This is a genomic window from Pseudomonas sp. GW821-FHT12A04, from assembly GCF_058807755.1.
In genome coordinates this window covers 1-53,123 of sequence record NZ_JBXAQZ010000019.1, presented here as the reverse complement: position 1 = coordinate 53,123, position 53,123 = coordinate 1, and the positions used below count along the sequence as shown (strand labels likewise).

The 53,123-nt window shown below is 60.7% G+C and carries 62 protein-coding genes (1 of these 62 running past the window's edge); 40 read left to right on the top strand and 22 right to left on the bottom strand.

Annotated elements, in window-relative coordinates; all coding sequences use genetic code 11:
• The 10 genes from AC1RS8_RS25885 to AC1RS8_RS25840 all read left to right on the top strand — a co-directional run.
• Positions 1-1,034 carry the 3' portion of a GspE/PulE family protein gene (locus AC1RS8_RS25885; RefSeq protein WP_150814697.1) on the top strand. Its footprint begins 673 nt before the window's first position, so 1,034 of the gene's 1,707 nt are visible here — the last part of the coding sequence; its start codon lies beyond the left edge, outside the window; it ends in the stop codon at positions 1,032-1,034.
• Complete coding sequence (locus AC1RS8_RS25880; RefSeq protein ID WP_057715493.1) at positions 1,015-1,818, top strand: hypothetical protein; 804 nt, start codon at positions 1,015-1,017, stop codon at positions 1,816-1,818. The genes AC1RS8_RS25885 and AC1RS8_RS25880 overlap by 20 nt, the downstream gene beginning before the upstream one ends.
• Before the next feature lies 1 nt (position 1,819).
• On the top strand, positions 1,820-2,365 hold the full coding sequence (locus tag AC1RS8_RS25875) for a PilN domain-containing protein (RefSeq protein WP_057715492.1): 546 nt from the start codon (positions 1,820-1,822) through the stop codon (positions 2,363-2,365).
• Positions 2,352-2,900 (top strand): GspMb/PilO family protein, encoded by a 549-nt coding sequence (locus AC1RS8_RS25870; RefSeq protein ID WP_489340341.1) that lies wholly within the window; start codon positions 2,352-2,354, stop codon positions 2,898-2,900. Before AC1RS8_RS25875 ends, AC1RS8_RS25870 begins: the two co-directional genes overlap by 14 nt.
• Positions 2,900-3,418, top strand: a complete 519-nt coding sequence (locus AC1RS8_RS25865) for a hypothetical protein (RefSeq protein ID WP_489340342.1) — start codon at positions 2,900-2,902, stop codon at positions 3,416-3,418. The genes AC1RS8_RS25870 and AC1RS8_RS25865 overlap by 1 nt, the downstream gene beginning before the upstream one ends.
• Positions 3,415-5,241: a secretin GspD/PilQ domain-containing protein gene (locus tag AC1RS8_RS25860; RefSeq protein WP_407516118.1), complete on the top strand. Its 1,827-nt coding sequence runs from the start codon at positions 3,415-3,417 to the stop codon at positions 5,239-5,241. The genes AC1RS8_RS25865 and AC1RS8_RS25860 overlap by 4 nt, the downstream gene beginning before the upstream one ends.
• Before the next feature lie 2 nt (positions 5,242-5,243).
• On the top strand, positions 5,244-5,717 hold the full coding sequence (locus AC1RS8_RS25855) for a type II secretion system protein (RefSeq protein WP_489340343.1): 474 nt from the start codon (positions 5,244-5,246) through the stop codon (positions 5,715-5,717).
• 4 nt (positions 5,718-5,721) lie between these two features.
• Positions 5,722-6,096 carry a type II secretion system protein gene (locus tag AC1RS8_RS25850; RefSeq protein ID WP_057715487.1) on the top strand — a complete coding sequence of 125 codons (375 nt, stop codon included), beginning with the start codon at positions 5,722-5,724 and terminating at the stop codon, positions 6,094-6,096.
• The gene (locus AC1RS8_RS25845; RefSeq protein WP_090454717.1) at positions 6,071-6,610 is read left to right on the top strand and encodes a type II secretory pathway, pseudopilin PulG; all 540 of its coding nucleotides are present in this window, start codon (positions 6,071-6,073) and stop codon (positions 6,608-6,610) included. Before AC1RS8_RS25850 ends, AC1RS8_RS25845 begins: the two co-directional genes overlap by 26 nt.
• A gap of 864 nt (positions 6,611-7,474) precedes the next feature.
• Entirely contained in the window at positions 7,475-7,798 is a 324-nt protein-coding gene (locus AC1RS8_RS25840) for a DUF6124 family protein (RefSeq protein WP_057715485.1), read from the top strand.
• A 168-nt stretch (positions 7,799-7,966) separates the two neighbouring features.
• Here AC1RS8_RS25840 and AC1RS8_RS25835 read toward each other — a convergent pair whose 3' ends face one another.
• Together AC1RS8_RS25835 and ppnN are read right to left on the bottom strand one after the other, a co-directional pair.
• Entirely contained in the window at positions 7,967-8,407 is a 441-nt protein-coding gene (locus AC1RS8_RS25835) for an NUDIX hydrolase (protein WP_489340344.1), read from the bottom strand.
• Between the two features lie 89 nt (positions 8,408-8,496).
• A complete protein-coding gene (gene ppnN, locus AC1RS8_RS25830; RefSeq protein WP_057715483.1) occupies positions 8,497-9,870 on the bottom strand; it encodes a nucleotide 5'-monophosphate nucleosidase PpnN in 1,374 nt (457 codons plus the stop codon).
• A gap of 233 nt (positions 9,871-10,103) precedes the next feature.
• Between ppnN and AC1RS8_RS25825 the strand changes: the two genes are divergently transcribed.
• Together AC1RS8_RS25825 and AC1RS8_RS25820 are read left to right on the top strand one after the other, a co-directional pair.
• Complete coding sequence (locus AC1RS8_RS25825; RefSeq protein ID WP_407516113.1) at positions 10,104-10,631, top strand: DUF3087 family protein; 528 nt, start codon at positions 10,104-10,106, stop codon at positions 10,629-10,631.
• Positions 10,632-10,715: 84 nt separating this feature from the next.
• Entirely contained in the window at positions 10,716-12,260 is a 1,545-nt protein-coding gene (locus tag AC1RS8_RS25820) for a sensor domain-containing diguanylate cyclase (protein WP_489340345.1), read from the top strand.
• Positions 12,261-12,279: 19 nt separating this feature from the next.
• On the opposite strand, the gene AC1RS8_RS25815 is transcribed toward AC1RS8_RS25820, so the two are convergent.
• The 3 genes from AC1RS8_RS25815 to AC1RS8_RS25805 all read right to left on the bottom strand — a co-directional run bounded on the left by AC1RS8_RS25815 (position 12,280) and on the right by AC1RS8_RS25805 (position 14,799).
• Positions 12,280-12,642: a DUF2784 domain-containing protein gene (locus AC1RS8_RS25815; protein WP_090454727.1), complete on the bottom strand. Its 363-nt coding sequence runs from the start codon at positions 12,640-12,642 to the stop codon at positions 12,280-12,282.
• Positions 12,643-12,702: 60 nt separating this feature from the next.
• The gene (dapA, locus tag AC1RS8_RS25810; protein WP_489340346.1) at positions 12,703-13,578 is read right to left on the bottom strand and encodes a 4-hydroxy-tetrahydrodipicolinate synthase; all 876 of its coding nucleotides are present in this window, start codon (positions 13,576-13,578) and stop codon (positions 12,703-12,705) included.
• 285 nt (positions 13,579-13,863) lie between these two features.
• Entirely contained in the window at positions 13,864-14,799 is a 936-nt protein-coding gene (locus tag AC1RS8_RS25805) for a sensor domain-containing diguanylate cyclase (protein ID WP_057715478.1), read from the bottom strand.
• A 167-nt stretch (positions 14,800-14,966) separates the two neighbouring features.
• On the opposite strand from AC1RS8_RS25805, the gene AC1RS8_RS25800 reads away from it, so the two are divergent.
• The 3 genes from AC1RS8_RS25800 (at position 14,967) to AC1RS8_RS25790 (ending at position 16,187) form a co-directional block, all read left to right on the top strand.
• A complete protein-coding gene (locus AC1RS8_RS25800; protein WP_489340347.1) occupies positions 14,967-15,665 on the top strand; it encodes an AzlC family ABC transporter permease in 699 nt (232 codons plus the stop codon).
• The gene (locus AC1RS8_RS25795) at positions 15,665-15,976 is read left to right on the top strand and encodes an AzlD domain-containing protein (protein ID WP_167362889.1); all 312 of its coding nucleotides are present in this window, start codon (positions 15,665-15,667) and stop codon (positions 15,974-15,976) included. The genes AC1RS8_RS25800 and AC1RS8_RS25795 overlap by 1 nt, the downstream gene beginning before the upstream one ends.
• Positions 15,977-16,040: 64 nt before the next feature.
• Positions 16,041-16,187, top strand: a complete 147-nt coding sequence (locus tag AC1RS8_RS25790; RefSeq protein WP_167362858.1) for a hypothetical protein — start codon at positions 16,041-16,043, stop codon at positions 16,185-16,187.
• A 159-nt stretch (positions 16,188-16,346) separates the two neighbouring features.
• On the opposite strand, the gene AC1RS8_RS25785 is transcribed toward AC1RS8_RS25790, so the two are convergent.
• A complete protein-coding gene (locus AC1RS8_RS25785) occupies positions 16,347-17,027 on the bottom strand; it encodes an SOS response-associated peptidase family protein (RefSeq protein ID WP_090454732.1) in 681 nt (226 codons plus the stop codon).
• Positions 17,028-17,234: 207 nt separating this feature from the next.
• Here AC1RS8_RS25785 and AC1RS8_RS25780 point away from each other — a divergent pair, with 207 nt between their 5' ends.
• Positions 17,235-18,134: a polysaccharide deacetylase family protein gene (locus AC1RS8_RS25780; RefSeq protein WP_057715475.1), complete on the top strand. Its 900-nt coding sequence runs from the start codon at positions 17,235-17,237 to the stop codon at positions 18,132-18,134.
• Between the two features lie 217 nt (positions 18,135-18,351).
• Here AC1RS8_RS25780 and AC1RS8_RS25775 read toward each other — a convergent pair whose 3' ends face one another.
• Positions 18,352-19,239, bottom strand: coding sequence for a LysR family transcriptional regulator (locus AC1RS8_RS25775; RefSeq protein WP_057715474.1), 888 nt, complete (start codon positions 19,237-19,239; stop codon positions 18,352-18,354).
• 124 nt (positions 19,240-19,363) lie between these two features.
• Between AC1RS8_RS25775 and AC1RS8_RS25770 the strand changes: the two genes are divergently transcribed.
• The 9 genes from AC1RS8_RS25770 (at position 19,364) to AC1RS8_RS25730 (ending at position 27,776) form a co-directional block, all read left to right on the top strand.
• Positions 19,364-20,512, top strand: a complete 1,149-nt coding sequence (locus AC1RS8_RS25770) for a muconate cycloisomerase family protein (protein ID WP_489340348.1) — start codon at positions 19,364-19,366, stop codon at positions 20,510-20,512.
• Between the two features lie 10 nt (positions 20,513-20,522).
• A complete protein-coding gene (catC, locus tag AC1RS8_RS25765) occupies positions 20,523-20,813 on the top strand; it encodes a muconolactone Delta-isomerase (protein ID WP_218432980.1) in 291 nt (96 codons plus the stop codon).
• A gap of 55 nt (positions 20,814-20,868) precedes the next feature.
• Positions 20,869-21,798, top strand: coding sequence for a catechol 1,2-dioxygenase (catA, locus tag AC1RS8_RS25760; protein WP_057715471.1), 930 nt, complete (start codon positions 20,869-20,871; stop codon positions 21,796-21,798).
• Positions 21,799-22,009: 211 nt separating this feature from the next.
• Complete coding sequence (locus AC1RS8_RS25755) at positions 22,010-22,969, top strand: AraC family transcriptional regulator (RefSeq protein WP_493163960.1); 960 nt, start codon at positions 22,010-22,012, stop codon at positions 22,967-22,969.
• 261 nt (positions 22,970-23,230) lie between these two features.
• Positions 23,231-24,595, top strand: coding sequence for a benzoate 1,2-dioxygenase large subunit (gene benA / locus AC1RS8_RS25750; protein WP_057715469.1), 1,365 nt, complete (start codon positions 23,231-23,233; stop codon positions 24,593-24,595).
• Positions 24,592-25,080 carry a benzoate 1,2-dioxygenase small subunit gene (gene benB, locus AC1RS8_RS25745; protein ID WP_102672557.1) on the top strand — a complete coding sequence of 163 codons (489 nt, stop codon included), beginning with the start codon at positions 24,592-24,594 and terminating at the stop codon, positions 25,078-25,080. Before benA ends, benB begins: the two co-directional genes overlap by 4 nt.
• Before the next feature lie 10 nt (positions 25,081-25,090).
• Complete coding sequence (benC, locus tag AC1RS8_RS25740; RefSeq protein WP_489340349.1) at positions 25,091-26,104, top strand: benzoate 1,2-dioxygenase electron transfer component BenC; 1,014 nt, start codon at positions 25,091-25,093, stop codon at positions 26,102-26,104.
• 157 nt (positions 26,105-26,261) lie between these two features.
• Positions 26,262-27,035 carry a 1,6-dihydroxycyclohexa-2,4-diene-1-carboxylate dehydrogenase gene (locus tag AC1RS8_RS25735; protein WP_090454739.1) on the top strand — a complete coding sequence of 258 codons (774 nt, stop codon included), beginning with the start codon at positions 26,262-26,264 and terminating at the stop codon, positions 27,033-27,035.
• 42 nt (positions 27,036-27,077) lie between these two features.
• Complete coding sequence (locus AC1RS8_RS25730) at positions 27,078-27,776, top strand: alpha/beta hydrolase (RefSeq protein WP_057715465.1); 699 nt, start codon at positions 27,078-27,080, stop codon at positions 27,774-27,776.
• A 3-nt stretch (positions 27,777-27,779) separates the two neighbouring features.
• Here AC1RS8_RS25730 and AC1RS8_RS25725 read toward each other — a convergent pair whose 3' ends face one another.
• Positions 27,780-28,142, bottom strand: a complete 363-nt coding sequence (locus tag AC1RS8_RS25725) for an NUDIX hydrolase (RefSeq protein ID WP_057715464.1) — start codon at positions 28,140-28,142, stop codon at positions 27,780-27,782.
• Between the two features lie 217 nt (positions 28,143-28,359).
• On the opposite strand from AC1RS8_RS25725, the gene AC1RS8_RS25720 reads away from it, so the two are divergent.
• Positions 28,360-28,548: an SPOR domain-containing protein gene (locus tag AC1RS8_RS25720; RefSeq protein WP_150814965.1), complete on the top strand. Its 189-nt coding sequence runs from the start codon at positions 28,360-28,362 to the stop codon at positions 28,546-28,548.
• A gap of 130 nt (positions 28,549-28,678) precedes the next feature.
• Here the strand turns inward: AC1RS8_RS25720 and osmE are convergent, their stop codons facing one another.
• Both osmE and AC1RS8_RS25710 read right to left on the bottom strand, forming a co-directional pair.
• Complete coding sequence (gene osmE, locus AC1RS8_RS25715; protein ID WP_057715462.1) at positions 28,679-29,029, bottom strand: osmotically-inducible lipoprotein OsmE; 351 nt, start codon at positions 29,027-29,029, stop codon at positions 28,679-28,681.
• 13 nt (positions 29,030-29,042) lie between these two features.
• Positions 29,043-29,282 (bottom strand): hypothetical protein, encoded by a 240-nt coding sequence (locus tag AC1RS8_RS25710; RefSeq protein ID WP_057715461.1) that lies wholly within the window; start codon positions 29,280-29,282, stop codon positions 29,043-29,045.
• Between the two features lie 165 nt (positions 29,283-29,447).
• Between AC1RS8_RS25710 and AC1RS8_RS25705 the strand changes: the two genes are divergently transcribed.
• Positions 29,448-29,633, top strand: coding sequence for a hypothetical protein (locus tag AC1RS8_RS25705; protein WP_090454743.1), 186 nt, complete (start codon positions 29,448-29,450; stop codon positions 29,631-29,633).
• A gap of 99 nt (positions 29,634-29,732) precedes the next feature.
• Positions 29,733-30,068: a hypothetical protein gene (locus AC1RS8_RS25700; protein ID WP_057715459.1), complete on the top strand. Its 336-nt coding sequence runs from the start codon at positions 29,733-29,735 to the stop codon at positions 30,066-30,068.
• 95 nt (positions 30,069-30,163) lie between these two features.
• On the opposite strand, the gene AC1RS8_RS25695 is transcribed toward AC1RS8_RS25700, so the two are convergent.
• Positions 30,164-30,724 (bottom strand): RrF2 family transcriptional regulator, encoded by a 561-nt coding sequence (locus AC1RS8_RS25695; RefSeq protein ID WP_057715458.1) that lies wholly within the window; start codon positions 30,722-30,724, stop codon positions 30,164-30,166.
• 313 nt (positions 30,725-31,037) lie between these two features.
• Between AC1RS8_RS25695 and AC1RS8_RS25690 the strand changes: the two genes are divergently transcribed.
• The 4 genes from AC1RS8_RS25690 to AC1RS8_RS25675 all read left to right on the top strand — a co-directional run bounded on the left by AC1RS8_RS25690 (position 31,038) and on the right by AC1RS8_RS25675 (position 35,615).
• Entirely contained in the window at positions 31,038-32,240 is a 1,203-nt protein-coding gene (locus AC1RS8_RS25690) for an NAD(P)/FAD-dependent oxidoreductase (protein WP_489340350.1), read from the top strand.
• Between the two features lie 138 nt (positions 32,241-32,378).
• Complete coding sequence (locus AC1RS8_RS25685; protein WP_489340351.1) at positions 32,379-33,668, top strand: NAD(P)/FAD-dependent oxidoreductase; 1,290 nt, start codon at positions 32,379-32,381, stop codon at positions 33,666-33,668.
• A 25-nt stretch (positions 33,669-33,693) separates the two neighbouring features.
• Positions 33,694-34,248, top strand: coding sequence for a helix-turn-helix domain-containing protein (locus AC1RS8_RS25680; protein ID WP_008000492.1), 555 nt, complete (start codon positions 33,694-33,696; stop codon positions 34,246-34,248).
• 20 nt (positions 34,249-34,268) lie between these two features.
• The gene (locus AC1RS8_RS25675; protein WP_489340352.1) at positions 34,269-35,615 is read left to right on the top strand and encodes a glutamine synthetase family protein; all 1,347 of its coding nucleotides are present in this window, start codon (positions 34,269-34,271) and stop codon (positions 35,613-35,615) included.
• Positions 35,616-35,798: 183 nt separating this feature from the next.
• Here AC1RS8_RS25675 and AC1RS8_RS25670 read toward each other — a convergent pair whose 3' ends face one another.
• The 5 genes from AC1RS8_RS25670 to AC1RS8_RS25650 all read right to left on the bottom strand — a co-directional run bounded on the left by AC1RS8_RS25670 (position 35,799) and on the right by AC1RS8_RS25650 (position 39,992).
• Entirely contained in the window at positions 35,799-37,163 is a 1,365-nt protein-coding gene (locus tag AC1RS8_RS25670) for a purine-cytosine permease family protein (RefSeq protein ID WP_057715454.1), read from the bottom strand.
• Between the two features lie 5 nt (positions 37,164-37,168).
• Positions 37,169-37,846: a cysteine hydrolase family protein gene (locus AC1RS8_RS25665; RefSeq protein WP_090454755.1), complete on the bottom strand. Its 678-nt coding sequence runs from the start codon at positions 37,844-37,846 to the stop codon at positions 37,169-37,171.
• Positions 37,847-37,936: 90 nt separating this feature from the next.
• Positions 37,937-38,086, bottom strand: a complete 150-nt coding sequence (locus AC1RS8_RS25660; RefSeq protein ID WP_167362844.1) for a hypothetical protein — start codon at positions 38,084-38,086, stop codon at positions 37,937-37,939.
• A 166-nt stretch (positions 38,087-38,252) separates the two neighbouring features.
• Complete coding sequence (locus tag AC1RS8_RS25655) at positions 38,253-39,296, bottom strand: LLM class flavin-dependent oxidoreductase (protein ID WP_489340353.1); 1,044 nt, start codon at positions 39,294-39,296, stop codon at positions 38,253-38,255.
• Between the two features lie 210 nt (positions 39,297-39,506).
• A complete protein-coding gene (locus tag AC1RS8_RS25650; RefSeq protein ID WP_008000480.1) occupies positions 39,507-39,992 on the bottom strand; it encodes a flavin reductase family protein in 486 nt (161 codons plus the stop codon).
• A 323-nt stretch (positions 39,993-40,315) separates the two neighbouring features.
• Here AC1RS8_RS25650 and AC1RS8_RS25645 point away from each other — a divergent pair, with 323 nt between their 5' ends.
• Complete coding sequence (locus tag AC1RS8_RS25645; RefSeq protein WP_340315567.1) at positions 40,316-41,722, top strand: purine-cytosine permease family protein; 1,407 nt, start codon at positions 40,316-40,318, stop codon at positions 41,720-41,722.
• 69 nt (positions 41,723-41,791) lie between these two features.
• Here AC1RS8_RS25645 and AC1RS8_RS25640 read toward each other — a convergent pair whose 3' ends face one another.
• On the bottom strand, positions 41,792-42,412 hold the full coding sequence (locus tag AC1RS8_RS25640) for a glutathione S-transferase family protein (RefSeq protein ID WP_489340354.1): 621 nt from the start codon (positions 42,410-42,412) through the stop codon (positions 41,792-41,794).
• A 329-nt stretch (positions 42,413-42,741) separates the two neighbouring features.
• On the opposite strand from AC1RS8_RS25640, the gene AC1RS8_RS25635 reads away from it, so the two are divergent.
• Complete coding sequence (locus AC1RS8_RS25635) at positions 42,742-44,067, top strand: OprD family porin (RefSeq protein ID WP_489340355.1); 1,326 nt, start codon at positions 42,742-42,744, stop codon at positions 44,065-44,067.
• Positions 44,068-44,148: 81 nt separating this feature from the next.
• Here the strand turns inward: AC1RS8_RS25635 and AC1RS8_RS25630 are convergent, their stop codons facing one another.
• Positions 44,149-45,480: an ATP-binding protein gene (locus AC1RS8_RS25630; RefSeq protein ID WP_090454763.1), complete on the bottom strand. Its 1,332-nt coding sequence runs from the start codon at positions 45,478-45,480 to the stop codon at positions 44,149-44,151.
• Positions 45,477-46,217, bottom strand: a complete 741-nt coding sequence (locus AC1RS8_RS25625) for a response regulator (RefSeq protein WP_008023822.1) — start codon at positions 46,215-46,217, stop codon at positions 45,477-45,479. The genes AC1RS8_RS25630 and AC1RS8_RS25625 overlap by 4 nt, the downstream gene beginning before the upstream one ends.
• A 306-nt stretch (positions 46,218-46,523) precedes the next feature.
• Between AC1RS8_RS25625 and AC1RS8_RS25620 the strand changes: the two genes are divergently transcribed.
• The 3 genes from AC1RS8_RS25620 to AC1RS8_RS25610 all read left to right on the top strand — a co-directional run bounded on the left by AC1RS8_RS25620 (position 46,524) and on the right by AC1RS8_RS25610 (position 48,453).
• Positions 46,524-46,787: a DUF2790 domain-containing protein gene (locus tag AC1RS8_RS25620; RefSeq protein ID WP_057715446.1), complete on the top strand. Its 264-nt coding sequence runs from the start codon at positions 46,524-46,526 to the stop codon at positions 46,785-46,787.
• Positions 46,788-46,835: 48 nt separating this feature from the next.
• Positions 46,836-47,090, top strand: a complete 255-nt coding sequence (locus tag AC1RS8_RS25615) for a hypothetical protein (protein WP_090454765.1) — start codon at positions 46,836-46,838, stop codon at positions 47,088-47,090.
• 145 nt (positions 47,091-47,235) lie between these two features.
• Entirely contained in the window at positions 47,236-48,453 is a 1,218-nt protein-coding gene (locus AC1RS8_RS25610) for a cytochrome c biogenesis protein DipZ (protein WP_489340356.1), read from the top strand.
• Positions 48,454-48,462: 9 nt separating this feature from the next.
• Here the strand turns inward: AC1RS8_RS25610 and AC1RS8_RS25605 are convergent, their stop codons facing one another.
• Positions 48,463-49,455 (bottom strand): AraC family transcriptional regulator, encoded by a 993-nt coding sequence (locus AC1RS8_RS25605; RefSeq protein WP_429522045.1) that lies wholly within the window; start codon positions 49,453-49,455, stop codon positions 48,463-48,465.
• A 177-nt stretch (positions 49,456-49,632) separates the two neighbouring features.
• On the opposite strand from AC1RS8_RS25605, the gene AC1RS8_RS25600 reads away from it, so the two are divergent.
• Both AC1RS8_RS25600 and AC1RS8_RS25595 read left to right on the top strand, forming a co-directional pair.
• Entirely contained in the window at positions 49,633-49,902 is a 270-nt protein-coding gene (locus tag AC1RS8_RS25600; RefSeq protein ID WP_493163947.1) for a DUF4242 domain-containing protein, read from the top strand.
• A gap of 45 nt (positions 49,903-49,947) precedes the next feature.
• The gene (locus AC1RS8_RS25595) at positions 49,948-50,760 is read left to right on the top strand and encodes a class I SAM-dependent methyltransferase (RefSeq protein WP_090454771.1); all 813 of its coding nucleotides are present in this window, start codon (positions 49,948-49,950) and stop codon (positions 50,758-50,760) included.
• A gap of 133 nt (positions 50,761-50,893) precedes the next feature.
• On the opposite strand, the gene AC1RS8_RS25590 is transcribed toward AC1RS8_RS25595, so the two are convergent.
• Together AC1RS8_RS25590 and pcsA are read right to left on the bottom strand one after the other, a co-directional pair.
• Entirely contained in the window at positions 50,894-51,280 is a 387-nt protein-coding gene (locus AC1RS8_RS25590; RefSeq protein WP_218498316.1) for a DUF488 domain-containing protein, read from the bottom strand.
• Positions 51,281-51,282: 2 nt separating this feature from the next.
• Positions 51,283-52,005 carry a phosphatidylcholine synthase gene (gene pcsA, locus AC1RS8_RS25585; protein WP_090454774.1) on the bottom strand — a complete coding sequence of 241 codons (723 nt, stop codon included), beginning with the start codon at positions 52,003-52,005 and terminating at the stop codon, positions 51,283-51,285.
• Between the two features lie 257 nt (positions 52,006-52,262).
• Between pcsA and AC1RS8_RS25580 the strand changes: the two genes are divergently transcribed.
• The gene (locus tag AC1RS8_RS25580; protein WP_090454776.1) at positions 52,263-52,991 is read left to right on the top strand and encodes a tellurite resistance TerB family protein; all 729 of its coding nucleotides are present in this window, start codon (positions 52,263-52,265) and stop codon (positions 52,989-52,991) included.
• The last annotated feature ends 132 nt before the right edge of the window (positions 52,992-53,123 follow it).

Here is a 53,123-nt window from a genome sequence, read left to right as displayed (position 1 = left end):
GCAGCGAGTTCGCCGAGCAAGTGATTTCCCGGGTCAAGGTCATGGCCGAACTGGACATTGGCGAAAAACGCGTGCCCCAGGATGGTCGCTTCAAGATCGGCATCAGCGGCCGACAGATCGACTTCCGGGTGTCGATCATGCCGAGCATTTTCGGCGAAGACGCGGTGCTGCGGGTACTCGACAAACAGGACCTGGCGGACAAGGTCTGTGGCGTGCAGTTGCAGGCCCTGGGCTTTGAAGAAGAAACCCTGCGCCAGCTGCGCCGGCTGGCCGCCGAACCCTACGGCATGGTGCTGGTGACCGGGCCGACCGGTAGCGGCAAGACCACTACCCTGTACGCGATGATCACCGAGATCAACCACGGCGTGGACAAGATCATCACCATTGAGGACCCGGTGGAATATCAACTGCCGGGCGTGCTGCAGATCCCCGTCAACGAGAAGAAAGGCCTGACCTTCGCCCGGGGCCTGCGCTCGATCCTGCGCCATGACCCGGACAAGATCATGGTCGGTGAAATCCGCGACCCGGACACCGCACAGATCGCCGTGCAATCGGCGCTCACCGGTCACCTTGTGTTCACCACCATTCACGCCAACAACGTGTTCGACGTCATCGGCCGTTTCACCCAGATGGAAATCGATCCCTACAGCCTGGTCTCGGCACTCAATGCCGTACTGGCCCAGCGTTTGATCCGCCTGGTCTGCACCAGTTGCAGCAGCCCCTACAGCCCGACGCAAGAAGAGCTGGAGGTCTCGGGGCTTGATCCGCAAAAGGTCGCTCACTACCGGTTCGTCCATGGCAAGGGCTGCGGGCATTGCCGGGGCACCGGTTATCGCGGGCGTAGCGCAATTGCCGAGTTGCTGCACCTGGACGACGAATTGCGGCAAATGATCGTCGAGCGCCAACCCATTTCGAAAATCAAGGCGCACGCCTGTAAACGTGGCTTGCGCCTGTTGCGCGAGTCGGCGCTGGAGATGGTGGAACAAGGCCGGACGACTCTCGAGGAGATCAATCGTGTCACTTTTATCTCGTGAGCAATTTGTCGCCGTGCTCGGCGCAAGCGGTGTTGGCCTGGGGCAGCGGCAAGGCGCTGCAACCCACTGGCTGGGCAGCGTCGGCTACATTGACGAAGGCTTCCAGGCCTGGACGGTGGCCCTCGATACCCTCGACCGTTTGTTGGCCGAACACACCGTTGCCAGGGCGGAACTGACGGTGGTGATCTCCGGGCACTTCAGTCGCTATTGCCTGGTGCCCTGGAGTGAGCAGATCAGTAGCCCGGCCGAATTGCTCGGCTTCGCCCAACTGTGTTTCGAAGACCTCTACGGTGCCCCGACACAACCCTGGAGCCTGGTGCTGTCGGCCGAACCCGCCGGTTACGACCGCATCGCCACCGCGCTGCCACAGGACTTGCTCGAACGCCTGCGCGCCCTGGTCAGGGCTCGCGGTTTGCGCTTGCGTTCGGTGCAGCCGTACCTGATGACGGCGTTCAACCATTTCGATAAAAGCTTTGAGGCCGGGGATTTCCTGTTCGTGGTCGCCGAACCGGTGCGCAGCGTGTTGCTGCTGGCCAGGGAAGGGCGCTGGACCTCGGTGCGATCGGTGGGCAGCAGCGACAGCGATGCGGCGCTGACCGCGTTGATCGGTCGTGAACACCAGTTGCAGGCTTCCAGCAGCGAACGGCCGTTGAATGTCTACCTGCATGCACCGGCGCGCATCGATTCGCCTCCTGACGTGCCTGGTGTGCATCTGCGCACCCTCGAAGAAGACCGGACAGCCGTACGCGATTGCCTGTACCTCATGTCTCGGGCGGTGGCCTGACATGCGCCCCCTGATGCTCGACTTTCAGCCGCGCCGCCGTGCAGGCCCCTTGGGCTGGAGCCTGCTGGCCGGTGGCGTGGTGCTGACACTGACCTGCCTGCTGGTGCAACAGCACCTGAGCCACGAGGCCGAACAACAGCAAGGTCATCTGCAAATCACACAGCGAGTGCTCACCGGCGATACCGGCAGCAAGCTCAGCCTGACCCCGGCGCAAATTCGCGAACAGGCGCATAACCTGGCGGAAATGCGCAAGGTCTCCCAGCAGTTGCGTCGCCCTTGGGAACGCCTGTTCGCCACCCTCGAAGCCATGCCGCGGGACAACATTGCCCTGCTGACCCTGACCCCGGACGCCCGCAAGGGCCAGGTGCGGATCAGCGCCGAGGCGCTGGACCTGGACGCCATGCTCGATTTCCACCGCCGTCTCGAAGCCAGCGACGAGCTGTCCGACGTATCGCTGCTGAGCCACGAAATTGTCGCCAACGTGCCGGAACACCCGGTGCAGTTCAACCTGTCGGCTACCTGGGAGATCGGCGATGCAAATCCATAAATTGATCGTCCACGAATACCTGCAAGGCCTGGGTGTTCCGGGGCTGGCAGGGATGGCCATGCTGGTGCTGGCGCTGAGCTATGGCCTGGTGGGGTTGCTGCCGGACTGGGAGTCGCTGCAAAGCCTCAACCAGCAGACTCGCGAAGCCACCGAGTACCTGGCCAAGGTCGAAGACGGCAGCGTGGCCGCGCCGGTGGTGCCGCAGCGCCAACTCGACGATTTTCGCAGCAAGTTACCGTCCCAGCCCCAGGCTACCGTGGCCATCGACAAGATCTACGCCCTGGCTGCCCAGGAACGCATCACCTTGTCCCGGGGTGAATACTCACTGGGCGTGGACCCCAAGACCCACCTGGCCCGTTATCAGATTCTGCTGCCGGTACGTGGCAGCTATCCGCAACTGCGGCGTTTCCTGCACGCCTTGCTCGGCCAGTTGCCGGCGGTGGTGCTCGAGGATGTGGAGCTACAGCGCAAGAATATCGCCGATACCGACCTGACCGGGCGGATCCGCATGACCCTTTACCTGTCGAGGTCATGATGAATACCAAACGAGTGTCGGGGTGGGTGGCGTTCTTCGGTGTAGCGGCAGCGCTCGCCTGGCTCCCCGAATACTTCAATCAGGCCGGCGACAGCGACCTTGCGGTGGCCACCGTGGCTATGCCAGCCAAGGGCAAGACCCCTGGCGCATCGACGGCTGCATCGAGCGCCGCTGCGCTGGCGCCGATCAAGGACCTGAGCCCGGCAGGCGACCTGTTCGCCGCCCGTAGCTGGATAGCGGCGCCGGCCCTTGGCACCGTCACTGAACAACCGGTAGTCGTTACTCCTGTGGTGCAAGTCCCCACTGCACCACCGTTGCCCTTCCAGTTTGTCGGCAGGCTGGATGACCGTTCCGATCTGCAGGTGTTTTTGCAGAGCGGCGAAAAAATATACGTCGTGCGCAAAGGGGATGTCATCGACGAAACCTGGCGGATCGAGCGGATTTCCGATAAGGAACTGAGCCTGGTCTACCTGCCTCTGCATTTGGCGCAGACCTTGTCTGTGGGGAGTACGGAATGAACAAATCCCGTTTGCTGATGAGCCTTTGTCTCTGCGCGGGGCTGGCCGCATGCAGTTCGGCGCAGGTTGCCAGGGATGAAGCTTCGGCCCTGATCGAATCGGGCCAATATGAAGCCGGTCTGGCGCGCATCGAAGAGGGATTGCGGGAAAACCCTCGCGATACCGAACTGCACATGGCTCTCAACAGCGGACGGGCCCGCGCCGTGACGGCGCTGCTGACCCAGGCCGACATGGACCGCACCCAGCGTAATTTCGCCGGGGCCCGCATGACTTACAGCCGGGTCTTGAACATCGAACCGAACAACCGTCGTGCCCAGGATTCCCTGCGCCAGCTCGACTACCTGCGCAGCATGGATGAGAAACTCGAACTGGCCCGTGGCGACCTGCGTCGCGGTGACATCTACGGTGCCGACCGCCAGGTCAGACAGATTCTCGAACTGGACCCGAAGAACGAAGGCGCCCTGGAACTGCAAGGCAGCATCCGCCTGGTGCAGAGCCGCAACGTGGTGCAGTACCCACAACTGCGCACGCGCCTTGACCGGCCGGTGACCCTGGAGTTTCGCGATGCCAACCTCAAGACCATTTTCGAAGTGTTGTCCCAGGTCGCCGGCCTGAACTTCATCTTCGACAAGGACCTGCGCCCGGACATGAAAGCCACGATCTTCGTACGTGACGTGCGTATCGAAGACGCCGTGGATCTGCTGCTGCAACAGAACCAGCTGCATCAGAAAGTGGTCAATGAAAACACCGTGCTGATCTACCCGGACTCGCCGCAGAAACTCAAGGATTACCAGGAGCTGGTGATGCGCACCTTCTACCTGACCAGCATCGATGCCAACACGGCGTTGAACATGATCAAGACCATGCTCAAGACCCGCGACGTGTTCGTCGATGAGCGCCTCAACACCCTGACCATGCGCGATACCGGTGACGCTGTGCGCATGGCGGAAAAACTCCTGCAATCGCAGGACCAGTCCAACCCGGAAGTGGTGCTGGAAGTGGAAGTGATGGAAGTCGCCCGCCAGCGCATTCTCGACCTTGGCCTGCAATGGCCAAACACCTTCGGCGTGGTCAACAGCGACGGATCGGCGGTGACCCTTCTCGATCAGCTCAAGGGCATCAACTCCGGCCGCATCACGATCTCGCCATCGCCCCAGGCCAAGATCAATGCCCAGGACAAGGACATCAATACCCTGGCCAGCCCCGTGATTCGGGTCAGCAACCGCGAACAGGCGCGCATCCACATCGGTCAGCGCGTGCCGATCATCAGCGCCACCTCGGTGCCTTCGACCCAGGGCCCGGTGATCACCGAAAGCGTGACCTACCTCGACGTCGGTCTGAAGCTCGAAGTGCAGCCCATCGTGCACCTGAACAACGAAGTGGCGATCAAGATCGCGCTGGAAGTCAGTAACGCCACGCCGCTGACACCGACCGCTCAGGGCACCATTCCGGTCCAGGTCGATACCCGCAACGCCCAGACCACCTTGCGTCTACATGACGGCGAAACCCAGATCCTCGCCGGTCTGGTGCGCGACGACCACGGCGCCACCGGCAACAAGATTCCCGGCCTTGGCGACATTCCCGGCCTGGGTCGCCTGTTCGGCAGCAACAGGGACGACGTCATCAAATCCGAACTGGTGCTGTCGATCACCCCGCGGATCGTGCGCAATCTGCCGTACCAGAGTCCGTCGGACATGGAGTTCCCGACCGGTACCGAAACCAGCATGCACATCCAGGCACCGGACCGTTCGATGAGCACCACGGTTCAGGCCAACCCCATGACCGCCCCGATCGCCACCACCGTTACCGTCGGGAAGCCTTGATCATGAACTCCTCGCAACGCGGTTTTACCCTGGTCGAAGTCGTGGTGACGCTCGCCCTGGTCGGCCTGCTGGCCGGCATGGCCGCACCGCTGACCGAGACCGTGGTGCGTCGGGGCAAAGAGCAGGACCTGCGAACCGCGCTGTACCAGATCCGCGATGCCATCGACGCTTACAAACAAGCCTTCGACGCGGGCTACATCGAGAAGTCGCTCGACAGCAGCGGCTACCCGCCGAACCTGCAAGTACTGGTCGAGGGTGTGCGTGACACGCGCAGCGCAAAGGGCGCCAAGTTCTACTTCCTGCGGCGCATCCCCCGTGACCCGCTGGCAGCCGTCAAGCGTGACGACGAGGGCGGCTGGGGCCTGCGTTCCTATGACAGTTCGGCTGAGAACCCGCGCGAGGGCCAGGACGTCTTTGACGTTTACTCCAAGGCCCGCGGCAAGGGCCTCAATGGCATCGCCTACCGAGAGTGGTGAGCATATGCGTCGGCAAAAGGGCTTTACCCTGATTGAACTGATGGTGGTCATGGCAATCATCGCGACCCTGATGACGATCGCCTTGCCACGCTACTTCAGCAGCCTGGAAGCTTCCAAAGAGACCACCTTGCATCAGAGCCTGTCGTCCATGCGCGAGGCGCTGGATCATTACTATGGAGACACCGGGCGTTATCCCGATTCCATCGAACAGCTGGTCGAACTGCGCTACCTGCGCAACCAGCCTCTGGACCCGATTGCCGAGCGCAAGGACACTTGGGTCATAGTCGCGCCACCGGATGGCGTGGCGGGCGGGGTGGCCGATATCAAGAGTGGGGCCAGCGGGAGGGCGCGTGATGGCAGCCTGTATTCCGAGTGGTAAACCTTCGAACCAGGACGGCTTCACCTACCTGGGCGTGCTGTTTCTGGTCGTCGTGCTGGGCATGGGCCTGGCCAGTGCCGGCGAGTTGTGGGCCACCGCTGCGCGCCGCGATCGCGAAAACCAGTTGCTCTGGGTCGGTACGCAATATGCCCAGGCGCTGCGCAGCTATTACCGCAGTTCGCCCGGTATGGCCCAGTATCCGAAAGAACTCAAGGACCTGTTGCAGGACGAGCGTTTCCCGTCGGCCAGGCATCATCTGCGGCAGTTGTACCCGGAGCCGATGACAGGGGGCGAATGGGAGCTGATGCGTGATTTTGACGGGCGGATCAGCGGTGTGTACTGCCCGTCCGAGCAGAAGCCGCTCAAGCAAGAGAATTTTCCCAGCCAGTGGGCGGACTTCAAAGGCATGGCCAGCTACAAGGATTGGCAGTTCGTGGCCGAGAAAGTCTCCTTCGAAGGTACCGACGGGCCGCCGAAAGAACAGTCCACCGGGCCCCAGGCATTGCAGCCTTGAATCGCAGGAGCGGGATTGCTTGCGAAGGCGGCCTGACAGCCGACCTGTCTTTTTGTTGACCGTGTACATATCCATTGCTGCGGTAACGGCTGCTTATGGTTTCGCCCTTACGGCGAGTCCCTTTTGTCAAACGACACAAAAGGAACCAAAAAGTCTCGCCCCTTACGTACGGCCCCTCGCTGAGGCTCGGCGTTCCTTCGCTGCGGTATTCATCCGGGGGGCATTGCCCTCCGGTCGGCTTCGCTTCGACCTACATGCAATGAGTTCGACTGCGTCGAACGGCGCTGCGCGCCAATCCCCGGATAAACACCTCCGCTCAGCCTGCCGAGGGGGCGGGTGGATCAAGATCAAGAGCTGCAGGCGAGCTAACGCTCGGCCTGATGAGTGGTGAGAAGCGACGCGGTGGTGCGGGATGCTCTGCTTTTTGCTCTTCTGTGGGAGCGAGCTTGCTCGCGATGGCGGTCTTACAACCAACGATAATCCTTTGGCTCACACCACAGGAATTTGTGGATGTCAGAGGCGGCTGTAGGACCAGGAGTGAGGCTACACCGCCTTGCGTCGTTGCCTACAACTACGCCAGAATCCGCCGGCTTGTGGGCCTTGGACCCTGATTCTATCGTTGCCGGGTCGCTGCAAATTCAGCGATCGGGTTTCGCAGCCCAGGTTAATCAAGGCGCTCAGCGCCACCGTTTCCTTGCAGTTGGCGCTTTTGTTCGCCCACTGTTTTGCGTTATGGCGGCTGTGCGCGGGAGACTTTCGGGTCTGCCGGGTTCCTTGATTCCCGGTCTGCGAACCCGCGTATGGCCGCCACCTTCTTCGTTTCGCAGCGAATTGTGGCGGCTCCATCAATCAAGGAGCTTCGTCATCGTCAAACCCACGCCAAATCCCCCCGAATCAAAAGCCGATACCAGTCAGCGTGCATCAACTCTCCACCTGAAACCTGCCATCCTCAAAAGCATCGCCCCCCACAATCCCAGCACGATGTTCGTCATCGCCCCGAACATCGACACCGAAACCCTGTTGGCCCACGCCTGTGAATCGCTGGCTTCAGCAAGCGTGATGGCGACTGATTTCGCCACGTTTCTGGACGGCCCCCAGCGCAGCATGCTGCTGGGTATCCAGCAGGTGATCATGCTGGCGGACCTGGCGGTCAACCGCGCTCTGGATAATGTTGCCCCATTGGACTAAACACAGAACCTTTGTGGCGAGGGGGCTTGCCCCCGTTGGGCTGCGTAGCGGCCCCAAAATCAGGCAATGCGGTTTTTCAGGCTGACCGCGCTGAATGAATTTGCGACTGCTGCGCAGCCGAACGGGGGCAAGCCCCCTCGCCACAGGGGTTGTGTTCGCTTGCACGCTTCAGGCGTTTTCCAGCATCGTGATCAACTGCTCCGGCCACACCGTTTCTCGGGTCTCTTGCAGCTCTGCCACCGACCACCATTTATGGTCAGCCATTACCCGGACTTCGTTAGCCGTCCATCCCTCCCGGGACAGGTGTTCACGGTCGGTATGAACCACGAAATAGCGCTCAACGGACAACACCGTTTCGCCGCTTGGCAGCATCATCGGAAAACTGCGTTCTGCAACGCTCGGCCCCACCGTGTCGATGCGTAAACCCGTCTCTTCAAACAGTTCACGAACCGCCGCAACCTCAAAGGATTCACCCTGCTCAAGCCCCCCACCGGGTGTCGCCCAGTGGCTTTGGCCAGCGAGGGCATCGTTTTTGTGTTGGAAGTGAAACAGCAGAACCTGTTGCGAGGGATTGATCACCAGCAGTCTGGCGGAATTACGTTGGCGCATTTTTTTCTTTCCATAGAGTGCCGCGAACCGCAGCTTTCACTGCGGCTCGCGACGGTAAAGCTCATGTCGGCGTTATTACACCGAAAGGGTTATGCCACCACCCGATAACACGGCACATACGCCGCGCCGCCCGGCAGTTTCATCCGGTGCTGGGCGACGAAGGCTTTGAGCAGCAGGTCCAGCGGTTGCATGATCGCCGCGTCGCCACGGATCTGGTACGGCCCGTGTTCTTCGATCAGGCGGATGCCCTTGTCCTTGACGTTGCCGGCGACGATGCCGGAGAACGCGCGGCGCAGGTTCGCTGCCAGTTCGTGGGACGGCAGGTCGAGGCTCAGTTTCAGGTTGGCCATGTTTTCGTGGGTCGGGTCGAACGGGCGCTGGAAGCCTTCGTCGATTTTCAGCAGCCAGTTGAAGTGGAACGCGTCGTTGCGCTCGCGGCGGAACTGCTTGACCGCCTTGAGACCCTGGGTCATCTGCCGCGCCACTTCGGCCGGGTCATCGATGATGATCTGGTAGTGCTGCTTGGCGGTTTCGCCCAGGGTCGCACCGACGAATGCGTCCAGTTGTTCCAGGTACGGCGCGGCGTGTTTCGGCCCGGTGAGGATGACCGGGAAGGGCAGGCCTTCATTGCCCGGGTGCATCAGGATGCCCAGCAGGTACAGGAACTCTTCGGCCGTACCGGCGCCGCCCGGGAAGATGATGATGCCGTGGCCTACGCGGACGAAGGCTTCCAGGCGTTTTTCGATGTCCGGCAGGATCACCAGTTCGTTGACGATCGGGTTCGGCGCCTCGGCGGCGATGATTCCGGGTTCGGTCAGGCCCAGGTAGCGGCCGCCGTGGATGCGTTGCTTGGCGTGGGCGATGGTGGCGCCTTTCATCGGGCCTTTCATCACGCCGGGGCCGCAACCGGTGCAGATGTCCAGGCTGCGCAGGCCCAGTTCGTGGCCGACTTTCTTGGTGTATTTGTATTCTTCGGTGTTGATCGAGTGCCCGCCCCAACACACCACGATCTTCGGCTCGACGCCAGGGCGCAGGGTGCGGGCGTTGCGCAGCAGGTGGAAGACGTAATCGCTGATGCCCTGGGAGCTGCTCAGGTCGATGCGTTGGCTGTCGAGTTCGTTTTCGGTGTAGACGATGTCACGCAGGGCGCTGAACAGCATTTCCCGGGTGCTGGCGATCATTTCACCGTCGACGAAGGCGTCGGCCGGGGCGTTCAGCAGTTCCAGGCGCACGCCACGGTCCTGCTGGTGAATGCGGATTTCAAAATCCTTGTAGGCTTCAAGGATGGTCTTGGCGTTGTCGACATGGGCGCCGGTGTTGAGGATGGCCAGGGCGCACTGGCGGAAGAGGGTGTAGGTGCTGCCGGAACCGGCTTCGCTCAATTGCTGGACTTCCCGTTGCGAGAGTGTTTCCAGGCTGCCTTTGGGACTGACGGAGGCGTTGATAACTTGGCGTTGGGTCATTCAATGATCCTTAAAACGATGTCATTCACACAACAACAACGAATGGCATCCGAATAATGTGTACTCATGAAAGAAGATGGCACGAACTGCGCAGTCTCGCCATGTCCCCGCTTGACGATGAAAAGATGAAAAGGAGCCCCAGCATAGCTAAATCCCGCGCAGAGGCGATAATGGCCCGCAGTCTTTTTGCCTCAGACCCCTTTTTACCATTGAAGCTCAGGAAACCCGACGCAATGTTCGAAATCCAGCCGATGAACGCCCAGACCTACCGGCAACAGACACGGCGCAGCACGGTCATCATTGCCCTGATCTTTCTGGCGCTGGCGATGGTGCTGTCCACGGCGGCGGTGGCTCTGTTCGGCACGCCGGGAGGCGACAATCTGCGCTTCAATGCCGGTGGCGTGTTCGTTGCGGTGCTGGCGATGGCAGCGTTGATGCGCAAGGTGTTCTGGCGCCAGGAATGGATGGCGCCGGCGGTCTACAGTTGGCAACTCAAGCGCAGCCTGATGAGCGTTACCAATGTCATGCATCATGTAACGACGGCCGTGGAAAAGGGCGATCCGGTTGCGATGAAGCTGTTGCGTTTCTACCATTTGGGGTTGAACCAGATGCATCAACTCGATGGCAACTCCAGCGACCACGGCCAGTTGCTCCGCGAAATGGATCAGCACAAGGAACGAATGCAAGCGCTGGGCATCGACACCGAACAGACGCGGCTGGATCCGACGTGGCTGGAGGCGGTAAAGCAGGCGTCGCGCTAACATCATTGCGAGCCTGTATCAGGCATAGTCAGCAAAAGAGGCGATCAGGAAGAGTCGCCCTGTCACAGACAATCAGGGAGCAGCATGGTACATCCATCGTTCAACGATCATATTGAAATGCTCCGGCCAGCGGTGCCCCGGCTCAAGGTTCGCTCGGCGGTGATCCTGCTGCTCGCAGTGTGCCTGTCGATGGTGGCTATCGTGATCTGGGAAGCCTGGAGCTCGCGCCAGTACTACCTGCATGACAAGGAAGTGACGATGTCCAACCTTGCGCAGACCCTGGCATCGCAAGCGCAGGCAACGATCAAGCAGGCCGACACACTGTTGTTCACCCTGGTCGATCGGCTGGAGCACGAGGGTGTGGATCAATCCCGGCTGCCGGCATTGCTCAATGCCCAGCGCAGTGAGTTGAGTCAGCTCCATGGCGTGTTCGTTTTCGACGAAAAAGGGCAATGGATCGCCAACTCCAACGGCGCCGGCCAAACCGGCGTCAACAATTCCGACCGCGAATACTTCACCTTCCATCGCGATAACCCCAGTCGTGGGCCGCACATCGGGCCGTCGATCAAGAGCCGTTCGAGCGGTGAATGGATCATGACGGTTTCGCGCCGGTTCAATCATCCCGACGGCAGCTTCGCCGGGGTGGCGGTGGCGACGATTTACCTCAGCCATTTCCTGCAGCTCTACGACAGCATCGACATGGGCAGTAACGGCGTGATCAACCTGATCGGCGACAATGCCCGCATTGTCATTCGCAGGCCCTTCAAGGAAGCGGAGATCGGTTCCAGCCTCGCCAAGAGCCCGTTGTTCAACGAGTTGTTGCCCAAGGGCGACGCAGGTACGGCCACGCTCAGGTCGATCGTTGACGGTGTCGAGCGGGTGACGGGCTATCGCCGGGTCGAGGGTTATCCGCTGATCGTTTTTACCGCGGTGAACAAGGATGAAGTGCTCGGCAGCTGGCGCAAGGAGACGCTGCTCAGCGCCGGCATCGTCGCGCTGTTGCTGAGTTTTCTCGGGGTACTGGGGTTTCGGCTTATCAAGCTGATGAGGCAGCAGAACCTGGTGCAGGTCGAGTTGCTGGACACCCAGGACAAGCTCCTGGAGGTCAATCGCAACCTCGAAGGCCTGGCCCTCAAGGACGCGCTGACGGGGCTGGCCAACCGCCGTCAGCTCGACGCTTTCATCGATGCTGAAATGGGCCGTGCCCGACGCAGCCAGTCCGAATTGGCGCTGTTGATGATTGATGTCGACCATTTCAAACCGTTCAACGACTGCTACGGCCACCTGGCCGGTGACGAGTGTTTGCGCAAGGTCAGTGCGATCATCACGAACAGCATCAAGCGTCCCGGTGACCTGGCCGCCCGCTATGGTGGCGAAGAGTTTGCCGTGGTGCTGCCCGGCAGCGACTACGTGGGGGCATTTCTGGTGGCGGAGAAAATCCGCCGTGCGGTACTGCAGGCCGACATTGCCCACAGTGACAGCCCGGAAGGCATCGTGACCGTCAGTGTCGGCGTCTGTGCCAGCAATGCCGCGTCCCAGGTCCGCCCCGAAGACCTGATTGGTGCGGCAGACAAGGCGCTGTACGTGGCCAAGGCCAGTGGGCGGAACATGAGCGTGATTGCCAACTGAACGTCGGGCTGGTTGAAGATCAGGCAGCCCATCGCTTGATCAACCGAAGATAGATCAGCACGTTGATCAGCAACACCACGGCGCCCAATCCCAACTGAATGCCGGGCGTCAGCCCCGCCGGGTAAATCACCGGCCAAATGTAATGCTCGATGAATCCTCCGCCATAGCCGGTTTGCCCGGCTTCATGGCGCATGCGGTTTTCCCAGTCGGTCAGCGGGCAGGGCAGGTGGAAGAACTCCACCGCCATACCCCACAGCGCGGCCGGCGGGTGCCACCAGATCAGGTGGCGCCATTTGAGCACCAGCAACCCGCCGAACAACACAAACACGATGAACAGCAAGTGAAACAGCATCAGCCCGTCGGCGGCGATTCGGTACAGCATGTCGGTGCCCCTGAAGGCTGAACGAATCGCTCCATGTTACTCGGGCCGCAGGCCGGTGCTCTATCGATTGTCGCGGCCCAATGCGCTGAGCACACCCTTCAAACGCTCGGTCATCGGTTCACTGCTGCGTTGCATGGGCGCGCGCAGTTCGTCACCGATCAAGCCTTGCAGGGCCAGCGCGGTTTTCACCGGGGCCGGGTTGGGCTCCAGGAACAGGCTGTTGATCAGTGGCAGCAAACGGAAAAACGTGGCGCGGCCCTCGGCCAATTGGTTGTCGCGGATCTGTCGGTGTAATTGTACGAACAGTTCGGGATGGACATGCGCCGACGCGGCAATCGCACCTTTGGCGCCCAGGCACAGGGCATTGAAGATCTGGTTGTCTTCGCCGCACAGCACGTCGACAAGGCCGCTGTTGAGCAAGGCGAGGGTGTTGGAAAAATTACCGCCGCAATCCTTGATGGCGACGATCCGCTCGTGGGCGACGATGTTGAGCAGGGGCGCCTGTTCGAAGGCCACGCCGGTACGGTATGGGATGTCGTAGAGAATCAGCGGTACGCTGGAGGCATCGGCGACCGTGCGGAAAAACGCTTCGAGGCCGGCCTGGGAGGGGCGGATGTAATACGGTGCCGGCACCAGCAGGCCAGCCACCGGGCGCTTGAGGATCTCGCTCTGGAACTGCAACAACTCGGTCAGGTTGTTACCGGCCAGGCCCATGACCACCTGTTGCGCCGGCACCAGTTCCAGCACCGCATCGAGCACCGCCAGTTGCTCATGCTTGCCCATCGCCGCCGGTTCGCCGGTGGTGCCGCAAACGATGAGTCCGTCGACACCTTTTTCCAGCAGATGGCTGACCAGCCGGCGCAAGCCGACAAAATCGATGGCGCCGTTGTGGAATGGTGTGACCAGTGGAACCCAGATACCTTGAAACGCTGACATGCACTTTCTCCTGATGGTTGACCGATTTCGTCACCGTCAGGGGCATGGAAGGAGAGTAAGCAAGGGGAGGGTGGTCCGTCGCGCTCAATGTCCTGTCAGCTCATCTGACGGGACAGCGCGCCCCGGTCACATGAGCGACTGTTTCTTCGATTTGAGGGCGTGCGCAACGCAACCTTGCGCCTTGGCAATCAAGCCAATGACGGAAGAGTCGAGATTGAAGGTTGCGGACATACTTGCTTACACCCTGAGTGAGGCGCTCAGTTTTAAAAGCCGGCGCGCCGTTTGTCAATCACGAAAATCAGCGTACTCGGCGCGCATTCGGCCATTGTGCTTGGCCTTGTACAGCAGATGATCGACCTGTTCGACGAATTCCAGGGCCGTCGCGTGCATCGACGCCAGGGTGGTGCCGACGCCGAGGCTGATACTCAGCAGCTTCGACACGTTCGAGAATTCATGGGGGATCTGCTGCTGGCGAATCAGGTGCAGGCACTTGTGCGCTACCAGCCGCGCTGACTCGGCATCGGTTTCCGGCAGCAGCCAGACAAACTCTTCACCGCCGATCCGCGCAATGAAATCCCGTGGCCGGTTCGCCGCCAGGGACAAGGTTTGCGCAACGCGGCGCAGGCATTCGTCGCCCTTGATGTGGCCGTAATGGTCGTTGTACTGCTTGAAGTAGTCGATATCCAGCACGATCACCGACAATGGCAAGCCGGTGCGCTGGGCATTGTTCCACTCGCGCTCCAGCACGGTGTCGAACATGCGCCGGTTGGCGATGCCGGTCAGGCCGTCCTGGAAGGAATACTCTTCAAGCTGCTTTTGCAGGCGGACCAGGTGCTCTTCGGTTTTCTTGCGCTCGCTGATATCGAACATGAAACCTACCAGCGCCTCGACTTCGCCGTCCTTGCGCACCACATGCACCACATCGCGGATCCAGACGTACTCGCCGCTTTCGGTGAGTGCGCGATAGTCGGCCTCGTGATCGATACCGGCGCGCGATTGCGAGACGCAGAAGTCCATCACGTAGTCGCGGTCATCCGGATGCATGCGCTCGACCCAGTCATTGACCGACGCCCAGCTGTGCTGTTTCCAGCCCAGCAGTTCTTCGATCTGTGGCCCGATGTAGCTGAACGTCATGGTTTTCCAGTCGATGCGCCAGGGAATCGCCCGGGTCGATTCAAGCAGGGTTTTATAAACGTCGCTGTCGGTTTCCACTGAACTCATGAAGGGCCTGCCTCGATGAAAATGCAGGGCCATCATGTTGCTAGCACTTTGGCGAATCAAGCGGGCAGCCGATGAATGGCACGCCACGTATCAGTGAGCAAGATTGTTCAAGCCTTCGGCCGCGACTGCTGGCACAGTCTGGGGTCTATCCCTGCCTGTAGAACGTTATGTCCAACTCAATCATGCCGCGCAGTGCCTTTTTGCGCGGCGCTGCGGCGATCATGCCGTTGTCCCTGGCCACCGCGCCCTGGGGCTTGCTGGCCGGTTCCATGGCCATCGAAGCCAACCTCACGCCCCTGCAAGGCCAGGGCCTGTCGAGCATTGTGTTTGCCGGTGCCGCGCAACTGGTGGCCATCGGCATGCTCAAGGGCGGTGCCGGGTTTTTTTCGATCTTGCTGACCACACTGCTGCTGACCTCCCAGCATTTGCTCTACGGGATGAGCATGCGCTCGGTGATTTCGCCATTGCCGGGGCGCTGGCGCGCAGGCCTGGGGTTTTTGCTCACCGATGAGTTGTTCGCCCTGACCAGCCAGCACGACAAACAGCAGTTCAACCGCTGGTACGCCCTGGGCGTGGGCCTGACGTTCTACATCGCCTGGAACCTGTTCACCCTGGCGGGCATTGTGCTCGGCAGCAGCATTCCCGGCCTTGAACACCTGGGCCTGGATTTCTCCATCGCGGCGACCTTCATCGCCCTGATCACCCCGGTGGTGCGCAATGTACCGACCGTGGTGTGCGTGGCGGTGTCGCTGTTCTGCTCGGTGCTGTTCAGCTACTGGCAATGGGGCTCGGCGCTGGTGCTGTCGGGGCTGGCGGGCATGACCGCCGGGTTTGTCTGCAATAAATTCTACGGTGGACGCACATGATGGTCTGGGCAGTGATTATCGGAATGGGCGTGTTGGTGTTCCTCAACCGCTATGTTTTTCTGGAACCGCGACTGCCGCTACGCTTGAGCAGCAATGCCCGGCAGTTCCTCGGGTTTGCCGTACCGGGCATGTTGACCGCCATCTGCGGGCCGATTGTGTTCATGCCGGAAAAACAGCTGAATCTGCACTGGGACAATCCCTATCTGATCAGCTCGCTGGTGGCGGTCGGGCTGGTGCTCTACACGCGCAATACGTTGCTCAGCATGCTGTTGAGCATGGGCTTCTTCTTTTTGCTGCGCTGGTGGCTCTGAGCGGGGCAGGGGAACTGATCTAAGCTTAAGTTGATGACCGATCCCTTCAGGAAGAGAGGTGAACATGGCCAATGAACCCAAGCAACCGGACCCGGAAGAAGATGAGGACGAACCCACGGAAGAAGAGATTGAGCAGCAGAAACGTTCGGTACCGGACTGGAAGCATCCTGACGACGGTAAGGAACTGTCAGAGCCTGACCGCAAGTTCTGAGCGGCACGGGAATACAACGAAGCCCCTCCATTGAGCGTAATGCTGCTGTAGGAGCGAGCTTGCTCGCGATGGTCGTCAACGATAACGCGTGTTTACTGGTTAAACGCAGCGCTCTTGGCTCCATCGCGAGCAAGCTCGCTCCTACAGCTGTTGATCAGTTCATGGAACTTCCTTGATCAGCGTGGCGCCCTGGTTCCTGACATTACCAACGGCCCTGTCGACCTTGTACCACTCGAATACATCGCTGGCCTCGCCCTGGGATAACGCCATTTCCTCGGCTCGCTCCTTGGGCGTGGCCGGGTCCAGCCATTCCCGCGCCAGTTCGGGCGAGAACACCACTGGGCGGCGGTCATGCACGTCAAGCATGCCGCCCGCGCTGTCGGCCGTCAGAATGACGAAACCGTCGTGCTCCCTGTGGGGCGCTCCACCGATGGGGTACTGGCCGATGGCCGCGCAGAAAACCGGGGCGCGGTCCCGTCGCCGGATCAGCCACGGTTGTTTGTTGGCCTCGCCGGTGTCGACCCATTCGAACCAGTTATCAATCGGGCAGATCGCGCGATGGGGCCAGATCGCCCGAAAGTACGGGCCGTGGGCGACTTTCTCGACCCGGGCATTGACCGGCTCCACGCGATCCGTCGCCCAGTGCGGTCGCCAACCCCAACGCACGGCGTCGGCGTGCAGCCGCTCGTTCTCCAGGTGCAGCAGGGCGAGTTGCGTGGTGGGGGCGGCGTTATAGTGCCCCAGGGGTTCGTTGCCGACGCGATTGATCAGCGCGTCGGGGATGCTCAGCACCGCTACGAAGTCGTGGATTCCACGGTATTGCGACAGTCGTCCGCACATGGCCTGACACTCCGGTTAAGACGCTCCGACCGAAGCTTTGAGTTTAGTTGCTCGTGGCGAAACGGGCCTGGCAAGCACCGGAACCAAACCCTGTGTACCCTATCCAACCTCGGCCCGTCGTCTCGATGCGGGCCGACGACGGATGAGCGGGCGAAGGATCCTTGCCCATTGAAGTATCGACCGTGATGGTCTGGCCCAAGGCAAAAAATGAAACGATTGTTCAAGTGTTTAACGGTGTGCGCCCTGGCAGTGGGTTTGTTCGGCTGTATCGCCGCACCCATCGAAATGACTCCGCGGACCGAGCAGCGTTTGCAGGCGCAACCCCCCATCCGGTTTCTGCTGACCTTCGATGACGGCCCCAGTGCCTCGAGCTGGTGGAATCCGACCGTCACTGTATTGGAGAGCCTGGCGCAAAACCCGCTGCAATCGGACATCAAGGCCGTGTTCTTCGTGCAAACCCGCGCTCCGCGAGCCGGTGGCAGCGAATTGGGCCGGGACATCATGCGTCGTGAACATGCCGAAGGTCATATCCTGGGCTTCCACACGGCAACACCCCGGCACACCAATCATCGCTCCCTTGACCCACCCGTGTTGGAGCAGGCCCTCACCGATGGCAGCGCCGACATCGCTGCGATTACCGGCGCTGCGCCAACCCTGTTGCGCCCGCCATTCTGGAACTACGACAAACGCACCTTCGCCGCTTATCAGCGGCATGGTCTGCATGTACTGCTCACCGACTTGAGCGCCAATGACGGTAAGATCTGGGGCTTCAACGCCAGCCCCCGGCGCCGGTCGCACATGCTGCGCTCGATGTCCGAAGTTCGCGAGCGCATTGCCCGCGGCGAGTTGCCGGTGGTCGATGGCGTGATTCCGGTGGTGGTGACCTTCCACGACCTCAACCGCTATACCGCCCGGCATACCCGCGAATACCTGCAGATTCTGCTCGACAGCGCCCGGGAGACCGGAGTGAAAACCGCCGACAAGCCGTTTTACGACGATCAGGCTGCGTTACAGCGGGCGGCCATGGCGCGCACCGTGCGCGACGGTTCGCAGCCAGTCGAATTGCCGGGGTTCTGGAACTGGATCTGGGGCGGGAACACCCGTTAGACGCTTGCAGAAATGAGAACTGGATCGCACTCATTGCGAATTTCACCGGGCGGGTTGCGGGCTGACCCAGGTTCCCAGTGAACACTGACCTGTGGCGAGGGGGCTTGCCCCCGTTGGGGCGCGCAGCGGCCCTAAAACCATCTGAGCTTGCGACGGCTGCGCCGCCGAACGGGGGCAAGCCCCCTCGCCACAGGTGATTATCGCCTGTTCTATTGCCTTACGCTGCTGGTGGCAGCAGCTCATCAATCATTCGCAAACAATGGTTCAACCCCGGCGATACATCGCCCACCCGTCGGCTGAGAATGATCGGCGAGGTGGCGTTGTCTTCCAGCAGCGGGGTGAAGCCGATGTCGTCGCGGTGCAGCAACTGCACCGAGGCCGGTACCAGCGTGACGCCGATTCCCGCCCCCACCAACCCGATCGCCGTTTGCAGCTCGTTGGTCCATTGCGCGACGTGGATACTCACGCCGTAGGACTCGAACAGAGCAATCACATGGTCGGCGTAACTCGGCCTTGGATTGCCGGGGTACAGCACAAAGGGTTCCTTGGCCAGTTCCCGCAAACTGATGGGCCCTGCGAGCAACGGATGCCCGGCGGGCAGGGCGGCGACCAGGCGGTCTTCGGTGAGCACGGTCTGGACGATGGCCGGGTCGTCGATACGGATTCGGCCGAAACCGATATCGATGCGCCCGGCCTTCAACGCCTGCACCTGTTGCAGGGTGGTCATTTCAGAAAGCCCCAGCTCCAGCTCCAGCGGCTCGCCACTGCGTAACCGGCGGATCAGTTCCGGCAGCACGCCATACAGTGTCGACGGTGCAAAGCCGATACCCAGCCAGGTTTTCTCACCCAACCCGATGCGCCGGGTGTTGTCGCAGACCTTGTTCAGTTGTTCGAGCAGGGCGGTGGAGTGCTCGTGGAAAAACCGCCCGGCGTCGGTCAACTTCAGCGGTCGGCCGCGCTCGAGCAGCATCACCCCCAGTTCGTCCTCCAGTTGCTGGATTTGCCGACTCAAGGGCGGCTGGGCGATGTGCAGCAACTCGGCCGCGCGGGTGAAGTTGAGGGTTTGAGCCAATACCTGGAAGTAACGCAGGTGCCGCAGTTCCATGGGGCCTCCAGTCAATCAGTTGCATACCTTTAAGGTATCAAGTCAGACCAATTCTATATTGGCTTCAGGAAAAAAGCCGTACGAGAATCGATTCCAGAACTTCAAGAACCTGACGGGTATCGAAATGCTTGCAACAGCCATTGAGTCGATCGAGACGATCATCGTCGATCTGCCGACCATCCGCCCGCACAAGCTGGCGATGCATACCATGCAGAACCAGACCCTGGTGATCATCCGCGTGCGTTGCGCCGACGGCATCGAAGGCATCGGCGAATCCACCACCATCGGTGGTCTGGCTTACGGCAATGAAAGCCCGGACAGCATCAAGACCAACATCGACACGCACTTCGCGCCACTGTTGATCGGCCAGGACAGCAACAACGTCAACGCGGCCATGTTGCGCCTGGAGCGCAGCATTCGCGGCAACACCTTCGCCAAATCCGGTATTGAAACCGCACTGCTCGATGCCTTGGGCAAACGCCTCGGCCTGCCGGTCAGCGAATTGCTTGGCGGTCGTGTTCGCGATGCGCTGCCCGTGGCCTGGACCCTGGCCAGCGGCGACACCGAGAAGGACATTGCCGAAGCGGAAAAAATGTTGGACCTGCGTCGCCACCGCATCTTCAAACTGAAAATCGGCGCCGGGGAGGTCAACCGCGACCTGGCCCACGTCATCGCCATCAAGAAGGCCTTGGGTGACCGCGCCAGCGTGCGGGTCGACGTCAATCAGGCCTGGGACGAAGCGGTGGCGCTGCGGGCCTGCAGGATCCTCGGCACCAATGGCATCGACCTGATCGAACAGCCGATCTCGCGCAACAACCGCGCCGGCATGGCTCGCCTCAACGCGATGAGCCCGGCGCCGATCATGGCCGACGAATCCATCGAATGCGTGGAAGATGCGTTCAACCTGGCCCGCGAAGGCGCAGCTTCGGTGTTCGCCCTGAAGATCGCCAAAAACGGTGGCCCACGTGCCGTATTGCGCACCGCCTCGATCGCTGAAGCGGCCGGTATTGCCCTGTACGGCGGCACCATGCTTGAAGGTGGCCTGGGCACCATGGCCTCGGCCCATGCCTTCGTCACCCTGAACAAGCTGGCGTGGGACACCGAACTGTTCGGCCCGTTGCTGCTGACCGAAGACATTCTCAGCGAACCGCTGGTGTATCGCGATTTTGAACTGCGCGTGCCGAAAACGCCGGGCCTGGGCCTGAGCCTGGATGAAGAGCGCCTGGCGTTCTTCCGCCGCGACAAGACATCCACCGCCATTCATCAAGCCTGAGGAGAGCATTATGCTGTTCCACGTAAAAATGACCGTGAATCTGCCGGTCGACATGAATCCGCAAGCGGCAGCCAAACTCAAGGCTGACGAGAAAGCCCTGGCCCAGCGCCTGCAAGAGCAGGGCAAGTGGCGCCACCTGTGGCGCATCGCCGGGCACTACGCCAACTACAGCGTGTTCGATGTCGACAGCGTTCAGGAACTGCATGACCTGCTGATGCAATTACCGCTGTTCCCGTACATGGCCATCGAAATCGACGCGATGTGCCGGCATCCTTCTTCCATCCGTGACGATGACCGCTGAGCCCAGCCTGTTCAGCGCGCTACGCTAATAATTACAAGATGAGGAACCCTTCAAAATGAACGTCAAGATTTCCCACACTGCCGAAGTCCAGAAATTTCTCGAAGAGGCCAGCGGCCTGCTCAACGACGCCGGCAACCCACGGACCAAGGCATTGGTCTATCGCATCCTGCGTGATTCGGTAAACATCATCGAAGACCTGGCCGTGACCCCGGAAGAGTTCTGGAAAGCCGTCAACTACCTCAACGTGCTGGGCGCTCGCCAGGAAGCCGGGCTGGTGGTGGCCGGTCTCGGTCTGGAGCACTACCTCGACCTGCTGATGGACGCCGAAGACGAGCAGGCCGGCAAGTCCGGTGGCACCCCGCGCACCATCGAAGGCCCGCTGTACGTGGCGGGTGCGCCGCTGTCGCAAGGCGAAGCGCGTCTGGACGACGGCGTCGATCCGGGTGTGACCCTGTTCATGCAAGGCCGCGTGTTCAACACCGCTGGCGAACCCCTGGCCGGTGCCGTGGTAGACGTCTGGCACGCCAATACCGGTGGCACCTACTCGTACTTCGACACCACGCAATCGGAATTCAACCTGCGTCGCCGCATCGTGACCGACGCTGAAGGCCGCTATCGTTTCCGCAGCATCGTGCCGTCGGGCTATGGCTGCCCACCGGACGGTCCGACCCAGCAACTGCTCGATCAACTGGGTCGTCATGGCCAGCGTCCGGCGCACGTGCACTTCTTCATTTCCGCGCCGGATCATCGCCACCTGACCACCCAGATCAACCTCGACGGCGATCAATACCTGCACGACGATTTCGCCTACGCCACCCGTGACGAACTGATCGCCAAAATCACCTTCAGCGACGATCAGCAGCGCGCGGCGGCCCATGGTGTGAGCGGTCGCTTTGCCGAAATCGACTTCGATTTCACCCTGCAGTCGTCGGCCCAGCCTGAAGAACAGCAGCGCCACGAGCGGGTTCGCGCACTGGAAGACTGATAGCACGACCCTGTGGGATCACCACCTTGTGGGAGCGAGCTTGCTCGCGATAGCGGTTTTACATTCAACATCCATGTTGACTGGCACTCCGTCATCGCGAGCAAGCTCGCTCCCACAAGGGTTTCGGCTAACTGTCTGGAAAATCTCAAGGGACTGATGCAGTGTTCTAGAATGCCCCGACGCAACCTATAACAACAATGAGAGTGACCCGATGATGCAAGCTCAACTGTTGAGTCAGCGCAGCAGAGTATTCGACCATGCCGACCCCTATGCGGTGTCGGGCTACGTCAATCAGCACGTCGGTAACCACTGCATTCTCATGTCCCGTGCCGGCAGCCCGCTGGCCAGTCTCGACCATCGCAAGTTCGCCAGCCTCGACCTGTGCCGCATCAGCTACGGTGCCAGTGTGCGGGTGACGTCCGGTGCGCTGGACAGCATCTATCACCTGCAAGTGCTGCTGCGCGGCAATTGCCTGTGGCGTGGCCACGGCCAGGAACATTACTTCGCTCCCGGCGAATTGCTGCTGATCAATCCTGACGATCCGGTGGACCTGACGTACTCCGCCGATTGCGAAAAATTCATCCTAAAAGTCCCGACCCGCTTGTTTGAATCGGTCTGCGATGAGCAGCGCTGGCGCTATCCGGGGCAGGGCGTGCGGTTTCTGGAAAACCGTTATCAGCTCGATGAACTGGAAGGCTTCGTCAACCTGTTGGCGATGATCTGCCAGGAGGCCGAATCCACCGAGCAGATCCCCAGGGTCCAGGAGCATTACACGCAGATCATCGTCAGCAAGATGCTCAGCTTGATGAAGACCAACGTCAGCCGCCTCGAACTGGGCTCGCAGACGGCCACGTTCGAGGCGATTGCCGACTACATCGCCAATAACCTCAAACAGGACATCGACAGCGAAGAGCTGGCGCGCCAGGCCCACATGAGCCTGCGCTCGTTGTACGGATTGTTCGAGCGAAATGCCGGCCTTACGCCGAAAAACTATCTACGCCAGAAACGCCTGGAACGCATCAACGCCTGCCTCAGCGATCCGACCTGCAACGTGCGCAACGTCACCGAAGTGGCAATGGATTACGGCTTCCTGCACCTGGGCCGGTTCTCCGACAGCTATCGCAAGCAGTTCGGTGAATTGCCGTCCGATACCCTCAAGCGTCGGCATTGAACCTTCAAGTTTGATGTTGTCTGGTCTGGCCCCATCGTCGGAACGCCGCCCGGAGCAAGCTCGCTCCCACATTGGATCGCGTTACCCCTGTGGGAGCGAGCTTGCTCGCGATGGGGGCGGTACATCCAGCATTTATGTTGCCTGACACAACGCTGACTCACTGCACAAAACGGATAAAGGTCTGCACTGCGCGGATATTCCAGCCTGACCCCCCGTCCTAGCATGACCCCTGCCTGAACAATAACAATGGAGGCGGCGGCCATGACCCTGCGACCCGAATATTTGCATTCCCTGCTTGAAGACGATCCCGAGCAAGGCCTCTATCGCTGCAAGCGCGAGATGTTCACCGACCCCCGGTTGTTCGATCTGGAGATGGAACACATCTTCGAAGGCAACTGGCTGTATCTGGCCCACGAAAGCCAGATCCCCAACATCAACGATTTCTACACCACCACCATGGGGCGCCAGTCGATCTTCATCGCGCGCAACAAGGACGGTGTGCTCAACGCCTTTATCAACGCCTGCAGCCATCGCGGCGCGACCCTGTGCCGGCACAAGTCCGGCAACAAGAGCTCCTACACCTGCCCGTTCCACGGCTGGACTTTCAACAACTCCGGCAAGCTGCTCAAGGTCAAGGACCCGGCCAACGCCGGATACCCGTCGAGTTTCAACTGCGAAGGCTCCCACGACCTGACCAAGGTTGCGCGGTTCGAGTCCTATCGCGGCTTCCTGTTCGGCAGCCTGAAAGCTGATGTGCTGCCACTGGTCGAACACCTGGGCGAGTCGGCGAAGATCATCGACATGATCGTCGACCAGTCCGCCGATGGCCTGGAAGTGCTGCGTGGCTCCTCCAGCTACATCTACGAAGGCAACTGGAAACTCACCGCCGAGAACGGCGCCGATGGCTACCACGTCAGCTCCGTGCACTGGAACTACGCGGCCACCCAGAACCAGCGCAAGCAGCGCGAAGCCGGCGACACCAACCCGACCATGAGCGCCGGTAGCTGGGCCAAGCAGGGCGGCGGTTTCTATTCCTTCGACAAGGGCCACATGCTGCTCTGGACCCGTTGGGCCAACCCCGAGGACCGTCCACTGTACGAGCGCCGTGATGAGCTGGCGCAAGACTTCGGCAAGGCCCGCGCCGACTGGATGATCGAGAACTCGCGCAACCTGTGCCTGTACCCCAACGTGTACCTGATGGACCAGTTCAGCTCGCAGATCCGCATTGCCCGGCCGATCTCGGTCAACCGCACGGAAATCACCATCTACTGCATCGCCCCCAAAGGCGAGAGCGACCACGCCCGTTCGAGCCGGATTCGCCAGTACGAGGATTTCTTCAACGTCAGCGGCATGGCCACGCCCGACGATCTGGAAGAGTTCCGCTCCTGTCAGACCAGCTACCAGGGCAGCGTCACCACCTGGAACGACATGTCCCGTGGCGCCGAGCACTGGATTGAAGGTGCTGACGAGGCTGCAAAAGAAATCGACCTGCATCCGCTGCTCAGTGGCGTGCGCACCGAGGACGAAGGCCTGTTCGTGCTGCAACACAAGTACTGGCAGCAGACCATGCTCAAGGCATTGGCTGCCGAACAGTCGAAGCTGATCGCCGTGGAGGACGTGCAATGACCATTTCTTACGATGCCGTGCGCGATTTCCTCTACCGCGAGGCGCGCTACCTCGACGACCGCCAGTGGGACGAGTGGCTGGAGCTGTACGCCCCCGACGCGACATTCTGGATGCCGTCCTGGGACGATAACGACGAATTGACCGAAGACCCGCAGCGGGAAATCTCGCTGATCTGGTACGGCAACCGCACGGGCCTTGAAGACCGCGTCTTCCGCATCAAGACCGAGCGCTCCAGCGCCAGCGTGCCGGACACCCGCACCTCCCACAACATCAGCAACATCGAGCTGCTCGAACAGGCCGACGGACTGTGCAAGGTGCGCTTCAACTGGCACACCCTGAGTTTTCGCTACAAGACCGTCGACAGCTATTTCGGCAGCAGTTTCTACACCCTCGACGTGCGCGGTGAAAACCCGCTGATCCTGGCCAAGAAAGTGATTCTGAAGAACGATTACGTTCGCCAGGTCATCGATGTCTACCACTTGTGAGACTGCCGTCATGACCCATTCCATTGCGTTCAATTTTGAAGACGGCGTCACCCGGTTCATCGACGCCAACGTCGGCGAAACCGTGGCCGATGCCGCGTACCGCCAGGGCATCAACATCCCGCTGGACTGCCGCGACGGTGCTTGCGGTACCTGCAAGTGTTTTGCCGAAGCCGGCACCTACGATCTGGGCGAGGAGTACATCGAAGACGCCCTCAGCCCTGAAGAGGCCGCGCAGGGTTTTGTCCTGACCTGCCAGATGCGTGCCCAGAGCGATTGCGTGGTGCGCGTACCGACGTCCTCGCAGGTTTGCCGCACCCGTCAGGCCAGCTACGACGCGACCATCAGTGCCGTGCGCCAACTGTCCGACAGCACTATCGCGCTGTCGATCAAGGGCGAATCCCTGAGCAAACTGGCGTTCCTGCCGGGGCAATACGTGAACCTGGGAATTCCCGGCAGCGAGCAGACCCGTGCCTATTCGTTCAGCTCGTTGCAGCGCGACGGTGAGGTCAGTTTCCTGATCCGCAACGTGCCAGGTGGCCTGATGAGCAGCTTCCTCACCGGCATGGCCAAGGCCGGGGACTGCATGAGCCTGGCCGGTCCTTTGGGCAGCTTCTACCTGCGCGACATCCGTCGGCCGTTGCTGCTGCTGGCCGGTGGCACCGGGCTGGCGCCGTTCACCGCGATGCTGGAGAAGATCGCCGAGCAGGGCAGCGATCACCCGCTGCATCTGATCTACGGCGTGACCCACGATTTCGACCTGGTGGAACTCGACCGCCTTGAAGCCTTTGCCGCGCGCATCCCCAACTTCACCTTCAGCGCCTGCGTCGCCAGCCCCGAGAGCCAACACCCGCTCAAGGGCTATGTGACCCAGCACATCGAGCCCAGGCATTTGAACGATGGCGACGTCGACGTCTACCTGTGCGGCCCGCCGCCGATGGTCGAAGCCGTCAGCCGGTACATTGGCGAGCAAGGCATCAAGCCGGCGAATTTCTACTACGAAAAATTTGCTGCCAGCGCGGCGTGAGTCGCAGGCGATTTCCCTTGCTTGGTAAATACCCCCTGTGGGAGCGGGCTTGCTCGCGATAGCGGTCTGACAGTCACCAGATATGTCGACTGGAAGGACCTCTTCGCGAGCAAGCTCGCTCCCACAGTTGAACGGCAACCTTCTTCATGAGGTACACATGAACAGATTTCACGAAAAAGTCGCCCTGATCACCGGTGCCGCCCAAGGTATCGGGCGGCGGGTGGCCGAGCGTATGGCCGCCGAAGGGGCGAAGCTGATCCTGGTGGATCGCTCCGACCTGGTGTTCGAAGTCCAGCAACAGTTGGCGCCAACCACCCAGGTACTGGCCCTGACCGCCGACCTTGAGCAATACGAGGAATGCAGTCGGGTGATGCAAACCGCCGTCGAGCGCTTCAGTCGCCTCGATGTGCTGGTCAATAACGTCGGCGGGACGATCTGGGCCAAGCCGTTCGAGCACTATGAAGCGTCACAGATCGAGGCCGAGGTTCGCCGTTCGCTGTTCCCGACCTTGTGGTGTTGCCATGCGGCGCTGCCGTTCATGTTGCAGCAGGGCAGCGGTGCGATCGTCAACGTTTCCTCCATCGCCACCCGCAGCCTCAACCGCGTGCCCTACGGTGCGGCAAAGGGTGGGGTCAATGCCTTGACCGCTTGTCTGGCATTCGAAACCGCCGGTCGCGGCGTGCGAGTCAATGCGACGGCGCCTGGTGGCACCGAAGCACCGCCGCGACGCATACCCCGCAATGGTGCCGAGCAGAGTGAGCAGGAAAAACTCTGGTACCAGCAGATTGTCGACCAGACCCTCGACAGCAGTTTGATGAAACGCTACGGCACCCTGGATGAGCAGGCGGGGGCTATTCTGTTTCTGGCCAGCGACGACGCGTCCTATATCACCGGCATGGTCATGCCCGTGGGCGGCGGCGATCAGGGCTGAGGCGAACGACAGACAACCCCATCGGCAAACGGAGTCATGGTGATGAGTGATAAACCCACGATCGTGCTGGTCCATGGTTTTTGGGGCGGCGCTGCCCACTGGAACAAGGTCATCGTTAAATTGGTCAGCCGTGGTGACACGCGCATTCGTGCCGTCGAGTTGCCACTGACTTCGCTGGCCGATGATGCCGAGCGTACGCGCAAGATGGTCGCCCAGGTGCCCGGTCCGGTGCTGCTGGTGGGGCATTCCTATGGCGGCGCGGTGATCACCGAAGCGGGTGATTTGCCGAATGTGGTGGGCCTGGTGTACATCGCCGCGTTCGCACCGGACGCCGGTGAAAGCCCCGGTGGCATCACGCAAAGGCATCTGCCAGCGGCGGCGGCCAACCTGGCTCCCGACAGCGACGGATACCTGTGGGTCAAGCCTGAGCTCTACCACGAAAGCTTCTGTCAGGACCTGCCGGCGACCGAAGGGTTGGTCATGGGTATCACCCAGAAAGCGCCGCTGGCGAGTACCTTCGGTGACACGATTGGCACGGTGGCCTGGAAGAAAAAGCCATCGTGGTATCAGATTTCGACCGCAGACCGGATGATCGCGCCACAGAACCAGCAATGGATGGCCGCGCGACTCAACGCCCGGGAGATCCTGACCTTGAATGCCAGCCACGCGTCATTGGCGTCGATGCCCGCCGAAGTGGCGGCTTTGATCGACAGGGCTGCGACGGCGTTGGCCAAAGGCTAGGGCCTACAAGCGGCGTACAAAGGTGCTGGCAATACTGCGCATGGTGTCGCTGATGTTCAGGTTGTGTAGCGCATCAAGCGGGTGCCAGATGCAATCGGTGATTTCGTTCAGCGGCCGCAATTGCTCCAGATTCAGCACCGACACCTCGAATACGTGGTGTCGGGTGCCGCCCGATTCCAGTTCCAGCACGTATATCAACTCGTCGACCCGCAGGCCGGTTTCCTCCAGCAGCTCACGAACGGCGGCATCGGCTGCGCTTTCACCCTGTTCAAGCTTGCCGCCGGGCAGCGTCCAGCGTCCTCCTCGCTTGCGTACCAGCAGTACATGCCTTTCCTGCTCGAAGATGATCGTTGCGCGTACTTTCATTGATTACCTAATGGCCTGTTGAGATGGAGCAGGCATTGAAATGCAGCATTCGGGCCAGGGTCGATTGAGCACTTTACGAGTAATTCGAGGGGGCAATGCGAGGAAAAGTGCAATCGATTTCGGGAATTTCCATGGCGACGTCTGGTCGGTATTTTGGACAAGGGTGGGTGTAAGGTAAGCAAGTCAACCTGAGATCACTGCCCGAGAGGAGGTGACTATGAGCGTTCCGATGTTGAACAAGATGCACATGAATGGTTATGACGTACTCAGCGTGAACAACGGCCCCTGGCGGGTATGTACCCAGGGTGACCGGCTTGGCTCGTTTGCCAGTCGGGAAGAAGCGCTGGCATTTGCCGCATCGCTGCCCGGCTACAGGGCACGTGCCGGCAGGCCTGCGGGAAAATGAAGCCCCCCTGTAGGAGCGAGCTTGTTCGCGATGGTCGCTAACGATAACGCGTGTTTCCTGGCTAAACCCGCCGCGCTTGAGTCCATCGCGAGCAAGCTCGCTCCTACAGCCTGCAAAATCCTTAAGGGCGCTAGTAGCCGCCGCCTCCGCTGGGGCGGGAGGGTTCCCGGGCCTTTTGCTGCGTGTGGCTCCACTCCGCGCAGGTCATGAAACTCTTGTGGTCGACCATGCCGCGGCCATCGAAACTGACGTTGTACGGCTGCTGATGGTCGGCATGAGTCAGTTTGTAGTCAAAGCACGTACCGGGTTCGACGCTACGATCGCTGACCGCCAGTGGCTGGCCGCCGATTTGCCGGACTTGCTCCTGGGTCATGCCGGTGTCGACTTTCGCGACCAGCGGCTGATCCTTGTAGATCGAGTTGGTGCTGCAGCCTGCCAACGCGGTCAGTACGACGACCAGCGTGAATAGAGGTCTGTTCATGGCAGCGCTCCCGCTATTGAGCCTTGTTGCGGCTAATGACCTTGGCCTTCACTTCCTCGGCGTAGCCGGACAGTTTTTCTTCATCGCCCTGAAATAAAGAACACAGTCTTTGAACGGCTTGCGCGTCGACTTCGCTTCCGAGCAGGCGCAATTGCTGCTCGATGCGCAACAGCTCGACGGCCGACCAGCGCAAATCTGACGCAAGCCCTTGCAGATCGCGCCGAAGTTCCTGTTCCGATTTGTTAAGCCACATGATGACCTCCTGAACTTTGCACACCAAAATTTTAGACCTGTTTACCGCGCCGTATGTTGTGTTCGTCTGAGTCAGCGAGGTCTCCTTTGGTCGGGAAAACTACAGTGAACGAAAAAATAAGCTGTCCTACTCAAGTGCTGATTGTTCCTGCGGGGGCGACGTAAAATGACCACAATCGATGATTTCAGGGCCATGGCCCAGGAATTGATCGCTGACCTGGAGGCGGCGACCAACGAGACGATGCAATTGATATCGGCCCATCAACTCAGCGAGCCGCAATGGGAGCAAGTCACACAACGCCAGCATGACGCCTGCGAAAGATGGATGGATTATCTGAATTCAAGGAACTAACCGGGGCAAGCGATATCAATGACAGTCGCTGAATCGTTGGGGATGGCTGTAGGGACGACGGCGAGCTACATTTTCTTATTTCAAATTAAAGGAAACAGCATGCGGATGTTGATGGGGGGAGTCGTGTTGGCATTGCTGGGCGGGTGCTCGTTGCCGGCTTCGTTGGTACCGGGTGAGCCGAATGTCAGCAAGCACAGCGAGAAGACGCCAAAAGAGTATGCGGCGTGCGTGTTGCCTGCCTGGCAAAAGGAAGTATCGAATACGACCCAGGTTTCGATATCCAACGGATTCCGCATCACCGCGCCCAGCGTGATCACGGCCGACGAAGTGCTGGATATCGTGAAGTACAAGGAAGGCAGCCGGGTTTCGCTGTATCAGGGGCCACCTTGGGCCAAGTCCGGCGACCTGCGCAAAATCGTGCGCGACTGTTTGTAAGCGCGGGAGACCGAAAATCGGTCAGCGACCGATGTTCGCCTGAATCCAGAAAAAAACCGGATGCCTGGTGCGCATCCGGTTTTTTTTTGTGTGGATCAGTCTGAAAGGTTGGTCGTCGGGATGATTTGCTCACTGGCCTGGGCGGCACTTTTGCGTTCCCGGCGCTCGTTCATCCAGCTTTCCACTTTGACGCCGAACTCTGGCGGGGCCTTGCGCCCGAATTTCCTGGCGATGTCGAGGATGGTTTGTTGCGCGAGGGCCTCTTCCATGCGTTTTTGCGCAACCATCATCGCGCCATTGATCGCGCACAGACCCTCCAGTGCCCACTCAGGCGGGGCACCGTCAAACACGGCGCAACGACCACGGATCTCCCGACAATCGAAAATCGACTTGCGGCCGTCGATGGCATTGACGATATCCAGCAAGGTGATTTCGTCAGCGGGCCGGGCCAGCTTGAAGCCACCGCGCACGCCTTCGGTGGCGACCACCAGTTTGGACTTGGCCAGCTTGGTGAAGATTTTCGCCAGATAGTCCTGAGGGACGCCTTGCAGATCGGCAAGGTCGCGCACGCTCGCTTCGCGCGAGTCGCCGCCATTACCCACCAGAAAAAGCAGGCAGTGGATGCCGTATTCGACACCCGCGCTGTAAAGAGACATGCAAATCTCCGACTGAATTAGTCGCAAATTCTAACAGCCGAGAGCAAGCAAGGCAACGAATCCCTTCTCGTTGGATCTTTTTTCATGACAGCAAAACACTCCTGTGATGCGCTGAATACAGGGGGCTCAGGTCATGGCTCACGTTTTTCGGTGGCAGCCCTCGATAAAAACCTGTTGCGGGATTTAACTAGGATCAATACAGTCGTAGTTACTCGGTCGCAGTGGCAGACGCTTATCTGGGTACAAGCCCGCGTCGGTCCTTAAACCGCTCAACGATTTTCAACACTTGGTCATTCCCCCCAGGAGTCAAAAAATGAAACAGCACATTCTGGTGATCGGCGCAGGTTTCGGTGGCATGTGGACCGCATTGAGTGCCACGCGCCTGTTCGACATTCACGGCCACAACGATGTTGAAGTGACCGTGCTGGCGCCTCAGGCCGAACTCCGTGTGCGTCCGCGCTTCTACGAACCGAATGCCCATCAACTGGCCGCGCCGATTGGCGATCTGTTTGATGCTGTAGGGGTCAAGTTCATCAAGGGCGCGGCGCAGACCATCAACGTCGAGCAAAAGCAGGTCGGCTATGTCGATGCCGCAGGGACCCGACAAGTCTGCAGCTACGACAAACTCGTTCTGGCTACCGGCAGTCGTCTGGCTTCGTCGAGCACTCCGGGCGTGGCCGAACATGCCTTCGACGTCGATCAGATCGAGCAGGCCGTTCGCCTGGAAAACCACCTCAAGGCGCTGGCCAGCCAGCCCGAAAGCAAGGCGCGCAACACGGTGGTGGTGGCCGGTGGCGGTTTCACCGGGATCGAAACGGCGACTGAAATGCCGACTCGCCTGCGGGCCATCTTCGGCGACCGTGCCGACATCAATGTGATCATCGTGGACCGCGGCGGTAAAGTGGGCGGCTCGATGGGTGAGCAAATCGCCGAATCGATAGTCGAGGCCAGCGTGGCGACCGGCGTGCAATGGCACTTGAAAGCTTCGGTTGTGTCGGTCGATGCCGACGGTGTCACCCTGTCCGACGGGGCGCGCATCGATGCAAAAACCGTGGTCTGGACCACCGGCGTTCGCGCCAGCTCCCTGACCGAGCAGATTCCTGCCGAACGTGATCACCTGGGCCGTCTGCATGTCGACGCGCACCTGAAAGTCATTGGCCAGAACGACATCTTCGCTACCGGCGACGTCGCCTATGCGGCCAGTGACGAGATCGGCAATTACGCCTTGATGACCTGTCAGCATGCTATTTCGCTGGGCCGCCATGCCGGCAACAATGTCGCCGCGCAGCTTCTCGGTGTCGACCCGACGCCGTACAGCCAGCCGAAATACGTGACCTGCCTCGATCTGGGCGCTTGGGGCGCGGTGTACACCGAGGGTTGGGATCGTCAGGTCAAATTGGTCAAGCACGAAGCCAAGGCATTGAAGACTCAGATCAACACCCAGTGGATCTACCCACCGGCGGCTGATCGCGCCTCGGCGCTGGCTTCGGCGGATCCGATGATTCCCGTGGCCTGATTGATTCGAACGTCACGTCTGAATAAAAACATCCCGCTCGGGTTCGCCTGAGCGGGATTTTTTACGCGTTGATTGCTTGTGTGAAATTTACCGTGTATTTTTTCATGAAATTAAAAATACAAAATTTCACGAGGCCGTATGTTTCAGCAATCCACCCGGCATGTCGCCAGTTACTACGCCCATACCTGCGCCGATCGTCTGGTCGATCGAGCTGCACTGGAAGGTGAACAAGACACTGAAGTGCTGATCATCGGGGCCGGGTTCAGTGGATTGCACACGGCTTTGCGTCTGGCGCTGGCCGGCAAGCGCGTGACCTTGCTCGAAGCCAGCCGGGTGGCTTGGGCCGCGTCCGGGCGTAATGGCGGCCAGGCGATTCTCGGCTGGTCGTGCGACATGCCACCGCTGGAAGCGGCGCTGGGTTACGAACGGGCGCGGCGCCTGTGGGACGGCATGCGCTGGGCCGCGCGGGAGCTGCGTGACTTGCCCGGCCGCCATGAGTTCGATTGCGACTATCGCGCCGGCCATCTCTGGACCTCGGTGATGCCCCGTCGGGTAGGCCTGCTGACCGAGTGGCAACACGAGGCCAGCCACAAGTGGGGCCACGACAAACTGCAATTTATCGAGCGCAGCGATTTGCCGCAGTGGGTTGCCAGCGAGCGTTATCAGGCCGGCCTGTTCGATCCCGAGGGCGGGCATTTGAATCCGCTGAAACTGGCCCTGGGCCTTGCGGATGCGATCGAGCGGGCCGGTGGCCGCATCCACGAGCAAAGCAAGGCGCTGAGCTATGCCGAGGAGGGCGACGGGTTTGTGGTGACCACCGAACGCGGTCGTATTCGCGCCGATGTGCTGGTGCTGGCGTGCAACGCTTACCTCGATCGACTCGACCCGCAACTGGCCAGTTGCGTGTTGCCGGTCGGGACCTATCAGGTCGCGACCGCGCCGCTGACGAAGGAGTTAGCCACCACGCTGTTGCCGAGCAATGTGTGCGTGACCGACAACCAGTTCGTGCTCGATTATTTCCGCCGCACCCCGGATAACCGCCTGCTGTTCGGCGGCGGCTGCACTTACCTGGGCGGCATGCCCAAGGACATCGCCGCCGCGACCCGGCCGTTCCTGGAGCGCGTGTTCCCGCAACTCACCGGCGTCGATCTGGAGTTTGCCTGGGGCGGCCACATCGACCTGACCCTCAAGCGCACACCGGATATCGGCCGCCGTGGCGATCTGTACTGGATGCAGGGGTATTCCGGGCATGGCGTGCTGCCGACACTGGCCGCGGCGAGGGCGGTGTCCGACGCGGTACTCGGTCAGCCCGACGAGTTGTCCCTGTACCAGGGCCTGAACAACGGCAGTTTTCCCGGCGGCAAATACCTGGCCGCGCCGCTGGAAGCCATCGGCAAGGCCTGGTATCGACTGCGCGACAGCATTTGAAGCGACACTTTCTGGAAGCCTCTAGATGGACATGCAAGAAGAAATCTCGGCGCTGGCGATCCTGATCCAGGACCTGCGCAAACACAAGAAGTACACCCTGAAGGAACTGGCGGACAAAATCGGCCGCTCCGTGGGTTTTCTGTCCCAGGTCGAGCGCGGCCTGTCGCGCCCGACGGTGGCGGACCTGACCGCCATCAGCGAAACCCTGGGGGTGCCGACCACCTATTTCTACAGCCTGCCCAAACCCATGGCCTTGTCCTGGGTCACCCGCCCGGACGAGCGCCGCACGCTGTACTACGCCGACGGCATCACCGACATCCTCGTTTCGCCGAAAATGCGCGCGTCGTTCTCGATGCTCGAAAGCCAGCTCGAACCCGGTGCCAGCAGCGGTGACCGGCACATGAAGGACAGCTCCGAGCAGGGCGGTTATGTCCTGGAAGGGGAACTGACCCTGTGGCTCGACGACAACGAACCGGTGACCCTGCACCCCGGCGACAGCTTTCAACTGGCCAGCCATGCGCACTGCCGCTACGGCAACCTGTCCGACCAACTGACCCGCGTGCTTTGGGTTTACACCTGATAACAACAAGGAACAAAACGATGGATGCTGTGTGCTCTGAACTACTGGCCGAGGTTCGCAACTTCCGCCACTGCAACCCCGAAGTGCGTTACGTCGACCTGATCTCCCTGGACATTCCGGGGTATTTCTACGGCAAGCGCTACCCGATCGAGATGCTGGAAAAAGTCGCTGCCGGCAGTGCATTGAAGCTGCCGCAGAACTGCGTGCTGCTCGGCACCCAGGGTGGGCTGTTCAAAATCGGTGATTACTGCTTCAACGATGGTGACCCGGACGCGCTGCGCCGTTTGGTGCCCGGCACGCTGAAGCTGGTGAGCTGGGAAAAGCAGCCCTTGGGCCAGATGCTGATCACCTCCGACGGCACCGAAAAACCCATCGAATTCGAACCCCGTGAAGTGCTGGCGCGGGTGCTGGATCGTCTGCACCGCAAAGGCATTTTCCCGGTGGTGGCCTTCGAGCTGGAGTTTTACCTGTTCGACAGCCGCTTGAAGGACGGCTTGCCGCAATTTCCCCGTGATGAGTTGACCGGCGATGCCGACGATCAGCCGAACATGCACATCGAACGCTTGTCGCGCTTCGCCCCGGTGCTCGATGAAATGGTCGAGACGGCACGAGCCCAGGGCGTCGATGCCACGGTGATCACTGCCGAGCTCGGCCCGGGCCAGTTCGAAATCAACTTCGGCCATTGCGATGACGGCCTGCGCGCCGCCGACTGGGCGGCCCTGTTCTGCCGCAGCACCCGGGGCGTGGCGCTCAAGCACAACCTGCGCGCCAGCTTCATGGCCAAACCTTACTTGCAACACCCCGGCAGCGGCATGCACGTGCATGTCAGCCTGTATGACCAGGCCGGCAACAACCTGCTGGCGGCGAACGGGCAGCGGGCGCTGCGCCATGCGGTGGCCGGTTGCCTGGACGTGTTGCCGCACTGCATGCCGATTTTTGCCCCGAACCACAATGCCATGCGCCGCCTTAGCGGCACGGTGAACGTCGCGTCCCGTGCCAGTTGGGGCTTCGAGGATCGCGATGCGTGTTTGCGTATTCCGGAGTCGGACATCAAGAACCTGCGCATTGAACATCGTCTGGCCGGGGCCGATGCCAACCCTTATCTGGCGTTGGCGGCGATTCTGGTGGGGTTGGAGCAAGGCCTGGAAAGGGAGCGCGAGCCGATTGCACCGCTCAATGAAGACCGCGGCAGTGGCATCGATTTTCCGCTGGAAATGCTCGAAGCGGTGCAGTCCATGCAACATCATGCAGTGCTGCGCGAACGCTTGGGGGCGGAGTTCGTGGACGTCTACTGCGAAAACAAGCGTCAGGATCATCTGGCATTTCTGCATGACATCAGCGCGCGGGAGTATCGCTGGTTCCTGTAGTCTACCTTAGAAAATATGTGGATATTTAATGGGTTAGAGCGTTTAGTAACTGGATAGTGAACAAAAATATCTTGTTACAGGCCGAAATATTCCGTAATATCCGCGCCGCGTTCACCACCACGGTTTATGCATTTTTAAATCCCAGGCGTCCATCAGCTGCCTGGGATTTTTTTTGCCTGAAATTTAGTCGGCCGCTGACTCCATCATCGGCGCTCGCTTGCCGAGCTTCATCAGCCAGTAATAACTCAGCGCCGGCACCAGCAACCCGACGATCCATGCCAGGTCCACCCCATCCAGCGCCGTGGCCACCGGGCCGACATACAGCGTGGTGTTCATGAACGGAATTTCCAGGGCAATCGCCAGCAGGAAACTGCCGCAGGCAATCCGGTTGACCCGCCCGTAGATCCCGTTCAAGTCGAAGATGTCGTCAATCCGGTACTGGCCTTTGCGCAGGCAGTAGTAGTCCACCAGATTGATCGCCGTCCACGGGATCAGGAAGTAGCTCATGAAGAAGATGAAGTTGAGGAAGAAGCTGATGAAGTCGTCCTGACTGATGGTGCACAGGGCCGTGGCCACCAGGCTGATCAGCAGCATGAACACACCGCGTACCCGCGGGGTCACCTTGAGCCGGGCGAAAGGTTCGATCACGGTGATGGTCGACATGAACGCGCCGTACAGGTTGAACACGTTGATCGACACCTGGCCGTAGACGATGAAGGCGAACAGCAGCACCGCGCCAGCGCCGAACAGGCCGGCGACATGCCCGCCGACATTGCTGGAAAAGTCGCCGATGCCGACGCTCAGGATTGCCCCGAGAATCATCATCCACGCGCCGCCGCTGACCGTGCCGGCGTAGCTGTACCAGAACACCTGGGCGGTGGGCGTGTTGCTCGGCAGGTAGCGCGAATAGTCGGCGACATAAGGTGCATAGGACAGTTGCCAGGTCACGGCAATGCTCACCGCCACCAGGAACTTCGACAGCGAGAAGCCTGTTGGCAGCCATTGTTCGGCCGGGATCGGCAACTGCAAGGCGAGCACCGTGGCGGCCACGAACACCACCAGCGACAGAATCGACAGCAGCTTCTGCAAGCGGTGAATCAACCGATAGCCATAGAGCGCGACGACGAAGCACAACGCGCCGATCAGGTAGATATTGCCGGACATCGGCAGTGGGCTGACGGACTCCAGCGCCTGGGCCGCGAGCAAGGTGTTGCTGACGAAGAAACCCAGGTAGATCAGCATCACGAACAGCAGCGGTAACACCGCCCCCAACACGCCGAATTGTGCCCGGCTCTGGATCATTTGCGGAATGCCCAGCTTCGGTCCTTGGGCCGAGTGGGAGGCCATGAAAATCGCCCCCAGCAACGAGCCGATGATGATCGCCAGCGCACTCCAGAACAGGTTGAGTCCCATCACCACCGGCAACACGCCGGATGCAATGGTGGTGATGTTCATGTTGGCGCCGAACCAGATGTAGAACAGCGAACCCGGTTTGCCGTGACGTTCGGTTTCGGGGATGAAATCGATGCTTCTTTTTTCGACTTGCATGGCGATCACTCCTGAGTCCGGACGAGGTGGGATTGCAGACGGGCGATGGTGCTTTGCAGCTCATGGGGCTGGTGGGCAAACAGGTCCGGCTGCTCGGGGATCAGGCTGATGTGATCGAGCTGTTGCAGGGCGCGCTGGCACTCGGTCGTGGTGAGGATTTCCAGCGCGTAGACCCAGTTGGCCATGATCAGCAGGGCCGAGTAATGCCCGGCCTCGGTGGTCGTGGTGCAGGCATCGCTGACCAGGCGCACGCGATAGCCCAGGGCGAAGGCATCGAACACGCTGGTCAGCACGCAGACGTCGGTCAACACGCCGCAGACGATCAGCGTGTCGACCTCCATTGCCTTGAGTCGGGCATCGAGGTCGGTGCGGTGGAAGGCACTGTAACGGCCCTTGTCGATGATCAACTCACCGGGCTGAGGCGTCAGTGACTCGATGATTTCCACTTGGCGGGTACCGGCGCGGTAACTGCCGGGGCCACCGTCGGCGGCCAGCGGTTCGCCGTGGGGCAGGTCACTGCCGTCGGCCTGATTGATGTGGCGGGTATAGATGACAGGCATCCGCTGACGGCGGGCGGTATCGAGCAGGGTGGCGGTATTGGTAGCCACTGTGTCGAAGTTTTCCAGGACGAAGCCGTCCTCCTGCTGCATGTCGATGATCAACAGCGCGTTGTTATTGTTCATTGGGCAAACCTGATCAAGACGAAACACGATGCACCGTACGCGCCATGCAATGGCGAGACGCGGGGTGCGTGATTGGCTGTTCGGGTGGGCTCAGTGAACTATTTGCCAGAAACCGTTCTGCTTGGCCGAAACGCTGGCGCGCAGGCGCTTGAAATGCAGGTGCGAAGCGGTCCATTCACCGCGCAGGTAAGCCCGCGCGGCGCCGGAGGGAAGGGCGAGTGATGGGAGGTGACCAGTCATCATTGGAATCGACCCATGTAGGAGCGAGCCTGCTCGCGAAAAACTCTAGGCAACGCGGTGTTTCAGATGGCCCGCGTTATCGTTGGCGTCCATCGCGAGCAAGCTCGCTCCCACAGTTGAGGTGTGCTGACCCCCGGCTTCGCGTCCGGGGAGCAGGGCGGCGCAATCAGCGGAACGCTGGCACCACATGCTTGATGAACAGCTCCAGGGATTTTTTCTTTTCCGCGTGGGGCAGGCTGTTATCGCACCAGAAGCTGAATTCGTCGACCCCCAGTTCCTGGTAGTACTTGATGCGCGGAATGATTTCTTCCGGGGTACCGATCATGGCGGTCTTGTGCAGGCTTTCCAGTTCGAACTCAGGGCGACCGGCGAATTTCTCTTCCGGGCTCGGTGCGAGGAAGCCGTTGACCGGGGTGGTCTTGTTGCCGAACCAGGCATCGAAGGTGCGATAGAACCTGGAGATTGCCTTGGCCCCGACTTCCCAGCCTTGAGGATCGTCGGCGGTGTGCACGTGGGTGTGACGCAGTACCATCAGTTGCGGTCGCGGCACGCCGGGGTTGTTGTCGAGCGCGGCCTGGAATTTGTTCTTCAGGTCGAGGACTTCCTCGTCGCCTTTCATCAACGGCGTGACCATGACGTTGCAACCGTTGGCCACGGCGAAGTTGTGCGAGTCCGGGTCGCGGGCGGCGATCCACATCGGCGGGTTCGGCTGCTGGATCGGCTTGGGTACGCTGGTGGAGGTCGGGAATTTCCAGATGTCGCCGTCATGGGCGTAGTCGCCGTTCCACAAAGCCCGCACCACCGGAACCATTTCCCGCAACGCCTGGCCGCCAGAGGAGGCCGGCATGCCGTCGGCCATACGGTCGAACTCGATCTGGTAGGCGCCACGGGCCAGGCCGACTTCCATGCGTCCGTTGCTGATCACATCGAGCAACGCGCATTCACCGGCCACCCGCAGCGGATGCCAGAACGGCGCGATGATGGTGCCGGCGCCCAAGTGAATGGTGGTGGTTTTGCCCGCCAGGTAAGCCAGCAGCGGCATCGGGCTTGGCGAGATGGTGTATTCCATGGAGTGGTGTTCACCGATCCACACGGTGCTGAAACCACCGGCCTCGGCCATCAGCGTCAGTTCGGTCAGGTCTTCGAACAACTGGCGGTGGCTGACGCTTTCGTCCCAACGTTCCATGTGTACGAACAGGGAAAACTTCATGACGCTTACCTCGGATCTATTGTTGTCGGCCAGTCGATCGCGGGCCTGTTGATTATTGGTATACCATAATACGAAATCTGTGCAAATGTTTCTCACTGGTCAGTGAGCAACCTGTGGGAGCGAGCTTGCTCGCGAAAGCGGTCTGCCGGGCCATGTGGATGTGACTGACAAACCGTCTTCGCGAGCAGGCTCGCTCCCACAAGGCGGAGATCAGGCCAGAACGGGCAACGCGCCCATCTTGCCGTGGCAATACACCAGTGGCCCGCTGCTCTGGCGGGGCACGATCAGGTTTTTCACCGCGCCGACCATGATGGCGTGGTCACCGCCTTCATATTCGCGCCACAGCTCACATTCGATGACCGCCGTTGCATTGGCCAGAATCGGGTTGCCCAGCTCGCTGAGCGTCCACTCGATCCCCTGGGCCTTGTCCTTGCCTTTGCGCGCGAAGGCATAGGCTTCGTTTTGCTGGCCGCCGGAAAGCACGTGGATGGCAAAACGTTTGTTCTTGATCAGGACCGGGTAGGAGTCGGAGCTGTAATTGGGGCAGAACAGCACCAGAGCCGGGTCCATCGACAACGAACTGAAGGCGCTGGCGGTCAGGCCGACGATTTGCCCGTCGTCATCCAGGGTGGTGATCACGGTCACTCCGGACGGGAACGAACCCATGACTTGTTTGTAGATGGCGGCATCGATCATTGGATGGTCCTCGGGTGGTGTGACGCGTTTTTATGTGTTTATAGGTCTGATGGTATACCGTAATACATCGATTGCAAGGTCTTTTTAGGTGAACCGATAAACGTAAGGCTTTCGTCTGGAACCCAATGATTGCTGGGCTTTAAGCTAGCAAACGCTGGCGTGGATCGGGCAGGATGCCGGCTCAGATGCTTGTTCAAAGACCGGATCAGTCTTGTTTAAAGTTTGGAATACCATAATATGGTCCGCATCTGAGGGGCGGCCAGAGAGTCCCCCCGGTTTGGCTTCATACAAAGATAAGAACAGACAAACTCGAGTTCATGCACATGTCCCAGATGTCCAGGCAAGACCCGTTGATCGAGAACCATACGGTCGACTACGTTCCACTCGCAGAGCGCCACGGGAAGGCCCGCGATCTCTTCACCCTGTGGTTCAGCACCAACATCGCGCCACTGCCCATCGTCACCGGCGCCATGGTGGTCCAGGTGTTCCACCTCAACCTGTTCTGGGGGTTGCTGGCGATAGCCCTCGGGCACATGGTCGGCGGCGTAGTGATTGCGCTGGCGTCGGCCCAGGGACCGTGCATGGGCATCCCGCAGATGGTGCAGAGCCGTGGTCAGTTCGGCCGCTATGGCGCGCTGCTGATCGTGTTCTTCGCGGCATTGATCTACATCGGTTTCTTCATTTCCAACATCGTGCTGGCAGGTAAATCGATTGTCGGCATTGCGCCGTCGGTTCCGGTGCCGGCCAGCATTCTCATCGGCGCCTTAAGCGCCACGGCCATCGGGGTGATCGGTTATCGCTTCATCCATACCCTGAACCGCATCGGCACCTGGGTGATGGGCGGTGCCTTGCTCGCCGGTTTCCTCTATATCTTCGCCCATGATCTGCCGGCGGACTTCTTCACTCGCGGCGGGTTCAACCTGTCCGGCTGGCTGGCCACGGTGTCGCTGGGCATCATCTGGCAGATCAGCTTCTCGCCGTATGTGTCGGACTACTCGCGTTACCTGCCTGCGGATATTGGGATCGCCAAGCCATTCTGGGCCACGTATCTGGGGGCGACCCTGGGCACGATCCTGTCGTTCACCTTCGGCGCCGTGGCGGTACTGGCGACCCCGGAAGGCACCGAGGCGATGGCGGCGGTCAAGCAGTCCACCGGTTGGCTGGGGCCGATCCTGATGGTGTTGTTCCTGCTCAACATCATCAGCCACAACGCCTTGAATCTGTATGGCGCAGTGCTGTCGATCATCACCTCGATCCAGACCTTCGCCAGCCAATGGACGCCCAGCATCAAGGTGCGCGTGGTGTTGTCGGGCATCGTGCTGGCGGGTTGCTGCGTGGTGGCGCTGGGTGCCTCGGCGAATTTCATTTCGCAATTCATCGGCCTGATTCTGGCGCTGTTGCTGGTGCTGGTGCCGTGGGCCTCGATCAACCTGATCGACTTTTACCTGATCAAGCGTCGTCGCTATGACATCGCCTCGATCTTCCGGGCTGACGGCGGCATCTACGGTCGCTTCAACCTGCATGCGATCATTGCCTACTTCATCGGCATCATCGTGCAACTGCCATTCGCCAATACTTCACTGTACGTCGGACCGTATGCCAATCTGGTGGAGGGCGCGGACCTGTCGTGGCTGGTGGGGCTGGTGGTGACGTGCCCGTTGTATTACTGCCTCGCTACGCGAAGCCAGGCGCAGGAAAGCCGTTCGGCGAAGTTCGGCTACACCGACTGAGGCAAAGTCGTTTCGTGTTCGTCAGAAAATGCCCGGCGACATGGGGGCATTTTTGTTTTCGGCGAACGCTCAGGAATGGTTGAACACATTCATACCGCGTTGAACTGCCGGCCTGGCTTCGACTGTGTCGAACCAGCGCGATAGCTGAGGCAGTTGCTTCCAGTCCAGCCGATCACGGAACGCCGTGGCAATGGTGAAGGCCGAAATGTCGGCCATGGAGAACTGCGCTCCGGCCATGAAGTCGTCCGTCAGAAAGCTTTCCGAGTAGGTGAGCTGTTCAATCACCCGCAGATCGATGATCGCCGCCGCCTTGGTCTGCCCCGCCTGGTGCAGAAAAAAGGCGGCATGGCTGGGGGCGATGACATCGGTCACGAAAAAGAAATAGCGGTCGATCACCCGGGTGCGATCAGGTCCTGGCTGCGCCGGTGCCAGCCTTCCGGGCGCAATGGAATCGGCGTACTGGATGATGGCGTTGGACTGGTTGATGACCAGCACCGGAGTTGTCCCGTGATCGATCAGGGTCGGCACTTTCCCGGCCGGGTTAAGCGCCAGGAAGGCCGGGCCACGGTGCTCCTGTGCATACAGGTCGAGCTTGCGTGCCGTATAGGCGATGCCCGACTCTTCCAGGGCAATCGCGGCCCTCAGGCTGTTGCCGGTGTTCGCGCCGTAAAGTTCGATTTGATCGTTCATGGGTCATTGCTCTTGTAGTGACATACCAGCAGCCACCGATCGCTGCCGATGAAGTCAGTATGATGAAAATCCGCCGCACCGATATTCAAAAACACTGATCGTCCATACCCCTGTGCGACAAGGCTTATCCCTGTACGAAAACTACTTTCACCGCGTTTGATAATAGCCTCTCGAAGTGTTTTAAGAGTTTCACAAGCCAGTCAGTCAACCCTCACCTCGAACGTCCGATGACTCATGTCACTCATCGAGCGCTGTTGCGTGGGCGGTAATCGGGTCCTGTCTGGCGGTGAAACCTTCAAATAACGATAAGAAACACCCAGGAGCCCCCTATGTTCAAACGAGCGATTCCCACCGCAGTCCTGCTGGTCACCAGTTCGGTGTGCGCACAGGCTGCCGATACCGCAGGCCATGGTTTTCTGGAAGACAGCAAGGCCAACCTGTCGATGCGCACCCTGTACTTCAACAGCGACAATCGCGATGGCAGCGCTGCCCCCTCGAAAACCGAAGAGGCGGCCCAGGGTTTCGTGTTGCGCTATGAGTCCGGGTTCACGCAGGGCGCGGTGGGGTTCGGGCTCGATGCCCAGGCGTTGCTCGGCATCACGCTGGACAGCGGAGCGGGGCGCCACGTCGGTAGCGGCATGATTCCCTCTGACGGCGACGGCGCGGCCGATGCCTGGAGCAGCTTCGGCCCTACGGCGAAAATGCGCCTGGCCAAGACTGAATTTCGCTACGGTACCTTGCTGCCGAAATTGCCGATCCTTCTGGCGAACGATGCCCGTGTGTTGCCGCAATCGTTTACCGGTGCGCAGGTCACCTCGAGCGACATCGATGGCCTGACGTTGACCGGCGGTGTGCTGGAGCACGCGGTAGGACGCGCCTCGACGGACCGCACAGGTTTGTCGGTCGCCGGCAGCACGCGGGACAGCAACAAGTTCTACTACGCCGGCGGTGACTACAACCTCGCCAGGAACCTGAAGACCCAGTATTACTTCGCGCAGCTGGAAGACTTCTACAACCAGAACTTCCTCGGCCTGACGCACATCCTGTTCATCGACAGCGCCAGCTCGCTCACCACCGACCTGCGTTACTTCCGTACCACATCGAGCGGTGCCAACAGCTCTGCCTCCGGCCGCGCGCAAGGCTATCGGGTATCGGGCTACACCGACGACAACGATGGTGAAATCGACAACAGCACCTGGGCCGCGATGGTCACCTACAGCCACGGTGGTCACGCAGTGTCGGTGGGGCATCAACGTGTGGGCGATGGCAGCAACTTCGTCCAGCCCAACCAGGGCAGCCTGGTGGACAAGGGGGCGGGCGGCGGCAGTGTCTACCTGCCCACCGACAAGATGATCCAGAACTTTGCCCGGGCCGGCGAGCAGACGAATTTCGGCCAATACACCTACGATTTCGCGCCCTTGGGCGTGCCGGGCCTGAAAGCCTCGATCGTGTATCTGAAGGGCACGGACATCAAGGCGCAAAACGCCAGTGACCAGTCCGAGTGGGAGCGCGACATGACCCTGGACTACGTGTTGCAATCGGGTACGTTCAAGGGGGTGGGGTTCACACTGCGTAACGCCAGGTCCAATACCGATGCCGGGCGCAACGTGGATCAGAACCGGTTCATCATCAATTACACCTTGTCGTTGTTGTAATCACGGCGCACCCCCTGTGTGCGGGCTTGCCCGCGAAGGCGGCCTGACAGCCGACCATTTTCTACGGTTGGTCCGGCATTCTCACCCCTGAGCCAAACCCTTCTGCCCCGGCAATCGCAACTCCGCACACAACCCGCCCCCTTCGCGATTGCTCAAGGTCAAGGAGCCTCCAATCGCGACCGCCAGTTGCTGGGCGATCGCCAGCCCCAGCCCGGTGCCGCCGGTGCTGCGGTTGCGGGAATTCTCAACGCGGTAGAACGGTTCCATCACTTGCTTGAGTTCTTCCTCGGCGATCCCCGGACCACGGTCGAGGATCTTGATCGAGAGGTTGCCATCGGCCTGCTTTTGCACCCGCAACTCGGCGGCACCGGCAAACTTCAATGCGTTGTCCGTCAGGTTGACCAGCACCCGGCGCAAGGCGTGGGGGCGGGTGTCGATGACGGCGGCACTCTTGCCGCTGAGCTGAACATCCTTGCCCACGTCCTGATAGTCGAACACCAGGCTGTCGAGGAACGAGTCGAGGTCGGTGCGGCGGCTTTCTTCGGTGGCACCGTGGATGCTGCGGGCGTAGGCCACGCCTTCGCGCACCAGGTGTTCCATTTCGCCCAGGTCGTTCCACAGTTTGTCTTTTTCGCTGGAGTCGTCCATGAACTCGGCGCGCAGTTTCATGCGGGTGATCGGGGTTTGCAGATCGTGGGAGATTGCCGCGAGCAATTGCATGCGTTCCTTCAGGTACGCCGCGATGCGTGCCTGCATCGCGTTGAAGGCCTTGGCGGCGTGGGCGACTTCGGTCGGGCCTTTTTCGTCCAGGAGTACGGGATGGGCGTTGGGGTCCAGGGTTTCGACCGCACCGGCGAGGCGGGTGAGGGGGCGGATGGCGATTCTGACCGCCAGCCAGGAGCAGGCCAGCATCAGCGCCAGTTGCCCGAGCAACACGACGGGCAGCCAGGGCGACAACGGCACCATCGCCGGGCGGACGTCGATGGTCAGCGGGCTGCCATCGGCCAGGTTCAAGTGCACCTGGAAATGTTTTTTCGGCCCGGGGATGTCGGTAAAGGTCATCGGGTAATCGTGGCCGATGGCGTCTTTGATCGAGGCAATGGCAATGGGCGCATCGGGCATGTCGGTGCGGATGGGCGTGCCCGGCGACCCCTCATTGAGCATGTAACTGTAATTGCGCCGCTCCAGTTGTTTGAGCCAGGCGGCTCGCTCATCGGCGGGCAAGCGGTCGAGGATGGCAACGGACGTGGAAACGTCGGTTTCCAGGTTGCCGAGCATGGTGTTTTTCGAGGACTCGTAGCGTTCGTAGTACTGCGCGCCGAAGGACAGCGCCTGGGCGAGGATCAGGCCGATCAGGAATATCAGCGACAGCCGCGAGGCCAGGGTCCGCGGCCAATGCAGCGCCAGGGTCATGATTGATCGCCCAGGATTTCCACCGGCAGGGAAAACACATAGCCTTCGCTGCGCACGGTCTTGATGTAGGCCGGTTCGCGAGCGTCGTCGAGCAAGCGCTGGCGCAGACGACTGACCAAAAGATCGATGGAACGGTCGAACAGGTCGGCGTCGCGGCCCTGGGTCAGATTGAGCAATTGATCGCGGTTGAGCACCCGTTGTGGATGGTCGAGAAACACCCGCAGCAATCGATATTCAGCACCGCTCAGGGCCACCATGGTGCCGTCTGCATCGAGCAGGTGACGGGCCGAGGTGTCCAGGCGCCAGCGCCCAAAGGCCAACAGGCGGCTGGCTTCGGTCACCACCAGGTTCGGTGGCAGCATGCGGGTGCGTCGCAGCACCGCGTTGATCCGCGCCAGCAGTTCACGGGCAGCGAATGGCTTGACCAGATAGTCGTCGGCACCCATTTCCAGGCCGAGGATGCGATCGGTTTCATCGTTGCGGGCGGTGAGCATCAGCACTGGCGTGGCCTTGTGCTTGCCGGCGCGCAGTTCGCGGCAGAGCAGCAGGCCATCGTCACCCGGCATCATGATGTCCAGCACGATCAGGTCCACCGGGGTGGTTTCCAGAAAGGCGCGCATCTGCCGTCCATCCGCCACGACCGTGGTGCGCAGGCCGTTCTTCTTCAGGTAGTTGCCAACCAGTTCGCGGATTTCGCGGTCATCGTCAACGATGAGGATGTGATCAACGTGATCCATTGGGCCAAACCTCTGGTGAATGGGGAATGCCACACAGTCTATCGAGACTGGGCGGGCTCGCCTGCCGCCCTTTGTATTGCAGTGTATCCGGCTTGCCTGCGGATACACACGAAGGCAAAAAAGCCGATTTTCAGCGGTTTTGTATTGCTTTGTATCCAGGCACCGTTCTGATACGTACCGATTGATTCTCGCCGATTCCCGACACAGACGAGATACCTCGCAGGCTTTTAATAGGTTCCATCGAGGCAAACCAGAGCGCCTCGGCCCAACGAACAGTTGACCTGTTGAAACCTTGAGGAGTCCGCCATGAACACCAAAGCCATCTACGCAGCCTGCCTGTTTGCCGCACTGAACATCTGCACCTTGTCGGCCCGTGCCGAAGCCGATGTCGCTCCCAGAACCTACACCTATGGCACCCAACTGGATATCAGGAAAGTGGTGTCGCTGACCGAGGACACTACGCCTTCCTGCGGCGTGGTGAATGCGCGGCTGACGTACCTCGACTCCCAGTCAAAAACCCAGGTGCTGGATTACAGCAAATTCGCCGACAACTGCAACTCGGAAAACTGAGTGTCGCGATCAACCCCCGCCAAATCCATTTGCAACTGGAAGGACATCATGAACAACGTTACCCGCTACTTGACCGCCATCGTCTTTTCCGCCGCCGGTGCGGCGGCCCATGCCAACGCCGCTGTCGAGCAAAGCGCCTGCGCCAGCAACACCTGCTTCCAGCTCACGCCGGTTGCAGAGAAGGGCACCCAGGGCTTCCTGGCGCAAGACGGCTCCAGCCGCACGCCGCAGGGGCAGATGCTCGCCGAGAACGGTTCCAGCCGCACGCCTCAGGGGCAGTTGCTGGATGAGCAGACGGCTTGAGAACACCCCGATCCACTGTGGGAGCGAGCTTGCTCGCGATAGCGATGGTTCAGTCAACGATGTGTCGCCTGACCGGACGCCATCGCGAGCAGGCTCGCTCCTACAGTGGTGATGTGTTGCCCTCTAATTTGCATTAGGTGATCCCATGTTACTCATCGCTTTCCTGGGCGGCATATTGACCGTCCTCAGCCCTTGCATCCTGCCGGTCGTTCCATTCCTGTTTGCCGGGGCCGACCGTACACGCTCCTCGATCCTGCTGACCCTCGGCGGCATGGTCCTGACCTTTGCCCTGGTCTCCAGCCTGGCCGTGGTCAGCAGTGAGTGGGTGATACAGGCCAGCAACACCGGCCGCCACGTGGCGCTGGCGGTGATGGTGCTGTTCGCCCTGTCGCTGATCTCCGCCCGGGTCGGTGACTGGCTGGCCCGTCCATTCGTGCTGCTGGGCAATCGCATCGACCCGGACTCGCGCAAGATGTCCGGGCCGTTGGCTTCGATCATGATCGGTGTCGCCACCGGGCTGCTCTGGGCACCCTGCGCGGGGCCGATCCTCGGCGTGATTCTCACCAGCGCCATGCTGCAAGGTGCGAACGCCGGCACCAGTCTGTTGCTGGTGGCCTATGGCGCGGGCAGTGCGCTGTCCCTGGGCATCTTGATCTTTGCCGGGCGCGGCCTGGTCAATCGCTTGAAACCGTCGATTCCGGTCACCGGCTGGTTGCGCCGTGGCGCCGGGGTTGCGGTGCTCGCCGGTGCGGCGGTGATTGCAACGGGGGCCAATGACCTGTTGCTGGCCAACACCTCATCGGAAGGTGTCAACAGTGTGGAGAAAGGCGTGCTGGAAGCCGTGCCGAAAGTCGTCGATTACCTGGTCAGCAAGGTCAGGGCAGACAGCACCATGGGCGATGCCCAAGGCGCCATGCCCTCGCTGTCCGGCGCGGTGGAATGGCTCAACTCGCCGGCACTGAGCAACGAGGCCCTGAAAGGCAAGGTTGTGCTGGTGGACTTCTGGACCTTCGACTGCATCAACTGCAAGCACACCCTGCCGTACGTGAAGGAATGGGCGAAGAAATACGAAAAGGACGGGCTGGTGGTGATCGGCGTGCACACGCCTGAATACGGCTTTGAGCGCATCATCGACAACGTCAGGGCCAAGGTGAAGGAATACGGCATCACCTACCCGGTGGCGATCGACAACAACTACGCGATCTGGCGCAACTTCGACAACCAGTACTGGCCCGCGCACTACCTGATCGATGCCAAGGGGCAGGTGCGTTACACCCACTTCGGCGAAGGTAGTTACGACACTCAGGAAAAAATGATTCAGCAGTTGCTGGAGGAGGCCAAGGCCGGCACGCCAGCGGCGTAACTTGTTCGATCAATGGCTCACGGGTCTTGCCCCGTGGGCCATGGTTTTTTTCTCCTGACCGCGCCGCCACGCCGCCGGTGGCGCACCGAACTCGCGACGGAAGGCGCGGCTGAAAGCGGTATCGGTCTGGTAACCGACTTCTTCGGCGATGCGCGTCAATGAGCTGTTGCTGCTGCGTAACAGGTTAGCGGCGAGCAACATGCGCCATTGCGTCAGGTACTGCATCGGCGACACCCCCATCAGTTGCTGGAAGCGTTCGGCCAACACCGATCTTGAGGTGTTGGCGGTGCGCGCCAGTTCTTCCAGTGTCCAGGCGTGGCAGGGTTTTTTGTGCAAGGCGTTGAGGGCTGCGCCGACGATGCGGTCGCGCACACCGGCCAGCCAGCCGGTGCGGCCTTCGCCTTGTTCGTTCATGTACAGGCGCAACACTTCGATGAACAGCACTTCGGCCAGTTTGGCCAATACCCCTTCGCCGCCAGGGCGGGGCGAGCGGGCTTCGGCGAGGGCATAGCGCACGGAGGATTCCAACCAGATACCGGCATCCGAACCGCGCACATTGACCCGCACCACCGCTGGCAAGCCCTTGAGCAACATGCCCGCCAGGCGCGTGTCGCACGCCAGGTAACCGCACACCAACCGGGTGACCGCGCCACCCCCGCCATAACTCAACTGCCGGGGCCGGCGCGCCAGCACGGCATCCAGTCGCGCACCCGTGGCCGGGGGCAATCCGGGACGTGAGCACATGCGATGGGCGTCGCCCTGGGGGAAGATCACCACGTCGCCCGCACTCAGATGCAGCGGCGGGTCATCGCCCAGTTCAACGTAGCACTCACCTTCGGTTATCAGGTGAAAGATCACTACCCGTTCCGCATCGGGTTCTAGAAACGGCGCAGCGGTGTCGGCGCTGGGCGACTGGTAGCACCAGGGCGCGGTGAACCGGGCGTTGATAAAGATCGCGCCGACCAGATGCACGACGCGCAGGGTCTGCGACAGAGCGTCCATTGGGGTTTCCCGTGGAAGGATTCCTGATTGTGAGCGCCTCGGCGCGCAACGTGGAATCTCCGGACGATCGGGCAGGGTTGGGCGACGATCGGACAGGACGCCAGCGCCCGTCAGGGCGATAGTTTGATCACAGGGTGAGTGCCGCCCTGCCATCAAGAACAATAAAGAGAGGTTGCCATGCCTAAGTTCGTCATTGAACGTGAGATCCAGGGCGCCGGAGCATTATCGGATAGGGATTTGAAAGCCGCTTCGCAAAAGTCCTGCCGGGCGTTGCGTGAGTTGCCTGAGGTGCAGTGGCTGCAGAGCTATGTCACCGGTGACAAGCTCTACTGCGTGTACATCTCGCCGAACGAAGAGCAGGTCAGGGAACACGCTCGGGTGAGCGGGTTTCCCGCCAATCGCATTTCCCAGGTCATGAGCATCATCGATCCGACAACGGCGGAGTGAATGCCCGCCAGGCCCGACTCGTGTTTCAACCCAGAGACCTTCTCCATGAGTACACCTATTGATCTGACTGCCTTGAAAAACCGCCAGATGGCCTCCTGGGCCAGCGGCGACTACGCCGTGATCGGCACCACCCTGCAGATCGTCGGCGAGCAACTGGCCGAAGCCTGTGACCTGTTGTGCGATGAGCGCGTGCTCGACGTTGCCGCCGGTAACGGCAACGCAACCCTCGCGGCTGCGCGCCGTGGCTGCCAGGTGACGTCCACCGACTATGTCGCCGCCTTGCTCGAACGCGGCGAAGAACGGGCCCGGGCAGAAAGGCTGAATGTCTCCTTCCAGGTCGCCGATGCCGAAGCCTTGCCCTTTGCCGACGGCAGCTTTGATGCCGTGCTGTCGACCTTCGGTGTGATGTTCACGCCGGACCAGCCCAAAGCCGCCGCGGAACTGGCACGGGTTTGTCGCCCGGGCGGGCGGATTGGCTTGGCCAACTGGACGCCGGAAGGTTTCGTCGGCCAGATGTTCAAGACCCTTGGCCAGCACCTGCCACCCCCTCCGGGTGCCAATCCGCCCTCACGCTGGGGCACCGAAGCCTGGCTGCACGAGCATTTCGACGAACGTGAATTCCTGCTCCAGGTGACGCGTCGCACGTTCAATTTCCGCTATCGCTCGGCGGCGCATTTCATCGATACCTTCCGCCAGTGGTACGGGCCGGTGCACAAGGCCTTCGCCGCGCTGCCCGCGGATGGCGCCAAGGCCCTGGAGACCGACTTGACCGAGCTGATCAACCGGTTGAACCGGGCGGGCAACAAATCGCTGGTGGTGCCGAGTGAATACCTGGAAGTGGTGATCACGCGGCGTTGAATGACAACCCTGTAAAAAACTGTGGGAGCGAGCTTGCTCGCGATAGCGGTCTTCCAGTCACAGATGCTGTGGCTGACCCACCGCCTTCGCGAGCAAGCCCGCTCCCACAGGGTGTGTGTGGTGGTCATGGCATCTAAATCACTACGGCCCCACGCGCCTCCAGCAACTCGCGCAACACCGACCGATGGCAATGCGCTTCATCCTCGCAATAACAGCCCACGGCCAGGGACGTCTGATGGGACAACGCGGCCAGCAGATCCAGTAACTGACTGGCAGCGGGCTGGCTCATCTCGGCCTTGAACTTGCGCCGGAACACCTCCCAGGCCTTGGTATCTTGCGCAGCCTTGGCCTCGGCCACCAACTGCGCACTGGGCGACAGCAGCGGCTGCCAGACATCATAAAAGTCCCGACGGGCGAATTCGGCTTTCGGTACGCCACGGGGAGGGCGGCGTACCGTGCCCAGGCGCAATCCTTCATCGGGTCGACGGGGTGAGCCGAGTTGAACGATATGGACCGCCATGGCTACTTGAGCCTCGATTCGTCGAACCACTCCAGCGCCGTGCGCCACAGGCAGATGCCCAGGAAGTACGCCGACATCAGCAGCCACAGCCCCATCACCCACGGGTTGATCAGCGGATGGTTGAGCACCAGTGACAGGCTGCACAGCAACCAGATGGCCGTCACCGCAATGTTGATCGGCATGAACCGGCGCACGCGAAACGGGTGCAGGAATTTCATCCGGGTCACGGTCAGCAGGGCCAGGCCAACGACTGTAATGAAGGTGATCCACGGCGAGGGGGCGATGATGTAAAGGCACAGGGCAACCACGTTCCAGGCGGCGGGGAAGCCCTGGAAGTAGTTGTCCTTGCTCTTCATGTTGACGTTGCAGAAGCAGAACAGCGACGACACCAGAATCAGCGACACGCTCAGCAGCAAGGTGTAGTCCGGCAACGGGATATAGCGATAGATAAACAGTGCCGGGATAAACACGTACGTCAGGTAGTCGATCACCAGGTCGAGGATCGAGCCATCGAAGCTCGGCAACACCGACTGCACGTTGACCTTGCGTGCCAGCGCACCGTCCAGACCGTCAACGATCAGGGCGACACCCAGCCACAGCAGGCAATGGGTCGGCTGGTTTTCCAGCAGGGACAGAGTGGCGAGGAAAGCGGTGACCACGCCAGTGGCGGTAAAACCATGGGCGCCCCATGCTTTGAGCCTGGCGATGTACAGGGTTGAAATCACAGGGGCGTTCTCCAGTGAATGAAGCAAGCCAGTTGTCACCTCGTGTACGGGGTGGTGGCAAACCGGGTCGGGTTGCAGGTATCGACCGGGTATCCGGGAATAAGGTTCACCACTCATGAATCTTAGCTGCGCCGCAAGAAAATACCCCGGACGAATCCGGGAAAGCGCGGGCGGGTCAGCCCAACGGTGCTGGCACATTCGCCTGCGGGGGCTATCGTTGCCTGACTGGATAAACGCCCTTCAAGAGGACAAACGTCATGAACACCAGCGATCTGCTCGAACAATTACTGCGCGCCGGCCAGGGCTCGATGGCGCGACAGGGTGGCGGTGGCGCATCGGCCCAGGGCGGGCTCGGCGACCTGGGTGGATTGCTCGGCGGTTTGTTGGGCGGGGGTGCCGGTACCAGTGCTGGCGGCGGTGGCGCAGGGTTGGGTGGTTTGCTCGGTGGTTTGCTTGGCGGCGGTTCGCCGATGGGCGGTGCACCGCAAAGTCGTTCCGCTGGCGGCACCAATTATGCCGCGCTGGCGTCCCTGGGCATGATGGCGTTCCAGGCGTACCAGGCCTGGCAGCGCAGTCAGGCCTCGGCGCCGCAGGAAGCGCCACGGACCGTGGACTTGCTGGCCGGCCCGGAGGCCGAGGAGCACAGCCATGCGATCCTGCGGGCGTTGATTGCCGCGGCCAAGGCCGATGGCCGCATCGATGACGCCGAGAAGCAGATGATCAGCACTGAAATCGGCCGTCACACCGACGATCCGCAATTGCAGCAATGGCTGGACGACGAGGTCGCCAAGCCACTGGATGCCTATGACATCGCGCAGTCGGCCACAGACCCGGGCATGGCCTCGGAGATGTACCTGGCCAGCGTCATGCTGGTGGACGACCAGCAGGACGCCGAGCGCAACTATCTGGATGAACTGGCCGCGGCGTTGCAGATCGACCCGCAGTTGCAAGTCCACCTGGAGCAGCAGGCCAAGGGCACAGCCTGACGGGGTGCTCCCACATTTTGATCGCCGCCGAGCGCCGATTCCGTGTGCGCTGAAAATCACTGTGGGAGCGAGCTTGCTCGCGATGCGGCCGACCCAGTCAACATCCCTAGAGCCTGACACACCGCCATCGCG

Excerpts from the sequence above, each read along its gene's own strand:
- AC1RS8_RS25855 (WP_489340343.1), top strand. The coding sequence starts at position 5,244 with ATGAACTCCTCGCAACGCGGTTTTACCCTGGTCGAAGTCGTGGTGACG.
- AC1RS8_RS25680 (WP_008000492.1), top strand. The coding sequence starts at position 33,694 with ATGGACATGCAAGAAGAAATCTCGGCGCTGGCGATCCTGATCCAGGAC.
- AC1RS8_RS25825 (WP_407516113.1), top strand. The coding sequence starts at position 10,104 with ATGTTCGAAATCCAGCCGATGAACGCCCAGACCTACCGGCAACAGACA.
- AC1RS8_RS25595 (WP_090454771.1), top strand. The coding sequence starts at position 49,948 with ATGAGTACACCTATTGATCTGACTGCCTTGAAAAACCGCCAGATGGCC.
- AC1RS8_RS25775 (WP_057715474.1), bottom strand. The coding sequence starts at position 19,239 with ATGGAACTGCGGCACCTGCGTTACTTCCAGGTATTGGCTCAAACCCTC.
- AC1RS8_RS25580 (WP_090454776.1), top strand. The coding sequence starts at position 52,263 with ATGAACACCAGCGATCTGCTCGAACAATTACTGCGCGCCGGCCAGGGC.
- catA (WP_057715471.1), top strand. The coding sequence starts at position 20,869 with ATGAACGTCAAGATTTCCCACACTGCCGAAGTCCAGAAATTTCTCGAA.
- AC1RS8_RS25635 (WP_489340355.1), top strand. The coding sequence starts at position 42,742 with ATGTTCAAACGAGCGATTCCCACCGCAGTCCTGCTGGTCACCAGTTCG.
- AC1RS8_RS25610 (WP_489340356.1), top strand. The coding sequence starts at position 47,236 with ATGTTACTCATCGCTTTCCTGGGCGGCATATTGACCGTCCTCAGCCCT.
- AC1RS8_RS25795 (WP_167362889.1), top strand. The coding sequence starts at position 15,665 with ATGGTCTGGGCAGTGATTATCGGAATGGGCGTGTTGGTGTTCCTCAAC.
- AC1RS8_RS25600 (WP_493163947.1), top strand. The coding sequence starts at position 49,633 with ATGCCTAAGTTCGTCATTGAACGTGAGATCCAGGGCGCCGGAGCATTA.
- AC1RS8_RS25860 (WP_407516118.1), top strand. The coding sequence starts at position 3,415 with ATGAACAAATCCCGTTTGCTGATGAGCCTTTGTCTCTGCGCGGGGCTG.
- AC1RS8_RS25650 (WP_008000480.1), bottom strand. The coding sequence starts at position 39,992 with ATGATCGATGCCGCCATCTACAAACAAGTCATGGGTTCGTTCCCGTCC.
- AC1RS8_RS25845 (WP_090454717.1), top strand. The coding sequence starts at position 6,071 with ATGGCAGCCTGTATTCCGAGTGGTAAACCTTCGAACCAGGACGGCTTC.
- dapA (WP_489340346.1), bottom strand. The coding sequence starts at position 13,578 with ATGTCAGCGTTTCAAGGTATCTGGGTTCCACTGGTCACACCATTCCAC.
- AC1RS8_RS25870 (WP_489340341.1), top strand. The coding sequence starts at position 2,352 with ATGCAAATCCATAAATTGATCGTCCACGAATACCTGCAAGGCCTGGGT.
- AC1RS8_RS25670 (WP_057715454.1), bottom strand. The coding sequence starts at position 37,163 with ATGCAAGTCGAAAAAAGAAGCATCGATTTCATCCCCGAAACCGAACGT.
- AC1RS8_RS25820 (WP_489340345.1), top strand. The coding sequence starts at position 10,716 with ATGGTACATCCATCGTTCAACGATCATATTGAAATGCTCCGGCCAGCG.
- AC1RS8_RS25685 (WP_489340351.1), top strand. The coding sequence starts at position 32,379 with ATGTTTCAGCAATCCACCCGGCATGTCGCCAGTTACTACGCCCATACC.
- AC1RS8_RS25835 (WP_489340344.1), bottom strand. The coding sequence starts at position 8,407 with ATGCGCCAACGTAATTCCGCCAGACTGCTGGTGATCAATCCCTCGCAA.
- ppnN (WP_057715483.1), bottom strand. The coding sequence starts at position 9,870 with ATGACCCAACGCCAAGTTATCAACGCCTCCGTCAGTCCCAAAGGCAGC.
- AC1RS8_RS25790 (WP_167362858.1), top strand. The coding sequence starts at position 16,041 with ATGGCCAATGAACCCAAGCAACCGGACCCGGAAGAAGATGAGGACGAA.
- benA (WP_057715469.1), top strand. The coding sequence starts at position 23,231 with ATGACCCTGCGACCCGAATATTTGCATTCCCTGCTTGAAGACGATCCC.
- AC1RS8_RS25675 (WP_489340352.1), top strand. The coding sequence starts at position 34,269 with ATGGATGCTGTGTGCTCTGAACTACTGGCCGAGGTTCGCAACTTCCGC.
- AC1RS8_RS25665 (WP_090454755.1), bottom strand. The coding sequence starts at position 37,846 with ATGAACAATAACAACGCGCTGTTGATCATCGACATGCAGCAGGAGGAC.
- AC1RS8_RS25655 (WP_489340353.1), bottom strand. The coding sequence starts at position 39,296 with ATGAAGTTTTCCCTGTTCGTACACATGGAACGTTGGGACGAAAGCGTC.
- AC1RS8_RS25645 (WP_340315567.1), top strand. The coding sequence starts at position 40,316 with ATGTCCCAGATGTCCAGGCAAGACCCGTTGATCGAGAACCATACGGTC.
- AC1RS8_RS25640 (WP_489340354.1), bottom strand. The coding sequence starts at position 42,412 with ATGAACGATCAAATCGAACTTTACGGCGCGAACACCGGCAACAGCCTG.
- AC1RS8_RS25770 (WP_489340348.1), top strand. The coding sequence starts at position 19,364 with ATGCTTGCAACAGCCATTGAGTCGATCGAGACGATCATCGTCGATCTG.
- AC1RS8_RS25630 (WP_090454763.1), bottom strand. The coding sequence starts at position 45,480 with ATGACCCTGGCGCTGCATTGGCCGCGGACCCTGGCCTCGCGGCTGTCG.
- AC1RS8_RS25725 (WP_057715464.1), bottom strand. The coding sequence starts at position 28,142 with ATGAAAGTACGCGCAACGATCATCTTCGAGCAGGAAAGGCATGTACTG.
- AC1RS8_RS25700 (WP_057715459.1), top strand. The coding sequence starts at position 29,733 with ATGCGGATGTTGATGGGGGGAGTCGTGTTGGCATTGCTGGGCGGGTGC.
- AC1RS8_RS25815 (WP_090454727.1), bottom strand. The coding sequence starts at position 12,642 with ATGCTGTACCGAATCGCCGCCGACGGGCTGATGCTGTTTCACTTGCTG.
- AC1RS8_RS25875 (WP_057715492.1), top strand. The coding sequence starts at position 1,820 with ATGCGCCCCCTGATGCTCGACTTTCAGCCGCGCCGCCGTGCAGGCCCC.
- AC1RS8_RS25660 (WP_167362844.1), bottom strand. The coding sequence starts at position 38,086 with ATGACTGGTCACCTCCCATCACTCGCCCTTCCCTCCGGCGCCGCGCGG.
- AC1RS8_RS25730 (WP_057715465.1), top strand. The coding sequence starts at position 27,078 with ATGAGTGATAAACCCACGATCGTGCTGGTCCATGGTTTTTGGGGCGGC.
- catC (WP_218432980.1), top strand. The coding sequence starts at position 20,523 with ATGCTGTTCCACGTAAAAATGACCGTGAATCTGCCGGTCGACATGAAT.
- AC1RS8_RS25690 (WP_489340350.1), top strand. The coding sequence starts at position 31,038 with ATGAAACAGCACATTCTGGTGATCGGCGCAGGTTTCGGTGGCATGTGG.
- AC1RS8_RS25850 (WP_057715487.1), top strand. The coding sequence starts at position 5,722 with ATGCGTCGGCAAAAGGGCTTTACCCTGATTGAACTGATGGTGGTCATG.
- AC1RS8_RS25780 (WP_057715475.1), top strand. The coding sequence starts at position 17,235 with ATGAAACGATTGTTCAAGTGTTTAACGGTGTGCGCCCTGGCAGTGGGT.
- AC1RS8_RS25705 (WP_090454743.1), top strand. The coding sequence starts at position 29,448 with ATGACCACAATCGATGATTTCAGGGCCATGGCCCAGGAATTGATCGCT.
- AC1RS8_RS25735 (WP_090454739.1), top strand. The coding sequence starts at position 26,262 with ATGAACAGATTTCACGAAAAAGTCGCCCTGATCACCGGTGCCGCCCAA.
- AC1RS8_RS25805 (WP_057715478.1), bottom strand. The coding sequence starts at position 14,799 with ATGAGTTCAGTGGAAACCGACAGCGACGTTTATAAAACCCTGCTTGAA.
- AC1RS8_RS25590 (WP_218498316.1), bottom strand. The coding sequence starts at position 51,280 with ATGGCGGTCCATATCGTTCAACTCGGCTCACCCCGTCGACCCGATGAA.
- AC1RS8_RS25695 (WP_057715458.1), bottom strand. The coding sequence starts at position 30,724 with ATGTCTCTTTACAGCGCGGGTGTCGAATACGGCATCCACTGCCTGCTT.
- AC1RS8_RS25605 (WP_429522045.1), bottom strand. The coding sequence starts at position 49,455 with ATGGACGCTCTGTCGCAGACCCTGCGCGTCGTGCATCTGGTCGGCGCG.
- benB (WP_102672557.1), top strand. The coding sequence starts at position 24,592 with ATGACCATTTCTTACGATGCCGTGCGCGATTTCCTCTACCGCGAGGCG.
- AC1RS8_RS25785 (WP_090454732.1), bottom strand. The coding sequence starts at position 17,027 with ATGTGCGGACGACTGTCGCAATACCGTGGAATCCACGACTTCGTAGCG.
- AC1RS8_RS25720 (WP_150814965.1), top strand. The coding sequence starts at position 28,360 with ATGAGCGTTCCGATGTTGAACAAGATGCACATGAATGGTTATGACGTA.
- AC1RS8_RS25755 (WP_493163960.1), top strand. The coding sequence starts at position 22,010 with ATGATGCAAGCTCAACTGTTGAGTCAGCGCAGCAGAGTATTCGACCAT.
- benC (WP_489340349.1), top strand. The coding sequence starts at position 25,091 with ATGACCCATTCCATTGCGTTCAATTTTGAAGACGGCGTCACCCGGTTC.
- AC1RS8_RS25615 (WP_090454765.1), top strand. The coding sequence starts at position 46,836 with ATGAACAACGTTACCCGCTACTTGACCGCCATCGTCTTTTCCGCCGCC.
- AC1RS8_RS25865 (WP_489340342.1), top strand. The coding sequence starts at position 2,900 with ATGAATACCAAACGAGTGTCGGGGTGGGTGGCGTTCTTCGGTGTAGCG.
- AC1RS8_RS25620 (WP_057715446.1), top strand. The coding sequence starts at position 46,524 with ATGAACACCAAAGCCATCTACGCAGCCTGCCTGTTTGCCGCACTGAAC.
- AC1RS8_RS25710 (WP_057715461.1), bottom strand. The coding sequence starts at position 29,282 with ATGTGGCTTAACAAATCGGAACAGGAACTTCGGCGCGATCTGCAAGGG.
- AC1RS8_RS25625 (WP_008023822.1), bottom strand. The coding sequence starts at position 46,217 with ATGGATCACGTTGATCACATCCTCATCGTTGACGATGACCGCGAAATC.
- osmE (WP_057715462.1), bottom strand. The coding sequence starts at position 29,029 with ATGAACAGACCTCTATTCACGCTGGTCGTCGTACTGACCGCGTTGGCA.
- AC1RS8_RS25800 (WP_489340347.1), top strand. The coding sequence starts at position 14,967 with ATGTCCAACTCAATCATGCCGCGCAGTGCCTTTTTGCGCGGCGCTGCG.